Raw genomic sequence first — 57,241 nt, 5'->3', positions numbered from 1 at the left:
CGTATTGCCCTGTTTCTGGACCACCATAATGGTGCTGCCGTCATCCTTGCGGATCTCTAACTCAACGCCCTGGGATTTGTTCATCGCACCCTGGACGCCCTGACCCGCAACGCCACCGGCTACGGCACCCGCCGCGGTTGCCAGTGAACGGCCTGTGCCGCCACCCACGGTGTTACCGAGGAAGCCACCCAGTACCGCACCGCCAAGTGCGCCGATCACGTTGTTTTCATCACCACCCTGAATCTGTACCGGGCGCGCGTTCACGATGGTGCCGTAAGTGACATTCTGAACCTGTTTCGCCTCAGAGGCACTGTAAACGTCCCCGGACAGGGAGTTGTCATTAACACAGCCAGCCAGAGTGAATCCAACCAGCGAAACGGCCAGTACACGTAAAATCATTTGAATCTCCTGTTCACCAAAAACGCTCGTTGAGCATCCGTTATGGCTAAATTATATGGCATCGGGTGCCATAAATCCTATCTTTGCTCAAACACAATCAGAATGGTACTCGATTCTCACTCAACCATAGCTATACAAGCGACGATGTCACCCTGCAGGAGATACGGATTATTCCTGGAATGACGCCCAGCGCCAGCTATTGTTAAAAAGTATGAGTCCATCGTAGCATTGATAATCGGTTTATGGTGGAGTGAGTCATCAGCCCAAACGGATTAAGGAAAACGGATGAAATCGGGTCGCTACATTGGCGTAATGTCAGGAACCAGTCTGGATGGTGTGGATGTCGTCCTGGCGGCAATAGACGAGAATATGGTTGCCCAGCAGGCAAGCCTTAGCTGGCCTATTCCCCAGGAGACGAAACAGGCGATCCTGAATATCTGTCAGGGCCAACAGCTGACGCTGTCGCAGCTGGGACAGCTTGATACGCAGCTCGGACGCCTGTTCGGTGATGCGGTGCTGGCGCTGATGAACCAGGAGAATCTTCGTCCGCAGGATGTGGTGGCGATCGGCTGTCACGGGCAAACGGTCTGGCATGAGCCGGGCGGCGACGCGCCGCATACGTTGCAGATAGGCGATAACAACCAAATCGTCGCCAAAACCGGCGTGACGGTGGTGGGGGATTTCCGCCGCCGCGACATGGCCCTGGGCGGGCAGGGCGCACCGCTGGTCCCCGCGTTCCACCACGCCCTGCTGGCGCATCCGACGGAGCGCCGCATGGTGCTCAACATCGGCGGCATCGCCAATCTTTCTTTATTGATCCCAGGCCAGCCGGTACGCGGCTTCGACACCGGGCCGGGAAATATGCTGATGGACGCCTGGATCTGGCGTCAGGCGGGTAAAGCCTACGATAAAGACGCCCAGTGGGCATGCAGCGGTAAAGTTATTATCCCGCTGCTGCAAAGCATGCTCAGCGATCCCTATTTTGCCGCACCGGCGCCGAAAAGCACTGGCCGCGAATACTTCAACTACGGCTGGCTTGAGCGTCAGCTGGCGAACTTCCCGGGCCTGGCGCCTGAGGATGTACAGGCCACGCTGGCGGAGCTTACTGCCGTTTCGGTCTCGGAACAGGTGCTGCTGAGCGGGGGCTGCGAGCGTCTGCTGGTGTGCGGCGGTGGCAGCCGTAACCCACTGGTGATGACCCGTCTCGCCGGTCTGCTGCCGGGCACGGAGGTAACCACCACCGACAAGGCAGGGATCAGCGGCGATGACATGGAGGCGCTGGCCTTTGCCTGGCTGGCGTGGCGCACGGTGGCTGGTCTGCCGGGGAACTTACCCTCGGTAACCGGAGCCCGTGAAGCGAGCGTGTTAGGTGCTGTTTTTCCAGCGAATCCGCGGCAAAATCAGAGTTAACCGAATTTCACTTAAGCCTGCTGTGGGTAAGAATAGCCGAAAAAACGGGAGGGCCTACGCGCCCTCCGGGACCAGGAAAGTCTTCGGAATTTACCCATGAAAAAACTGCTTCTTGCTTTTACTCCCTTTCTGCTGGCGAGCTGTAGCGTTTACAACCAGTTCGTCGAGTGCATGCAAACCGACACGCTGGCCTATCAGTGCGACGAAAAGCCCCTTACCGTTAAGCTCAATAATCCCCGTCAGGAAGTCAGTTTCGTGTACGACAATAAGCTGCTGACGCTGAAACAGGGGATCTCCGCTTCCGGGACCCGATACAGCGACGGGGTGTATGTCTTCTGGTCGAAAGGCGACAGTGCAACGGTCTACAAGCGCGATCGCATTGTGCTGAACAATTGTCAGATCGAAAATCCGAAGCGTTGAGATTTTGCAGGGGGCGGCGCACAATAGCGTCACCCATTGTCAACGTCAGTTAACGCCATGTCAGATAACGACGAATTGCAGAAAATTGCGCACCTGCGGCGCGAATACACCAAAGGCGGCCTGCGTCGCCAGGATCTCCCCGCCGAGCCGCTGGTGCTGTTTGAGCACTGGCTAAAACAGGCCTGTGAAGCACAACTTGCCGATCCCACCGCGATGGTGGTTGCCACCGTCGATGAAAATGGCCAACCCTGGCAGCGCATCGTGCTGCTCAAACATTACGATGACAAAGGACTGGTGTTCTACACCAACCTTGGCAGCCGTAAGGCGCAGCATCTGGAAAACAACCCGCGTATCAGTTTGCTCTTCCCGTGGCATATGCTGGAGCGCCAGGTGATGGTCACCGGCTCCGTTGAACGTCTCTCAACCATTGAAGTGGTGAAGTATTTCCACAGCCGTCCGCGGGACAGTCAGATTGGTGCCTGGGTCTCTAAACAGTCGAGCCGTATCTCTGCCCGCGGCGTGCTGGAGAGCAAATTCCTTGAGCTGAAACAGAAATTCCAGCAGGGCGAAGTGCCGCTGCCGAGTTTCTGGGGCGGCTTCCGCGTCTCCGTTCAGCAGATGGAATTCTGGCAGGGCGGTGAACATCGCCTTCACGACAGGTTTATCTATCAGCGCGATAACGGCGCGTGGAAAATCGATCGGCTGGCACCCTAATCCCCGAAATTTGTTCTCTTAAGCGCTGGCGCTACGTTGGTCAGCGCTTTATTCTATGTACCTTTCGCGTCTGGCGAAAAGTCGTGTACCGGCAAAGGTGCAGTCGTTTTATACATGGAGAATTTGATGGCAAGCAGTAACTTGATTAAACAATTGCAAGAGCGGGGGCTGGTAGCCCAGGTGACGGATGAGGAAGCGTTAGCAGAGCGACTGGCGCAAGGCCCGATCGCGCTCTATTGCGGCTTCGATCCTACCGCTGACAGCTTGCATTTGGGGCATCTGGTTCCTTTGTTATGCCTGAAACGCTTCCAGCTGGCTGGCCATAAGCCTGTGGCTCTGGTCGGTGGCGCAACGGGTCTGATTGGTGACCCAAGCTTCAAAGCCGCTGAGCGTAAACTGAATACGGCGGATACCGTAGAGGAGTGGGTGGCGAAAATCCGCAAACAGGTCGCGCCATTCCTCGACTTTGACTGTGGTGAAAACTCCGCGATCGCTGCGAACAACTACGACTGGTTTGGCAGCATGAACGTGCTGACCTTCCTGCGGGATATCGGTAAACACTTCTCCGTTAACCAGATGATCAACAAAGAAGCGGTGAAGCAGCGTCTGAACCGTGACGATCAGGGCATCTCCTTTACCGAGTTCTCCTACAACCTGCTGCAGGGGTATGACTTTGCCTGTCTGAACAAGCTGCACGGCGTTGCGCTGCAGATTGGCGGCTCCGATCAGTGGGGTAACATCACCTCCGGTATCGATCTGACTCGTCGTCTGCACCAGAATCAGGTCTTCGGTCTGACCGTTCCGCTGATCACCAAAGCGGACGGCACCAAGTTCGGTAAAACTGAAGGCGGCGCGGTATGGCTCGATCCGAAGAAAACCAGCCCGTACAAGTTCTACCAGTTCTGGATCAACACCGCAGATGCTGACGTTTATCGCTTCCTGAAGTTCTTCACCTTTATGGACATTGAAGAGATCAATGCTCTTGAAGAAGAAGACAAAAACAGCGGTAAAGCGCCACGCGCCCAGTACGTGCTGGCCGATGAGGTCACTAAGCTGGTTCACGGCGAAGAGGGCTTAGCGGCGGCCAAGCGCATTACCGCCAGCCTGTTTAACGGCACCCTGAGCGATCTGAGCGAAGCAGACTTCGAACAGCTGGCGCAGGATGGCGTGCCAATGGTGGAGATGGAAAAAGGCGCCGATCTGATGCAGGCCCTGGTCGACTCTGAGCTTCAGCCGTCCCGTGGCCAGGCGCGTAAAACCATCGCCTCTAACGCCATCACCATTAACGGTGAAAAACAGTCTGACGCGGAGTACGTCTTCGCTGACAGCGATCGCCTGTTTGGTCGTTATACCTTGCTGCGTCGCGGTAAAAAGAATTACTGTCTGGTTTGCTGGAAATAATCATAAAAGCACAGGGGCGTGGGAAACCACGCCCCTTTATTTTTTCAGGGTTGTGGTAAGAAAATGAAGAATATCCTCGCCATCCAGTCCCACGTCGTTTTTGGGCATGCTGGCAACAGCGCCGCAGAATTTCCGATGCGCCGTCTCGGGGCCAATGTCTGGCCGTTAAATACCGTTCAGTTTTCCAACCATACGCAATACGGCAAATGGACCGGTTGCGTGATGCCGCCCGCTCATCTCACAGAGATTGTTCAGGGCATCGCTGATATCGACAAACTCAAAACCTGCGATGCCGTGCTGAGCGGTTATCTTGGATCAGCCGAGCAGGGCGAGCATATTCTCGGTATTGTTCGCCAGGTGAAGGCGGCGAACCCGGCGGCGAAATATTTCTGCGATCCGGTGATGGGCCATCCGGAAAAAGGCTGTATCGTGGCGCCAGGCGTGGCGGAGTTTCACGTGCGTCACGCTCTTCCGGCCAGCGACATCATCGCCCCAAACCTCATTGAACTGGAGATCCTCTGTGAACATCCGGTGAACAGCGTGGAGGAGGCCGTTGCGGCGTCCCGTGAACTGATTGCGATGGGGCCGGAAATCGTGCTGGTGAAACATCTGGCCCGCGCCGGAATCAGCCCGGATCGCTTTGAGATGCTGCTGGTGACCAAAGATGAAGCCTGGCACATCAGCCGTCCGCTGGTGGATTTTGGCAGCCGTCAGCCGGTGGGCGTGGGCGATGTGACCAGCGGTCTGCTGCTGGTGAAACTGCTGCAGGGGGCAACGGTGCGTGATGCGCTTGAGCACGTCACGGCGGCGGTGTATGAGATTATGATCGCCACCAAAGCCCTGCAGGAGTACGAGTTGCAGGTGGTGGCCGCACAGGACCGGATTGCGAAGCCGGAACACGTTTTTAGCGCGACCCAGCTTTGACCTCAATGCCCGGCGGCGCTGCGCTTACCCGGCCTACAGGTCTTGTAGGCCCGGCAAGCAAAGCGCCGCCGGGCGAAAAGCGCTTACTTTAACCCTTCCGCTTCCAGTGCTGCCGCCACGGCAGGCCGCTCCGCCATACGCGCCATATAGGCGTCAATGTGGCTTAATCCTTCCATGTTCAGCTTCACGGCCCGTGCCCAGCGCAGGACGGTAAACAGATACGCATCGGCAATGGTAAAGCGCTGCCCGCAGATCCACTGATCCTCTTTCAGCGACGCGTTCACATACTGCAGTTTCTTCTCCAGCAGGGCGCGAACGATCGGCTTGTACTCTTCCGGGGTGTCCGGGCGGAACAGCGGGGTAAAACCTTTATGCAGTTCGGTGGCGATGTAGTTCATCCATTCAATGGTTTTATAGCGGGCGATAGTGCCGGCTGGCGCCAGTAGCTGGCGATCCGCGACGCTGTCCGCGAGGTACTGCATAATGGCAACACCCTCGGTGAGCAGGGTGCCATCTTCCAGCTGCAGGGCCGGAACCTGGCCTTTAGGATTCACCGCGAAAAAATCATCGCCGTTTTCCAGACGCTTTTGCATCAGATCAACACCGTTGAGGGTGAAGTCTTTACCGCTCTCGCGCAGCGTAATATGGGAGGCAAGAGAGCAGGCGCCTGGTTTATAGAACAGTTTCATCGGTCACTCCTGTTTACGTAGGTTTACCCTATGTTAGTGCGCCCCATAATAAAAAAAAAGCCGCTAACGCACAGTTAGCGGCTTGTAGTCAGTCGTTTCCCGATGACATTACACGGCGGCGGTGTTGCTCGCTTTAGCGGTATTGTCGTCGTCCTGAGTCATGCGGTTCAGTTTTGGTGCAGTCAGCATCATCAGCACAGCGATAACCGCAGTGGCGATACCAATCTGCAGGAACACGTCACCATAGACATGCAGCGACTGCAGCGGGTCGGTCACATCAGAAGGCACAGCCATCAGGTTGGCGATCTTACCGGCGATGATGGCAGCACCGGCAGTGGTCAGGAACCAGCTACCCATGATGAAGCCCATCAGACGCTGTGGAACCAGCTGTGCAACCATCGCCAGGCCCAGACCGGAGATCATCAGCTCACCGATAGACTGCAGGGCGTAGCTCAGGATCAGCCAGTTCACGGAGACGATACCCGCGTCGCTGGCGAATTCCGCGCCCAGCGGCAGTACCAGGAAGGCACCCGAGCAGAGCACCATGCCCACCGCGAACTTGTGCGGCATTGGCAGGCGGTCGCCCATCTTGTTGTAGATGGCAGCCAGGATCGGGCTACCTACCATGATCCAGAACGGGTTCAGGGCCTGGAACTGCTCAGGCTCGAACGCGATACCCAGGATAGAGTGCTCAACGTTACGGATCGCGAAGAAGTTCAGAGACGTTGGCATCTGGCTGTACAGCACGAAGAAGACAATCGCTTCAACCATCAGGATAAAGGCAACAATCATCTTACGACGCGCCGCGCCCTGCATGGAGAAGGCTTCTTTTGCAAAGATGCAGATGATACCCAGCGCAACCACGCCCAGCACCGCACGGGCAATACCCTGGTTGTGCAGCAGCCAGGTGGCGATAGCAACCAGCACGACAACACCAACCAGCGTCGCCAGCAATTTACCCATCTGTACCGGCGCAAAGTCAGGTTTTGAACCGTACTCTTTCACCCAGCTGCGGCAGAACAGGAAGTTCACCACGGTGATCAGCATACCGACGAAGCTCAGGGCAAACGCCACGCTCCAGCCGAATTTTGCTGCCAGCCACGGGGTTGCCAGCATGGAGAAGAAGGAGCCAATGTTGATGGACATGTAGTACATGGTGAATGCACCGTCCAGACGCGGGTCATCTTTCTTATAACAGGTAGAAAGCAGGGCAGACGGGTTCGCCTTGAACAGGCCGTTACCCACCGCGATGGTCGCCATACCCAGGTAAACCACGCCGGCATCGTGACCGGACCAGGCTACCAGACCATAACCGATCGCCAGAACGATGGCGCCCAGCAGGATGACACGTTTGGTTCCCAGTACTTTATCGCCCAGCCAGCCACCAATTGCGACCAGACCGTAGACCAGAGCACTGAAAGAAGAGAACAGGGTGATGGAATCGGCTTCGGACATACCCAGTTGTTTCACCAGGTAAACCGCCATGATCCCTTGCAGACCGTAGTAACCAAAACGCTCCCACAGCTCAATAGAGAATATGAGATAGAACGATTTAGGTTGTTTGAAAGCGTTAAGACTTACGCTCTCTTCAGCTGGTTTATTGTTTGCAGTAGACACATATACCTCTTTTTTTACATCCCATATTAACGGGGGTGTTCATAGCGTGATGACCGTAGTCCATCCGCTTTATAGTTATAGTGGGAGGGGAAACGGCGGGTAATGTTCACTATCCTGACCCGTCTGGCAAGACGTTTGTAATAGTCTGTTACATTTAACTCAAGCCCTATAATGCGCCAGAAACCTAAATGTTATTTAGCGTTAAATTTTACCGTTTCGGTGAAACTGGTTTTTTTCACTATTCAGTAGGGGAGAAAATCGCCGTATGGCGATATGTTCTGCTGTAAAAGGTGTTGGGCAGTGATATGGCCTATGTTCTGAAAAATAACCGGACATATCTACGGTTGAGAAGGGGGTATTTCTCGATGCTGTAGGGCTTTAGTAGCCATTTTGACACATAAAATTAACAGCGTGTGAACAGAGTGATCGCCATCACATTTATATAGAAAATTTTGCTGACGAAAAAACAATTAACCTGTTTGATTGTTATATAGCCGCACAATGCGCGAACCGTAAACTTTTGCTCAGACAGAAAAACTGCAAAAGGCGAGCCTGAAAGATACTCGTGCTTAATATAAGGTTTTCAGGTGATAAAAAAACCGTCGAATGACGGTTTCAGTGGTCGGTTTTCTCTTTAAATTCACAGAGATCTTCAATAATACAGGAGCCACAGCGCGGTTTACGCGCAATGCAGGTATAGCGTCCGTGGAGGATCAACCAGTGATGGCAGTCGACCTTGAACTCCGCAGGAACCACTTTCAGCAGCTTATCTTCGACCTGCTCCACGTTTTTGCCCGGAGCGAAGTTCGTTCGGTTGCAGACACGAAAGATATGAGTATCCACGGCAATGGTCGGCCAGCCGAAGGCGGTATTCAGCACCACGTTGGCGGTTTTACGGCCCACGCCAGGCAGTGCTTCCAGCGCCGCGCGATCTTCCGGTACCTCACCGCCGTGCAGCTCTATCAGCATCCGGCAGGTCTTGATCACATTCTCGGCTTTGCTGTTAAACAGGCCGATGGTTTTGATGTACGACTTTACCCCCTCAACGCCCAGCTCCAGCATCGCCTGAGGCGTGTTGGCGACGGGGTAGAGCTTCGCGGTGGCTTTATTGACGCTCACGTCAGTCGCCTGCGCGGAGAGCAACACCGCGATCAACAGTTCAAAGGGCGAGGTAAAATTCAGCTCGGTGGTCGGGTGCGGGTTATTCTCACGCAGGCGCTGCAAAATGGTTAAACGTTTCTCTTTGTTCATGAGGCCTTCTCAGGGATCCCTTCCTCTGCGCTGCGCGTGGCAGCGCGGCGTTTACGTTTCTCATCAATGAGGTATTTTACTGCCAGCATCATCCCCAGGCCAATAAACGCGCCAGGGGGCAGCATCGCCAGCAGGAACGGCGTATCGGTGTGGAACACCTCAATGCGCAGAACTTTGGCCCAGCTGCCCAGCAGCGCATCTGCGCCATCGAACAGGGTACCGTTGCCAAGGATTTCACGCATGGCGCCCAGGACAAACATCGCCCCGGTCGCCCCCATGCCGATGGCAAAGCCATCAAGGGCCGAAATCAGCGGATCGTTTTTCACCGCAAAGGCTTCGGCGCGGCCCACCACGATACAGTTGGTGACGATCAGCGGGATAAAAATCCCCAGCGACTGATAGAGGCCAAAGGCCCAGGCGTTGATCAGCATCTGCACGACGCTCACCACCGAGGCGATAATCATCACGTAGATCGGAATACGAATCTCTGACGGCGTCCAGCGGCGCAGGGCAGAGATCGACAGGTTGGTCAGGATCAATACCAGGGTGGTGGCAAGGCCAAGGCCCAACGCGTTGGTAACGGTGGAGGTGACGGCCAGCAGCGGACACATCCCCAGCAGCTGTACCAGCGCGGAGTTGTTTTTCCACAGCCCCTGAACAAAAACCTCTTTTACCTGGCTCATGAACGCTCCTCACAGGCGGGCAGATTGTTAAGTTGCGCAGGCAGCGATTGTGCGTAAACCCCCGCACGTTTAACGGCGTTCACTACCGCACGTGGGGTGATGGTCGCACCGGTAAACTGATCGATATCACCACCATCTTTTTTCACCGCGAACGCCGGATCGTCAATACCGTGGATCACTCTACCAGCGAAATGCAAAATCCAGTCGCTTAAGCGGGTTTCAATCTTATCTCCAAGGCCTGGCGTTTCGTGGTGCTCGGTCACGCGCGTACCCAGCACGGTGCCGGAAAAATCGGTGCCCACCAGCAGCCTGATAGCGCCGGAGTATCCATCCGGGGCGGTGGCCTCCATCACCACGCCGGTCGGCGTATCGCCTTTACGGGCGATAAAAATACGGTGGGTGCCTTTGCCAAGCGCTGGCGTCTGGACAAGATAACAGCTCTTCTGCAGATCGTTATCGTAGATATCTGCCGGGATCACCTGGTCAAACAGCGCTTTTTGCTGACGGGCCGCCTGTTCATCAATGGTGGATTTGGTTAAGCCGTTGACCAGCGCGGTCATGCCGGTGAGCACGGCGGCAAAGAGCGCCAGCGTCACGCCGTGTTTTTGCATCGTTCTTAACATGGCAGATCCTTAGCGATGGCCGTACACGCGCGGACGCGTGTAGTAGTCGATGAGCGGAACGGTGATGTTCGCCAGCAGCACGGCAAAGGCCACGCCGTCCGGGTAACCGCCAAAGCTGCGGATCAGCCACACCAGCAAACCGGCCAGCGCGCCAAAAATCAGGCGCCCACGGTTGGTGGTAGAGGCCGTTACCGGGTCGGTCAGAATAAAGAAGGCACCCAGCATGGTCGCGCCGGAGAGCAGATGGATCTGCGGCGACGCCAGCGACGCCGGCGAGAAGAACCAGCCCAGCCCGGAACAGACCGCAAGCGTTACCAGGAAGCTCACCGGGATATGCCAGCGGATCGCTTTCTGCCACAGCAGGAACAGGCCACCGGCCAGGTACGCCAGGTTAACCCACTGCCAGCCCGCGCCTGCCAGCACGCCGCTGTAAATGGGCGACTGGAGGATCTGCTCTACGCTGTGACCCGCATGCAGAGAGGTTTTGAAGGTATCGAGCGGCGTCGCCTGGCTGATGCCATCCACCCCCAGACGCAGGGTGTTCATATCCGCGCCGCTGGCGGTATGGCCGGAGAAGATCACCTGCACGGCATCCATAAAGCCTGGCACCGTCGCGGCAATCTCATGCGGCGGCAGCCAGCTGGTCATCTGCACCGGGAAGGAGATCAGCAGCACCACATAGCCAATCATCGCCGGGTTAAACGGGTTATGCCCGAGGCCGCCATAGAGCTGCTTGGCGATGATCACCGCGAACACGGTGCCGAGCACCACCATCCACCACGGAGCGAACGGCGGAATACTGATGGCCAGCAGCAGGCCGGTGAGCAGGGCGGAATTGTCCGCCAGAATTTTGCCCACCGCGATTTTCCGCAGTTTGAGTACCAGCGCTTCGGCCGCCAGCGCGCTCACACAGCCAAGGATGATCTGCAGCAACGTACCCCAGCCGAAGAACCAGAGCTGTACGGCAATGCCCGGCAGCGCGGCCAGGCAGACCAGCATCATAATGCGCGATGTCTGGCGCTGGTTATGGGTATAAGGGGAGCTTGCGATTCTGAAAACCATTTAATCCTCGTTAACTGCCTGCTGTGCGGCTCTCTTCGCCTGTACCCGCGCGATGGCGGCAGCCACTGCCGCTTTGCGTGGATCGTCATTGGCTGCCGGCTCTTCTTCCTGTTGCGCCGCCTTGCGCGCTTTTGCCCGGGCAATGGCGGCTTCGACCGCGGCTTTACGCGGGTCGACGGGGGCGGGTTCTTCCTGTTTTGCTTCCGGTGGCGCGGCTTTTCGGGCTTTGGCCCGGGCAATCGCCGCTTCGACGGCCGCTTTACGCGGGTCGACCTGAGCCTGTTCAACCTGAATATCGTCCGGCTGCGCCGCTTTGCGGGCTTTTGCACGGGCAATGGCCGCTTCGACCGCCGCTTTACGCGGATCGACTGGCGCTGGCTCGCTCTGGCTCTCTTCCGATGGTGCCGCCTTGCGGGCTTTTGCACGGGCAATGGCCGCTTCGACAGCGGCTTTACGCGGATCCACCGGCGCTGGCTCGGCCTGAGTCTCTTCCGGTGGCGCCGCTTTGCGGGCTTTTGCACGGGCGATGGCCGCTTCGACCGCCGCTTTACGCGGATCGGTTTCTGTTGATGCGGCGGCAGCCTGCGCTTTTTCCGCCTGACGGGCGCGGGCCTCTGCTTTGCGCGCTTCGCGGGCGGCAATCATCTCGCTGTTATCCGGGCGCTGACCCGCCGGGATCACCACATCTTCTGTCGCGGTGGCTTTCTTTTCGCGCACACGCGCCAGGGCAGCATTAATGGCATCCTGGTCTTTTGCCGCAGGCTGAACTGCCGCTTTCTTATGGCGCGCTTCTCGGGCGGCTTTCTCGCGTTCAAGGCGCTGCTGGCGCGCTTCAAACCGTGCTTTGGCTTCGGCTGCGCGTTTCTCTTCCTGGGCGATCGCGTAAATTTCGGCTTTCTCGACGCGGAAATATTGCACCAGCGGAATATTGCTCGGGCAGACCCAGGCGCAGGCGCCACACTCAATGCAGTCGGCCAGGTTGTGGGATTTCGCTTTATCGTGGATCTGCCCTTTGCTGTACCAGTAGAGCTGCTGAGGCAGCAGATCCGCCGGGCAGGCATCGGCACAGGCGCTGCAGCGAATGCAGCCTTTCTCTTCCTGCGTTTCGCCCATCTCGCTGACGGACGGCGCCAGCAGGCAGTTGGTGATTTTTACCACCGGGACATCCAGCCAGGGCAGGGTAAAGCCCATCAGCGGCCCGCCCATAATTACCATTTGCTCGGCGCTCGGGCAGAACCCGGCCTGATCCAGCAGATGACGAACCGGCGTGCCCAGACGCGCCCAGACGTTGCCGGGACGGCTAACCGATTCCCCGGTAAGGGTAACGACGCGCTCGGTAAGCGGCTCCCCGTCAACAACGGCACGTTTAACGGCATAGGCGGTGCCGACGTTCTGCATCAGGACGCCAATGTCAGACGAACGACCGCCGTGCGGGACCTGCTTGCCGGTTAAAATCTGGGTCAGCTGCTTTGCGCCACCGGAGGGGTACTTGGTGGGAATAACGCGCAGGCTGATATCATGGCTGCCCGCCAGCACCGCACGCAGCATGGAGATGGCCTGCGGTTTGTTATCTTCAATGCCGATCAGCACCTCTTGCGGCTGCAGAATGTGCGCGAGAATACGAATGCCCTCGACGATCTGCGCGGCGCAGTCCTGCATCAGACGATCGTCCGCGGTGATGTACGGCTCGCACTCGGCGGCGTTGATAATCAGGGTTTTGATCTTGTCGCCGCCGCCCTGCAGTTTGTTACCGGTTGGGAAGCCCGCGCCGCCCAGACCGGCGACGCCAGACTGATGAATGCGCTCGATCAGCGCCTCGCGGCTGTGGTTGCGGTAGTCGCTCCAGCCGTCGCGCTCAATCCAGCGATCTTCGCCATCGGCGTCGATGATGACGCACAGCTCAGAGAGGGCGGAAGGGTGGGCAACGGTATGGGGCGCAATCGCCACCACGGTGCCGGAGGTAGGGGCGTGCACAGGCAGCATACGTCCGCGTCCAAAGGTCAGCGGCTGGCCGCGTAACACGCTGTCGCCAGGTTTAACGCACAGCTCACCCTCAGCACCGATGTGCTGCTTCAGGGGGATAACAAAACGGTTGGCCAGCGGGATCTGGCGCAGCGGCGTACCGCTGGACTGGGTTTTCATCTCTGGCGGATGAATACCGCCATCGAAATCCCAGATCTTCTCTTTTCTGAAGGCAGAAAATAACTTAAGCATGTTGTTCCACAGGAATAATGCGCACCGGAATGGTCTGAAGATCCCATTTCCAGCTATCGGTCGTGGTGGCTACCGGGCGTAACTCAATGCACTGGGTCGGGCAGGGGGCGACACAGAGGTTACAGCCGGTACACAGGTCTTCCATCACGGTATGCATGGCGCGCGTGGCGCCCACAATGGCATCTACCGGGCAGGCCTGAATACATTTGGTGCAGCCGATGCAGTTAGGCTCATCGATCACCGCCAGCATGCGCACCGGCTCCTGCGCGCTTTCATCACCATCGACCGGCTGGGGGTCGACGTTCAGCAGTTCGGCAATCTTCAGCATCACCGCTTCGCCGCCAGGCGCACAGCGGTTAATTTTTTCGCCGCCGCTGCCCACCGCCTCTGCGTAGGGGCGACAACCAGGGTAGCCGCACTGCCCGCACTGGCTTTGCGGCAGTAGCTCATCAATTTTTTCGACAATCGGGTCATCCTCCACCGCGAAGCGGCGTGAGGCGTAACCGAGAATGATGCCAAACAGCAGCCCCAGAACACTGAGGGCAGCAATGGCAATCCAGATTGCATTCATTACAACTTCACCAGACCACTAAAGCCCATAAAGGCCAGAGACATAAGACCGGCGGTAACCAGCGCGATGGCGTTACCGCGAAACGGTGCCGGGATATCAGCCGCGACCAGGCGTTCGCGGATCGCTGCAAACAGCACCATCACCAGCGAGAAGCCGACCGCGGCGGAAAAACCGTACAGCGCCGACTGCAGGAAATTGTGCCCAAGGTTAATGTTGAGCAGCGCCACGCCGAGCACCGCACAGTTGGTGGTGATCAGCGGCAGGAAGATGCCGAGCAGGCGGTATAACGCCGGGCTGGTTTTACGCACCACCATTTCGGTGAACTGCACCACCACAGCGATAACCAGAATAAAGGCCAGCGTGCGCAGATAGGTCAGGCCAAGGGGGATTAAAATCCAGGTATCTACCCACCAGGCGCAGATCGAGGCGAGGGTCAACACGAAGGTGGTGGCCAACCCCATCCCCATTGCCGTTTCGAGCTTTTTGGATACGCCCATAAATGGGCACAGGCCAAGGAACTTCACGAGAACGAAGTTGTTTACCAGCACCGTGCCGACAAAGAGCAGTAAGTAATCGGTCATTATTCAGCCTGACATAAAAAAGCCGCCTATTATCGGATAAACCGGCGCAGGCGACAACAGGTTAACTGTAAGGTTATTACGGGTTCACAAAGGTGTTCTTTACGCGGGCCGAGCGCTTAAAGTACGGCACGAAAAGCGCGGTCACCAGCAGTGGGAAGAGGAGTTGACGCACTGCCAGCGCATCGGAAACCGGCGAAAAGGCGAAGGCTTTCACGGCCAGCAAGACAGAGACCAGCAGCCAGATAATATAGTGCTTAGGCACGCTCCGGCGGCGTTTAAAAAACGCGATGGTCAGCCACAGCGTGTAGTACCACATGGCAATCGCAAAGGCGAAAGAAATAAACCACATGACGATAGCAGAGGTATTTTGCGCGCCCAGCGTTTTAAGCGCGTGCGGCGTAATTAATGCAGTGGAATAAAGTACCAGTGCCAGCGACGCACTTAATAATGCAACCAGCAGCCAGGCGAGCGGAGCAAGTAACCAGCCGCCAATTTTTTCTCCAGCCGTTGTGGTCATGTTCTCTCCCGATAGTCAGCGAAAAGCGCGAACTGCAAATTAGCAGGGGCGAGAGTATATAACATTTCCGGGCAATGAGTACCCTTTTAGAGCACGTAACGCCACACCGACTTAGGCACTTCGCCAATGTTGAACAGGCGTCCACCAGAAACCAGCTCAGCGCGGCGATGGTCAGCGGCGCGGTACATGCTGATAATGTCCTGATTGTCACTCAGGGTGTAGTTCAGATGGTCAAAGAGCTTTTCCAGACTTTCAAGGGAATTAATTTTGCGAAATTTTAATAAATAGTCCTGAACTGTCATTTTAATAATTTTCCATATGAGTGAGTAATGCCAAAGGAGTAATTAGGTCGAATAATAAACGGTTCAAATAAGACGTAAACGGTTTGCCAAAGCGCACCGGCAAAAATAAGAGTTTTCTTGATTGATGAAATCAGGCGTCGGCCGACGCCTGGCGAAGAAGGTAACGCTGTTCATGACGGCTGGCAATAAGCAACTGACATCATATGTCACTATTTTTGGTGAGCGTATGAGGCTTGGCTTGATTGAGGGTATTTACCGGCTCGGGTGGCTGGTAGTTATCAATATGACTGGCAACGGCGAGCAGTATCACCGACACGCCCAGCACGATCCATCCCGCTAACTCGATAATTCGATTAATTATTGTCGTCATGATTCTTGGTGATGTTTTATCCATAAATACAGATCCAGAATTTTACAGTGCGATATGCCTTCGGGCAAGCGCTTTACAAGGATGTTTTGCGATTGTATTCAGCGAGTTATAAATGTTAATCAGAAATTACTGATTGCTTCTGTTGCTATAGGGCAAGGTACGCCAGATTAATCTATTGTGACGGGAGAGGAGATAGTGTGAAATATGCAGGTCAAAAGATGAGAGGCGATTTCATGAGCGACAAAATCCGTGTTGGATTAATAGGTTATGGTTATGCGAGTAAAACATTTCATGCCCCGCTGATTGATGGCACCCCGGGGATGGCGCTGGCAGCCATTTCCAGCAGCGATGCGACGAAAGTTCATGCCGACTGGCCAACCGTGCCGGTGGTTTCTGAGCCGAAGCATCTGTTTAACGATCCCAATATCGACCTGATTGTTATCCCGACACCAAACGACACCCATTTCCCGCTGGCGAAAGCGGCCCTTGAAGCGGGCAAGCATGTGGTGGTGGATAAACCCTTTACCGTGACACTGTCACAGGCTCGCGAACTGGACGCGCTGGCAAAAAGCCTGGGTAAACTGCTCTCCGTCTTCCACAACCGCCGCTGGGACAGCGACTTCCTCACCGTTAAAGCCCTCATTGCCGACGGCTCTCTGGGGGAAGTGGCATTCTTCGAATCACATTTCGACCGCTTCCGTCCGCAGGTGCGTAATCGCTGGCGTGAGCTGGCGGGTCCGGGCAGCGGCATCTGGTACGATCTGGCCCCGCATCTGCTTGACCAGGCCGTTAACCTGTTTGGTCTGCCGGTGAGCCTGAACGTCGATCTGGCCCAGCTGCGCCCTGGCGCGCAGGCCACGGACTACTTCCATGCGGTGTTGAGCTATCCGCAGCGTCGCGTGGTACTGCATGGCACGATGATGGCGGCGGCGGAATCTGCACGTTACATCGTGCATGGCTCCCGCGGCAGCTATGTGAAGTTCGGTCTCGATCCGCAGGAAGAACGTCTGAAAAACGGGGAGCGCCTGCCGCAGGAAGACTGGGGCTATGACATGCGTGACGGCGTGCTGACCCGCGTGGAAGGGGAAGAGCGTGTGGAAGAGACCTGGCTGACTCTGCCGGGCAACTACCCGGCCTATTATGCCGGTATTCGCGATGCGCTGAACGGCCAGGGTGAAAACCCGGTCCCGGCAAGCCAGGCGATTCAGATTATGGAACTGATTGAGCTGGGTATCGAGTCCGCGAAACATCGCGCGACCCTCTGTCTGGCCTGAAAACAAAGCCCGGCAATGCCGGGCTTTTTCTTACCCGCGTGCGACCTTGTCGCGCAGCGCCTGCTTCTCGGCAGATGTTAAGAATGCCATCTCCAGACCATTGATCTGCGCCTGGCGAATCTGCTCGCGGCTCAGCCCGGCCTGCGGGGCGGCCACCGTGTATTCGTGAATAATATCGACCCCCTGAACCGCCGGATCGTCAGTATTCAGCGACGCTATCACGCCATGCTCAAGGAAAGTTTTCAGCGGGTGGTGCGCCAGCGTCGCCACGGTACTGGTCTGAATATTGGAGGTCAGACAGGATTCGATTCCGATGCGTTGCGCCGCCAGGAAGTCCATCAGGGCGCGGTCTTCCACCGCCTTCACCCCATGACCAATACGCTCGGCGCCCAGCTCGCGGATCGCCTGCCAGATGCTCTCCGGGCCTGCCGCTTCACCGGCATGGACGGTGATGTGCCAGCCTGCGTCGCGGGCGCGATTGAAGTGGGAGAGGAACAGACTGCCCGGGAAGCCCAGCTCGTCGCCCGCCAGATCGACCGCAGTGATATGTTCGCGGTGAGCCAGCAGGGCTTCGAGTTCCTGAAGGCAGGCGGCTTCGCCAAAGGTACGGCTCATGATCCCAATCAGGCGGGCTTCAACATCAAAGGCTTTACAGCCTTCGCGAACGCCAGCGATCACCGCCTCTACCACACCGTCAACCGGCAGGTTGTGGGACATGGCCATATAGCCCGGCGAGAAACGCAGTTCTACGTAATGCAGACCGTTGCGCGCGGCGTCCTCAATATTCTCGAAGGCAACGCGACGGCAGGCTTCCAGCGAGGCGAGGACTTTTACCCCCCAGTCGAGTTTGCTTAAAAAGCTCACCAGATCCGGTTCGTTTTCTGTTACCTGCACATGCGGGATCAGCGACTCAAGGTTTTGTGCGGGCAGAGCCAAATTATACTGGCGACCAAGATCCAGAATGGTCTGGGCACGGATGTTGCCATCAAGGTGGCGATGAACGTCAGTTAGCGGGAGGGTGGTATCAATCATGGTCGCACTCTTTATTAGGTAAAGTGCGACATATTATAAAAATAAAACGGAGCAAAAAGCTATTTGCGCAAGGTAAATATCCATTGCGCAACGCTATTACCGCAGGGCGTGAATCCCGGCAATCAGTCGTTCCACCCCTTGCTCCAGTTTACTGCGCGGGCAACCGGCATTGAGGCGGATAAAACCGTTACCCTCTTCGCCATAGGTATATCCCGGCATAATCGCCACTTTTTGCTGCTCAATCAGCACCTTTTGCAGCTTCCGGTCGTCGATATTTAGCGGTCGTAGATCGATCCACGCCAGATAGGTCGCCTCTGGCGGTTGCCAGTTTAACGCCGGAAAGGCACCATTGAGCCTGTCGGCTACATAGTGCAGGTTGGCCTCCAGATAACTGCGCAGCGCATCCAGCCAGGCTTCACCCTGTTGGTAGGCGGCAATATGCGCCACCAGCGCCAGCACCGAGGGCGAAGAGAGGCCGTCGCGCCCCTTTAGCGCCTGCAAATAGTCCATGCGGCTGGCTTCATCACCGATCAAACCGTATGCGCCGGTAAGAGCAGGAATATTAAAGCTCTTGGAGCCGGAGGTGAGAAGCGCCCATTTTCCCTGCGCCACTTCGCACCAGGGGATATGCTGATGGTTGCCCCAGACCATATCCATATGAATTTCATCGCTTACCACCGCCACGCCGTGACGCGCAGAAAGTTCAGCCATGGTCGCTAACTCGTCCCGGGTCCAGACCTTGCCCGTCGGGTTGTGCGGGCTGCAGAGCAATAAAATGGTGTTCTGCGGCTGTGCCAATACCGCTTCCAGTTCGGCCATATCGCACTGCCAGCCCGCCGCCGTCTTATGCAGGCCAACAGGCACCACCTGACGGTTATTGCCCGCAATGGCATTGTAAAACGCGTCGTAGGCCGGGGTGTGGATCACCACCCCGTCCCCTGCGTTGGACCACTGGCGAATCAGCTCCGACACCATATAGATCACCGAGGGGCCATAGACGATGGCGCTGGTATCGATGGAGCTGTTGAAGCGCTGCCGGAACCAGTGCCCTACCGCCCCAAGGAACTCGTCGTTTTTCCAGCGGCTGTAGCCAAACACTCCGTGGCTGATGCGAGCTTGCAGAGCCTCGATGATGCAGGGGGCAGTGGCAAAATCCATGTCCGAGATAGTAAACGGCAGCAGATCGGCGGCGCCGAAGCGGTCGGCAACATAGTCCCATTGGGTACACCAGGTGCCGTGACGATCCACGACGGCAGAAAAATCAAACATAACGTCTCCTTAAAAGAGAACCCCCTCCTGGGGAGGGGGCTGGGGCATCAGGCTTCTACTGTTCGCATCAGGGTCGCCAGCTCATCTTTCACCGACTGCACCTGCGGGCCGATGACCACCTGCAAATTGTGCTGGTTGAGCTGAACCACGCCGATGGCGCGATTGGCCTTCAGGGCGTTGGTGTCCACTTTGGACATATCTGCCACCGACAGGCGCAGACGGGTAATGCAGTTGTCCAGAGAGGTGATGTTATCCGCACCGCCCAGCGCCGCGAGGATCGCCGGCGTATTGTAGCCGGATTTGCCAGTTACGCCCGCCACTGCCTGCTCCACGCTCGCCGCGCTCTCAATATCGCGACCCGGCGTTTTCAGGTTAAAGCGGGTGATGGCGAAGCGGAAGATGCCGTAGTAAACCGCAAACCAGATCGCGGCCACCACCGGAACCAGATACCACTTGGTCGACAGGCCGTGCAGAATGCCGAACACCACAAAGTCAATCACGTTGCCGTCGGTATTACCGATGGTGACACCCAGCACCGCCATGGTGGTAAAGCCCAGGCCGGTCAGCACGGCGTGAATAAGGTACAGTACCGGTGCCACGAACAGGAACAGGAACTCGATCGGTTCAGTGGTACCGCCGACCACGCAGGCGATAACGCCGGAGATCAACAGGCCCTTAATCTTATGACGGTTTTCCGGACGGGCGCAGTGGTACATCGCCAGCGCCGCACCCGGCAGGCCGCCGAGGAAGGCTGGCATTTTCCCCTGGGAGAGGAAGCGGGTGGCACTCTCCGAGAAGCCGTGGGTGGTCGGGCAGCTTAACTGCGCCTGGAAGATGGTCAGTGCGCCGCTTACCGAGTGGCCGCAGACCTCCATGGTGCCACCGGCTTCGGTGAAGCGGATCAGCGCCACCAGGATATGTTGTAAGCCGAAAGGCAGCAGCAGACGCTCACCGGTGCCGAAAATCATCGGGCCAAAATCGCCCGCGCTGTTGATGATATGCCCGATACCGGTAATACCCAGGGCGAAAATCGGCCACACCAGCGGGATCACCAGGCCAAACAGGCCCATGGCGACGGTGGTAATAATCGGCACAAAGCGCGTACCGCCGAAGAAGGCCAGCGCATCCGGCAGGCGGATATTGTGAAAACGCTCATGCAGCAGCCAGATGATCACCCCTGCGATCACCGCGCCGAGGATCCCGGTGTCGATCGACTGGATCCCCAGTACGCTCTGGATGTTATTGGCTTTGAGCACCGCCGCGTCGGTAGTGGGCAGGATCCCCTTCGTAGTCAGCCAGAAGTTGACCGCCAGATTCATCACCGCGTACCCCACAAACCCGGAAAATGCCGCCACGCCTTTGTTTTCGCGGGCCAGGCCCAGCGGAATGGCGATACAGAACATCACTGGCAGGAAGCTAAAGGCGAAGGAGCCGACCTTACTCATCCAGATAAAAATTGCCTGCAAGACCGGGTTGCCCAGAAAAGGGATCAGGGTAATGACATCGTTACTGCTGAGCGAGCTGCCGATGCCCAGCATGATCCCACAGAAGGAGAGCAGTGCCACGGGCAGCATAAAAGTTTTACCCAGTTGCTGGAAAAACTCCCACAGCGAGATTTTTTGTGCTGCTTTCGCCGTCATAAAACGACTCCTTTATTGTTAAAATAGATTTACCTGCCTCAGTGCTGCGAGAAGATAAAACGTTTTATCAAAGTTTAGTGCGCGCTAAATCACATTCTCAGGCTTTGGCAGAGGGTATAAAGATAACGTATTGATAAAACGTTTTACCGATCTCATTATCAGGGAGACACCCCACACATGGCTGTAGCGAAAAAAATTACTATCAACGACGTTGCGCTGGCGGCGGGTGTCTCTGTGAGCACGGTTTCACTGGTTCTGAGCGGGAAAGGGCGCATCTCCCCTGCGACGGGCCAGCGCGTCAACGAGGCGGTGGAGCAACTGGGGTTCGTTCGCAACCGCCAGGCATCGGCGCTGAGGGGTGGGCAAAGCGGGGTGATTGGCCTGATCGTCCGCGACCTGACGTCGCCGTTCTATGCCGAACTGACGGCGGGCCTGACGGAGGCGCTGGAAGCCCAGGGGAGGATGGTATTTTTACTCCATGGCGGCCGGGAAGCGGATCAGCTGCTCCAGCGCCTCGATATGCTGCTGACGCAGGGGGTGGATGGGGTGATCGTTGCCGGGGCCTCCGGGGTAAGCAATGAGCTGTGCGAGCGGGCGGCAGCCAAAGGGGTTCCGCTGGTGTTTGCCTCCCGCGCCAGCTATCTCGACGAAGCGGATACCCTGCGCCCGGACAACATGCAGGCAGCACAAATGCTGACCGAACATCTTATTCGCCGCGGCCATCAGCGAATTGCCTGGCTGGGCGGTAAAAGCTCCTCCCTGACGCGCGCCGAACGGGTGGGTGGCTACTGCGCGACGCTGATCAAATATGGCCTGCCGTTCCACAGCGAGTGGGTGGTGGAGTGTGAATCCCGCCACAAGCAGGCGGCGGAGGCGATCGGTAGCTTGCTGCGCGCCAGCCCCACCATCAGCGCCGTGATTTGCTATAACGACGTTATCGCCATGGGCGCCTGGTTCGGCTTAATCCGTGCCGGGCGCCAGAGCGGGGAAGGTGGGGTTGAAACCTTCTTTGGTCATCAGGTGGCGCTGGGCGCCTTTGCGGATGTGTCAGAGAACGCGCTGGACGATCTACCGATTGTCTGGGCCACCACCCCGGCGCGGGAAATGGGCTATACCCTGGCCGAGAGAATTATGCAGCGGATCGATAAAGCCGACGTGCAGGCGGGGCATCAGATTGTGTCGGCCCGCCTGGTGACGGTGAAATAACATTATCCATGCGGCGTGAGCGGGTTACGTTCCAGCCGCGCCTCCAGAGCCTCGACAAACTTGCGCACCTTAACCGGAATCAACCGCGACGTCGGGTAAACGGCCCAGACAGCCAGCGCTTCCGGCCTGGCATCCTCCAGCGCGATCCGCTCCACCAGGCCTTGTGCAAAGGCGGGCTCAAGGTACCAGCGGGACAGGTTGGCAATGCCCATGCCGCCCAGGCAGGCCTCAAAGATCGCCTCGATAGAATTCGCCGAAAACCGCCCCGATACTTTCTGTTTGCTTCGCTGTCCCCCCTGGTCGAACGTCCAGTGGGTGGTATCAGAGGTGGTTAAGCAGCTGTGCGCCGCAAGATCGCTGAGCGTTTTTGGATAGCCATGCTCCGTCAGATACGCTGCGCTGGCGCAGAGGTCTCGGGGGTTATCACAGAGGCGATGCGCCACCAGACGGTTGTCCCGCAGCGGGGCGATACGTAACGCCACGTCTATTCCTCTGCCGACAATATCAACCTGCTCATCGGTGGCGAGTAAATCGACCTGCAGGGCGGGATGCTGGCGCATAAAGTCGGGCAGCATCGGGGCGATGATTTTACGGCCAAACGCCGCCGAGGCGGTGATGCGAAGCCGCCCGGAAAGGGAGGCGCCATCAGGAAAAAGGTCGGCCAGGGCGTTGGTCTTATCTTCCAGCAGCGCCTGGGCATGGGGTAAAAAGATGGTGCCGTCGCTGGTGGGTGAAAGGGAGCGCGTGGTGCGGTGTACCAGCCGGACCCCCAGCTCCGCTTCCAGATTATTCAGGCATCGCGACGCCGCCATGGCGCTCATAGAGAGCCGACGCGCGGCACCCGCGAGACTTCCCGCTTTGATGGCTTCCACGAATACTTCCACATCTTCCAGTTTCATTATCTCGATTCTCGTTGTACTGGCCTATCAAATTACATATCTACACTAATTAGCGTTATAGCGCCATAGTCACTCCACATCCTGATAAAGAGTGAATTCGGAGTGAAGATGAAAAAGAGGACAACGGTTTTAGCGCTCAGCGGCCTGTTTTTGGCAGGATCCGTTTGGGCTGACGCACCCGCGCAGATTAAACAGCAGGTGCCGGGTTACTATCGCCTGGCGGTGGGGCAATATGAGGTGACGGCGCTTTTTGATGGCTACAACGATCTCTCGCCGTCGCTGTTAAAAGGGCTCTCGGCCGACAAAATTCGCGACCTGCTGGCGCAGCATAAGATTGATGCCGAGCGCATGCCCACCTCCTTTAACGCCTTTCTGGTGAATACCGGAAAACATCTGGTGATGATAGACAGCGGCGCGGGCCACTGCGTGCCGCAAACCGCAGGGCAATTAATTCCCAACATGCAAGCCTCCGGGTATCGTCCTGAGCAGGTTGATACCCTCTTCCTGACCCACCTCCACCTGGACCACGTCTGCGGCCTGAGCGATGCCGCGGGTAAGGCGCTATTCCCTAATGCCACGGTTTACGTGCCGCAGGCGGAAGCTGACTACTGGCTGGATCCGGCGAAAGAGGCCAGCGCCCCCGCCAATGCAAAAGAGTATTTCGCTATCGCCCAACACGCTCTGGCCTCCTATAAAGCGGCGGGACGCCTGAAAACCTTCGTGCCGCCCGCCTCGCCGATCCCTGAAGTCCAGACGGCCTACGCTCCCGGCCATACGCCCGGCAGCACGGTCTATCGTTTTGCCTCTGAGGGGAAAGGCATCAACTTTATCGGCGACCTGATCCACGCCCCTGCGGTGCAGTTCCCGCACCAGGAAGTGTCGATTCGCTTTGACGTGGATGCGAAAAAAGCCACCTCATCACGTGGGCAAGAGTTCAACGCCCTGGCAAAAGAGGGCGAATGGCTGGCGGCAGCGCACCTGGCGTTCCCGGGCATCGGGCACATTACCGCCAACGCTCAGGGTTACAACTGGAACCCGGCGATTTACGGCCCGTATCAACGTGCGGCCGACGTGCCATTGCTGAAATAAGACGAGGCGATCGCAATGAAAAGTTACACCGTAACAGCGAATGGTATCCGTCATTTTGTGGTTGAAGAGGGGGAAGGGGCGCCGGTGATCCTGCTCCATGGCTTTCCGGAAACGAACTATGCCTGGCGCTATCAAATTCCGGTTCTGTCGAAGCACTACCGGGTGATTGCTCCGGACTTGCGCGGGTATGGAGAAACGGATAAGCCGGCCTCCGGCTACGATAAACGCACTATGGCGCGGGATATCCTGGAACTGATGAATGCCCTGGGCCTGAAGAAAGTGGTGCTAGTGGGGCACGACCGCGGCGCGCGTGTCGCCACCCGCTTTGCGAAAGATTATCCGGAACGGGTGGATCGTCTGGTGGTGATGGATAATGTCCCGACGCGTATCGTGGCGCGGGATTTGAACGCCTCTATTGCCCGGGCGTACTGGTTCTTTCTGTTCCACCTGGTGCCCGATCTGCCGGAAGCCCTGATTGCCGGACGGGAGCATATCTGGCTACGCCACTTCTTCTCGGACTGGACTTACGATCCTTCTACCATCAGCGGCGAGGCGTTTGATACCTACGTCCGGGCCTATCAGGCACCCGGTGCCGTGCGGGGGGCGATGGCCGATTATCGCGCCAATGCAGAGGATGTGGCGCAAGATCTGGCGGACGCGGAGATCAAAATTGCCTGCCCGGTGATGTCGCTGTGGGGCAATGATTTTCACGCTGTCGGCAAGCTGTTCGATATGCAGAGCGTCTGGGCGGAAATGGCGGACGATCTGAGGGCGTATGGTATTGAAGAGTGCGGGCATCTGCCCCAGGAAGAGCAACCGGAGAAAGTGAACGCCCTGCTGATGGATTTCCTGACCGGCTGGAAAGGATGACTGGCAATAAAAAACCCCTCCGCAGAGGGGTTTTGCTGTTTACTGCTGAGGAACCGCAGGCGCTGGCGGAGCAGCCGGTGCTGGCGGAGCCGCAGGTTCATCCGGTACCGCCAGGTTCAGCGCCGGTACGCCAAACATGCCGACGAACTCCTCCAGCGGCATCTTCTGGCCATTCAGGGTCACCTGACCATTGCTGTACTGCAGGCTGGTGCCGATCACGTTATCTTCCACGGTGGTGATGCGGAACATCTGTCCCATCGCCGCCAGGCCTTTCACCTGCTGGCTGGCCAGCTTGCCGGCGTCATCTTCGTTATACCCTTCCAGCTTCGCAATCTGGGTCATGAACTCGGTCGCCATGTCCATCGGGATGGTCAGCTTGCTCTCCAGCGATTTCACGCTGCGATCCACTTCCTGCGCCAGGGTCTGCGCTTCACCGGTGGCGGTGGCGGGATCCTTCATGAACAACGACAGGTTGAAGTTGGTTTCGCCTTTGCTGTTTTTCCAGCTCAGCGGCGCGATAGTGACCACCGGCTCGCCTTTGAGCAGGATCGGCAGATTACCGAAGAAGGCTTCCGCCGCTTTCTGCTGATAGAGCGCCGGATTGTTGGTCATCAGCTCTTTATCCGCCAGCAGGGCCTGGCTTTGAGCGCGATACTGCTGGCTGAACTGGTGCCATGCCTGACCGTCAATATTGCCGATCTTCAGGGTCAGCTTGCCGGTACCCAGATCCTGATTCTGCACTTTCAGGCTCTTCAGGTTGTAATCCAGCTGGCTGTTGATGCTCTTGCCATCTTTGGAGAGATCCGCGGTGGCTTTCAGATCTGTGCCTTCCAGCACCGCCATCTCTTTGCCTTCAATGGCGATAGCCATTTTTTCGAGGGTCAGTTTCTGATCGCCGATGCGCTCGTCAAAACTGGTCAGACGGCTGTTGCCATCAATGTTCAGGTTATTGAAGGTCAGCTGGACTTTCTGATCGTACTCGTTCACCGCGTTGACCCGGCCGCTTGCCGCTTCACCTTTGAGCGAGACGTTTTTGCCGTCGCGATCGGCATCAAGCTGGAAGTTACCGCCGCTGAACGCTACCTGCTCGTCGCCATTCTCGTAATTCAGGGCTTTCAGGGCGATATCGGAACGGGTATCACCGGCATAGCTGATGCGCGTATTGACCTCAAAAGGTGACTCATTCTTCGCCAGATCGAACAGCGGCTTAGAGGCTTCGTTATTGACCAGGGTCGATTTGACCGAGGCCATAGAGGGGATGAGGTTGAAGGATTTCAGCTGGGCCAGCGGGAACGGACCGTGGTCGACATCTTCGTTCAGCACCAGGCTTTGTCCCGGTTGCAGCCACGGATTAGTGGTTCCTGCTACCGGCTTAACGACCATCTGCAGATGGCTGCTAAACACGCCGCGCTGATAATCCTGATAGCTCAGCTCCAGCCCGGCTTCCGGCGCGGTACGCTTAAGTTCACTGTTCGCCTGGGCCACCATCTCGCCCAGACGGCTCTCCAACTGTTTCCCGGTGTACCAGGCCGCGCCAGTCCAGACCAGCCCTAATGCAACAATAACGCCTGCAGCTATAACCGATTTTTTCATCGTGATTATCCATAAAATGAAACCGAGCGGTGAAAACCGCCCGGTGAGGTCATAAGGTTAGCAATAGCTTAGCAAAAATTGTTAAAAAATTCAGCAAGTCACTGGAGCTTGTTGAATACCCGCGCCAGACGCCCGACGCCGCTGACGCTAACCGGGGAATCATTCGCGGCAATAAAGGCCGACTCACCAGGCTTCAGCACCAGGCGCTCCTCGCCCTTGCTCAGTACCGCTTCACCCTCAACGCAGAAGAGAATAGCCGCGCTCTGCTGGGCAATACGGGTCTCTTCGCTGCTGAGATCGTGCAGGGAAAACGCAAAATCCTCCACCGGGATGGGGAAGTCCAGCTCTGCGCCGTTTTTCACCGGCTGGGTGAGCAGCTCAGCCGCCGGTTTCGCGACGAATTTGACGTTGGCCACCAGTTCAGGGATGTCGATGTATTTCGGCGTCAGTCCCGCACGAAGTACGTTATCGGAGTTAGCCATTACCTCCAGCGCCACCCCTTGCAGGTAGGCATGCGGCGTTTCGGCAAACAGGAACATCGCTTCGCCCGGCTCCAGTTTCACCACGTTCAGCAGCAGCGGGGAGAAGAGGCCGCTGTCGTCCGGGTAAAATTCTGAAATGACGCGGATGGTCTCCCACGGCTCACCCTGCTGGCTGTTCAGGGCCGCTTTAAGTACCGCCAGCGCACGGGATTTTTCGTCCCCCTGCATATTCAGCAGGCTGGCGAAGAGGTGGCTCAGGCGATCGGCATCCGGTTGCTCGAGGAAGTGGGCAATGGCGCTGTGCGCCCCGGCAACCGGCTGCAGCAGCGAAACGATCTCGGAGAACTCGCGGAAGGCGTTCATCGCCAGGAACGGCGTCAGGGCAAAGACCAGTTCCGGTTTGTGGTTCGGATCTTTATAGTTACGCTCGGCGGCGTCCAGCGGAATGCCTGCTGCGTTCTCTTTCGCAAAACCCGCTTCGGAGGCCTGCTTGTTCGGGTGAACCTGAATGGAGAGCGGCTGATCGGCGCAAAGTACCTTGAAGAGGAAAGGGAGTTCGCCAAAGCGTTCGGCGACGGCGCTGCCCAACAGCGTGGCTTTATCACCCTCGATAACGTCACGCAGGGAATGTTCGCCCTGGGCATCGGTAATTTTTGAGCTGCTCTTCGGGTGTGCCCCCATCCACAACTCTGCCATCGGCAGATTGTCCGGGTTGGCGATACCGTAGAGATCCGTTAACGCAGTTTTACTTCCCCAGGCGTAGTGCTGCACTGAGTTGATGAGTTTTTGCATTATCAAGCCCTGTTTCATATGTGGAATTATCTGCCCGTATTAAAGCAATAAACCGGGCGGATGTAACCTGCGCGCGGAAAAAGTCGTACTAGTCTCAGTTTTTGTTAAAAAATTGTGTAGGATAGGCTGACTCGCTTTTAAGCAGGGCAGCGGAACATCTGCTCTAAATAAACAGACCGAAGCAGTAAGTGAGAGATCAATGTCGAATAAACCCTTCCATTACCAGGATCCTTTCCCGCTGGCCAAGGATCAGACCGAATATTACCTGTTAACCCGCGACCACGTTTCTGTCTCTGAATTTGAAGGACAGGAGATCCTGAAAGTTGACCCGCAGGCCCTGACCTTACTGGCGCAACAGGCGTTCCACGATGCCTCGTTCATGCTTCGCCCGGCACATCAGCAGCAGGTGGCCGATATCCTCAGCGACCCGCAGGCCAGCGAGAACGACAAGTACGTCGCCCTGCAGTTCCTGCGTAACTCCGATATCGCGGCAAAAGGCATTCTGCCGACCTGTCAGGACACCGGCACCGCCATCATCATGGGTAAAAAAGGCCAGCGTGTCTGGACCGGTGGCGGCGACGAAGCGGCCCTGGCGCACGGCGTGTATAACACCTATATCGAAGACAACCTGCGCTATTCACAAAACGCCCCGCTGGATATGTATAAAGAGGTCAATACCGGCACCAACCTGCCGGCGCAAATTGACCTCTACAGCGTGGATGGCGACGAATACAAATTCCTCTGCATCGCCAAAGGCGGCGGTTCAGCGAACAAAACGTATCTCTATCAGGAGACCAAAGCGCTGCTCACGCCGGGCAAGCTGAAAAACTACCTGGTGGAGAAGATGCGTACTCTCGGCACCGCGGCGTGTCCGCCGTACCACATCGCCTTTGTGATCGGTGGCACCTCGGCGGAAAGCACCCTCAAAACCGTCAAGCTGGCCTCGACCAAATACTACGACAATCTGCCGACCGAAGGTAACGAGCACGGCCAGGCGTTCCGCGACGTCCAGCTTGAGCAGGAATTGCTGGTGGAAGCCCAGAACCTCGGCCTTGGCGCCCAGTTTGGCGGCAAATATTTCGCCCACGACATCCGCGTGATCCGTCTGCCGCGCCACGGCGCGTCCTGCCCGGTGGGGATGGGCGTCTCCTGTTCGGCGGACCGCAACATTAAAGCTAAGATTAACCGCGACGGCATCTGGATTGAGAAACTGGAAAACAACCCAGGTAAGTACATTCCGGAAGCGCTGCGGAAAGCGGGCGAGGGCGAGGCGGTACGCGTTGACCTGAACCGTCCGATGAGTGAGATCCTGGCCCAGCTTTCTCAATACCCGGTCTCCACCCGTCTGTCGCTGAACGGCACCATTATCGTGGGCCGCGATATCGCCCACGCGAAGCTGAAAGAGCGTCTGGATAATGGCGAAGGGCTGCCGCAGTACATTAAAGATCACCCGATCTACTATGCGGGCCCGGCAAAAACCCCGACCGGCTATGCCTCCGGCTCCTTAGGGCCAACCACTGCCGGGCGTATGGACTCCTACGTCGATCAGCTCCAGGCCAACGGCGGCAGCATGATCATGCTGGCGAAGGGCAACCGCAGCCAGCAGGTGACGGACGCCTGCCACAAGCACGGCGGCTTCTACCTCGGCAGCATCGGCGGCCCGGCCGCGGTACTGGCGCAGGGCAGCATCAAGAGCCTCGAGTGCGTGGAGTACCCGGAGCTGGGTATGGAAGCGATCTGGAAAATCGAAGTGGAAGACTTCCCGGCGTTTATCCTCGTGGATGACAAAGGCAACGACTTCTTCAAACAGATCCAGTCCTCCCAGTGTTCGGCCTGTGTGAAGTAGTTTGAAAACCCTGCCGGGTGGCGCAGCGCCACCCGGCAAAGCCCGGCAAAAAAGAGCGCACAAAGCGCCATACCCTTTTTCTTATCTCATCAATACTTGTTTCTTTGAGCTGTGAGCAATCCACTTCAGTGTTATCAAGGAGAAAGTATGACCACCTCACGCAGTGAGAAAGATTCGATGGGTGCCATCGACGTTCCTGAGGACAAACTCTGGGGCGCACAAACCCAGCGTTCACTGGAACATTTCCGTATCTCCACTGAAAAGATGCCGGTCTCGTTGATCCAGGCCCTGGCGCTGACCAAACGCGCCGCGGCGAAGGTCAACCAGGATTTAGGCCTGCTCTCCGGGGAGAAAGCTAACGCCATTATCGCCGCCGCCGATGAAGTGCTGGCGGGGAAACATCCCGATGAATTCCCGCTCGCCATCTGGCAGACCGGCTCCGGTACCCAGAGCAACATGAACATGAACGAGGTACTGGCGAACCGCGGCAGCGAACTGCTCGGCGGGGTGCGCGGCATGGAGCGCAAGATCCATCCCAACGACGACGTCAACAAAAGCCAGAGCTCCAACGATGTCTTCCCGACGGCGATGCATGTGGCGGCGCTCATCGCCCTGCGCGAACAGCTCATCCCGCAGCTGAACGTGCTGAAGCAGACCCTCAATGACAAAGCCCTGGCCTTTGCCGATATCGTCAAAATTGGTCGTACCCATCTGCAGGACGCCACGCCCCTGACCCTGGGCCAGGAGATCTCCGGCTGGGTGGCGATGCTTGACCACAACCTGCGCCATATCGAACACAGCCTGCCGCACCTGGCGGAGCTGGCGCTGGGTGGCACCGCAGTGGGCACCGGGCTCAATACCCATCCGGAATACGCGGTACGGGTGGCTGAAGAGCTGGCAAACATCACCGGACAGCCGTTTGTCACCGCGCCGAACAAGTTCGAGGCGCTGGCGACCTGTGATGCGCTGGTGCATGCCCACGGGGCGCTGAAAGGGCTGGCGGCCTCGCTGATGAAAATCGCCAACGACGTGCGCTGGCTGGCTTCCGGGCCGCGCTGCGGCATCGGCGAAATCAGCATCCCGGAGAACGAGCCGGGCAGCTCCATCATGCCGGGTAAAGTCAACCCGACCCAGTGCGAAGCCATGACCATGCTCTGCTGTCAGGTGATGGGCAATGACGTGGCGGTGAACATGGGCGGGGCCTCGGGCAACTTTGAGCTGAACGTCTACCGTCCGATGGTGATCCATAACTTCCTCCAGTCGGTGCGTCTGCTGGCGGACGGGATGGAGAGCTTTAACGAGCACTGCGCGGTAGGCATTGAGCCGAATCGCGAGCGCATCAGCCAGCTGCTCAACGAGTCGTTAATGCTGGTGACGGCGCTCAATACCCATATCGGCTATGACAAGGCGGCGGAAATCGCCAAAAAAGCGCACAAGGAGGGGCTGACCCTGAAAGCCTCCGCCCTGGCGCTGGGGTATCTCACCGAGGCCGAGTTCGACAGCTGGGTCCGCCCGGAAGAGATGGTCGGCAGCCTGAAATAGTTACTCCGCCACGTAGAGGTGCAGCCGCGGGATAATCAAGCGCAGCGGCTGTGCCTGCGGCTTATAACGGTGCTGAACGTTATCCGCATCGTAATTGAGCAGCTCACCAATATCGGGTATCACCGCCCCCTGATCGGCATCGTAAAGGGCGATCAGCGGCGTCGGGCAGGCGTATTGCACCTGCTTTTGCTGCCCGGCATACCAGACGCGGGCGATTGGCTGCACTTTTACCGGCCGCTTGATCTTCAGCCGCGCCTCTGCAGGCAGAGAGTGAATGGCCGTATATTCTGCCTCCAGCCGCTCCACCCACTGATCCCGTGACCAGGGCGCTACGGCGCGCGGCGACTTGAGGCTTTTCTCCAGCATCGCCAGCACCTCATCGCGGGTGAAATTTTTGATGATGTGCTTATTGGCCCAGCCGAAGCGCAGGGTGGCGGGATGGTTAATCACCGTTAACGTGCGATAGGCGTTGAGGGTGATCAAACCCGGCAGTTGGTGATGCACCCACTCAAAACGGGCGGCGGGGGCCAGACCTGACTCCTCGGTGACGATTTTTTCAAATTCCGCCTTTAAGGCATTAATAGTCGCAATGCGGGCGGTGATTTGTTCCCGGTGCGCGGCGTCGCTCTGCAGGCAGATCACCCCCGGCAGGCGCACGGCGGCCTTGCTGCTGCGATTCTCGGATTGCTGCTGGATAAAGAGGTGACGATAGTGTTGCAGCGCCATCGTCAGCGCCTCCTGGCCGAGGTGCTGCTTCACCGTAATGGCGTTGAGCGGATCGTGTTCGGCGCCTTTGGCGACGTCCGGCAGGGAGAAGACGCGCCCGGCTAGCAGGCGACAGGCCTGGAGTTCGGGGGTTAACTGCGCCAGCTCGTGCTCCATCTGGCGAAAGGTTGAGTTTAAGCGTTCGATAAGATCGTAAGTTGCCATAGCACACCACATTAGTTACAACATACTATATGTATAGCACAGCACGCCGGGTCAGGCCAGCGTGCGGTTTAGGTCAGTCAGGGATGGGCAGGGCGATATGATGCCAGACGGGCCAGTTGAAGCAGAAACGGGCGCCGCCGAGGTCGCTGGCTTCGCAGCTGACGTCCCCCCCCAGCGCCTGGGCGATAGAGTGGACGATCGCCAGCCCCAGGCCGCAGCCGCCGGTGGCGCGGTCCCGGCTCGGGTCGAGTCGGACAAAAGGCTCAAATACCCGCTGGCGGGCCTCTGGCGCAATGCCCGGACCATCATCTTCCACCGACAAACTGGCGCGGCTGCCGTTTAGCGTCAATGCGATCCGCAGCTGGTTATCGCTGTAGCGCAGGGCGTTGTTGACCAGGTTATCCAGCACCCGCTCCATCAAACGCATATCCAGCGCGCCGTAATCGCCGTCCACGCTGCTGATCAGCAACGTGCGCTGCGGGTTGACGCTCTGCACATCCTCCACGTAGCTGCGCAGCCATGCAGGCAGATCCGGGGTGGTGAGCTTAAGTTCGTTCTGCGGTCGGTCGAGGCGGGCATAGGTCAGCAGCTCCTCAATCAGCGCCTCGAGCTGGCTGATATCGCGATTCAGCGCCTGCGACTCTGTTTCGGTCAGGTTTTCACTCATCTCCAGCCGGTAGCGCAACCGTACCAGGGGGGTGCGCAGCTCGTGGGCGATACCGTCGATCAGCTGTTTTTTGCTGGCGATGAGGGCGTTGATATTGTCAGCCATCTGGTTAAAGGCCACCCCCAGCCGCTCAAAGCTGGAGCCGCTGTCGAAGTGGATCCGCTCGGTCAGATGCCCGTCGCCGAAACGCTGGGCGGCGGCCTCGAGGCGCAGCATGTCCTGCCAGTGGGGGCGCATCCAGATAAACACCGGGAAGGCGAGCGAAATGGCGATAAAGGCCAGCAGGGCGATATCCAGCAGGCGCATCTGATGCAGGAAGTAGAGATACGGCACCGGGCCGACCGCCAGGACGTAATGGCTGCGCGGAATACGCTGAATAAAGGTGTACTGATCGTCCAGCGCCACGATATCGCCTTCGCGAAGCCGCTGCATGGTCGGGGCATCCAGGGTGTATTTCTTCAGTGGCTCGATGCGCAGTTTGAATGAGAGGTTCAGATCCAGCTCTTTGATGGTGCGCGCCCAGTCGTGAGGGGGGATCTCACGCAGTTCACTGCGCATCAGATAGAGCGAGCTTTTCATCAAATCATCCAGCGACTGTCTGCCTGCCCGCTCGGCGGTGAACTTATAGACCAGCCCAACCAGCATGGTCATCACCAGGAAGCAGACGAACAACAGAAGGTAAAACTGCACAAACAGTTTTTTCATGAAATATCACCCAGCTACAACGCGTTAAAGAGGCTGCCCGAACGTAAGATTGACTCGCTAAGAGCGGGCATCGCCTACTTTACGCAATGGGCTGCCGCATGGCATAGCGAATGTTGAAGGTTTTGCCTTGTTTCATGACGTCCGCTTGCACATGCCAGGCGTCTTCTATCAGAGCAGGGGTCAGCACCGCATCAGGCGGACCGCTGGCTATCACGCTGCCGGATTTCAGCAGTACCAGCCGGTGGCAGTAGTTGGCGGCGAGATTCAAATCGTGAAGGGCCACCACCACCGTAATAGGCAGCTGCGTAATCAGCGTCATCAGCTCCAGCTGATACTCAATATCCAGATGGTTGGTCGGCTCATCGAGGATCAGCAGCCGTGGCTGCTGGGCCAGGGCGCGGGCGATCTGGCAGCGCTGTCTCTCTCCGCCGGAAAGCTGCCGCCACAGCCGGTGACGCAGCCCGGCAAGTTTCATCAGGCGGATAGCGTGCTCAACCGCCTGGTCGTCCTTTTCACTCCAGCCAAAAAGCCCCCTGCGGTGCGGCGTGCGCCCCAGCCGGACAATCTGCTCCACGCAGAGATCGCCATCCACTCCGGCATGCTGGGGAACAAAGGCCAGCTGTTTGGCCCGATCTCTCACGGAGATTTTATTGAGCGGGGTGCCGTTCAACTGAATATGGTGCGCATGACGGGGGAGTAACCCGGCCAGACAGCGCAGCAGCGTCGATTTTCCCGAGCCGTTCGGGCCTAACAGACCGACAATTTCACCCGCCTCCAGGTGCAGATTGATGTTGTTCAGCACCTGGCGGGACTGGAAGGTGACCTGCAATCCGCTTAATGAAAGGGTCATACGTTTTTCTCCCGGCTGCGATAGAGCAGAACCACAAAGGCAGGCGCGCCGACTAACGCGGTGACCACGCCAATGGGCAGGACCTGATGGGTGATAAGCGTGCGGGAAACCACATCGGCGAGGATCATGAAATGACTCCCGATCAGGAAGGTCAGGGGAATTGAGCGGCGATGCCCGGGGCCGCACAGCATCCGGGTAACGTGCGGGATCACCAGCCCGACAAACCCCACCGCGCCAATGATACTGACCATTACCGCCGTCACCAGCGCGCAGGTGAGCAGCAGGATAATGCGCACCAGGGTGACCGGCACGCCGAGGGTAGTGGAGACTTCATCGCCAAAGGTGAAGGTATCCAGCGCTCGTGAAAAGGCGAAGATCACCATAGATCCGGCCAGCACGACCACCAGAGCCAGGATAGCATCCGGCCAGCGAACCCCGCTCAGGCTGCCCAGCAGCCAGAACATCACGCTGCGCGACTGCTCGGCATTGGCGGAGGTACTGACAATGTAGGCGGTCAGGGCGTTAAAGAGCTGCGTCCCGGCGATGCCCGCCAGCAATATTCGTGGCGGGCTGTCGGTCATGCCGTGGGTGATGAGCATGATAAGCCCGAACGCGCAGCAGGCGCCGATAAAGGCGCCGCCGCTGATGCCCAGCGAGCTGCCGCCAATACCCAGCAACATCACACAGACGGCCCCCAGCGACGCACCGGAGGAGATCCCCAGCAGATAGGGCTCCGCCAGCGGGTTTCGCAGGATGGCCTGCATTACCAGGCCGCAAAGCGCCAGACCCCCTCCGCTGCAGGCGGCCATCAGGGCCCGGCTCATGCGGTACTGCCAGACAATGCCCTCCTCAACCTGGGGCAGCAGATAGCTACCAAGCCCCAGACCGTTGAGAATGGCTTTACCTGCGTTCGCATACGACACCGGCATATCCCCGACGGTGGCAGCGAAAACCAGCATCAACGGCAGCGTCACTATCCCGACGGCCATCAGGCTATGCTGCCGCCAGCGCGGCAGGGTAAAGGGGGCGCGGAGAATCATGATACTCATTGTTCAGCCTGGAACGTTGCCAGTTTCTCGCCGATCGCCTCAACGGCATCGACATTACGCAGGGAGGGGTTAAGTGACATTGCGGGCACCACCACGATCTGCCCCTTTTTCACGGCGGGGATGTTTCGGGTCACCGGATCGTCGTTTAAAAAGGCCTTTTTAACCGCCACATCATCCGCAGGGTAGAGACGGCGGGACATCTCAGCGATGACGATCACGTCAGGCTGCGCCTGGGCGATATGCTCCCAGGTCACGGCAGGCCATTCGTCATGGGAATCAATGATGTTTTTCAGCCCAAGCGTGTGGCTTATCCACCCCGGCGCGCCGTAATCGCCAGCCACCCAGGGATCGCCTTTCAGACGGCTGCTGGAGAACCAGAACACCACTTTCAGGGGACGAGTCTGTTTCGCGGCAGCACGGGCCTGCGCCTGCTGAATACGCTGTTTCAGCGCCTCGTTAAGCGCATTACCCTGCGGCTGGACGTCGAAAATGGTCGCCAGTTCATCGATTTCGCGTTCGATTTCGGTGATGGAAAACGGTGTGCTCCGCGCCCCGTCACCGTTCGAGCTGTCGGTGACGCTTTTGCCGATGCAGTCGGAAGGGGAGATCCAGGTCGGGATCCCCAGTGTGGCGAACTGTTCCCGGGTGCCCGTTTCCCCCTGCGGCCCGATATGCCAGTGATACTGGGCCAGCACCAGATCAGGACGCTCCGCGGTGACCGCTTCAAAGGAGGGGGCGTTATCCGCCAGCTTTTTCAGCCCGTTACCCTGTTTTGCCAGCGCATCTGGCAGAGGGCCAAACCAGACCGAGGTCGCGCCGATCTTCTTTTCGAGCCCCAGCGCCAGGAGCAATTCCGTCTCGTGTTGCCCCACCGTCACTACCCGCTGCGGGGCCTGAGTAAAGGTCTCCTTAATGCCGCAGTTCTCTACCGTCAGCGGATAAACCGTGGCGGCGACTACCGGCTGCACGAATAAAGTTAGGACAAAAGCCAGCGCCCTGTTTTGATTAAACACGTTCTCACCCTCATAAGTGTTATGTTATAACATAATACATATTATGCGGGCGGGCGCAAAAGGTTAATCATCAGGGGTAAAAATGGGCGGCTGTCGCCCCTGTTATACGTCCCAGGCGTGGGGCGCGAAAAGGTAGCCTTTGTTACGCACGGTTTTAATGCGGAACGGTTCGGTAGCGTTATCCAGCAGCTTCTTGCGCAGGCGGGAGATGGCCACGTCCACGCTGCGGTCCAGGCCATCGTAGCTGACGCCGCGCAGGTTTTTCAGCAGCGCGTCCCGATCCATAATCTGCCCGGCATGGGTTGCCAGCTCCCACAGCAGGTCGAAATCGGCCGTCGACAGCGCCACCTGCTCGCCGGAAAGCAGCACCTGGCGATTGACCGGATCGATGGAGAGTGTGCCAAAACGCAGCGCCTTGTGCGGGGTGAGCTGCGGGGCCGGGGTGTCGCTGGATGCAGCAACGTGCTGGCGCAGATGCAGGCGCACGCGTGCAAGGAGTACAGCCGGAGGGGTGGTTTTGAGGATGTAGTCGTTTGCCCCCATCTCCAGGGACAATATGTGGTTCATGTCGCTGTCGAGGGAAGTAAGCAGCACAATCGGCCCGTTCCAGCGGGCGCGCAGATCCCGGCACAGGGTCATGCCATCTTTACCCGGTAGCATAATATCCAGCAGCACCAGATCGGGTTTTTCCCGCGCCACCACCTCTTCTGCGCGGTCGCCGCGCGGTTCGACGATGACCTCAATATCATGTTTACCCAGATAAGCGGCGATCAACTGACCGACTTCAGGTTCATCCTCAACGTATACGATCTTGTTCATAGCAAGGCTGTGTCTACGGAAAACGCCAACATACACCGCGCAACCTTAACCTTCCATTAATCATTCGCAAAATGTTGCCGTTCCGTTATGCTGCCCGACATTGTTATTGTCTTGTTAAGGGGGAATGGATGGGGCTGGTAATAAAAGCGGCGTTAGGTGCGCTGGTGGTGTTACTGATTGGGGTACTGGCGAAAAGCAAAAATTATTACATTGCCGGGTTGATTCCGCTGTTTCCCACCTTTGCCCTCATTGCCCACTATATCGTCGCCTCGGCGCGGGGTATTGAGGCGCTGCGGGCGACCATCGTGTTTGGCATGTGGTCGATTATTCCCTATTTTCTCTATCTGCTTTCGCTCTGGTACTTCACCGGCATGATGCGTTTGCCGCTGGCGCTGGGCGGGGCGGTACTCTGCTGGAGCCTCAGCGCCTGGGTGTTAATTTTCTGCTGGAGCCGCTTTCACTAACGTAAAGGACGCCCGCCATCCACGCCAAAGGATCGGCCCGTGACGTAGCAGCTGGTCAGAATATAGTCGATTAAATCAATCACCTCTTTTTCTCCCGGGGCGATTTTCATCAGGGACTTATTCAGCGCCTTCTGACGATAGTCGGCATCGTCATGTTCATTAAACATAATCAGCGACGGGGCGATGGCGTTGACTTTCACCTCCGGGGCCAGCTTGCGGGCAAACGAGCGGGTCATGTTATCCAGCGCGGCTTTGCTGGCGGCGTAAGCAATGTGCTTATCGCTGCCGCGCTCAACCACGTAGTCGGTAAAGTGGATGATGTCGCTGGCGGCATGGCCGTGGCCGCGCAACAGCCCTTGTAGAGCGTGGTTGAGCAGGTAAGGGGCATGGACGTGGATCTGCAACATGCAGGAGAGCGTGTCGCTTAGCGAGTGTTCCGGGGATTCCGCCATCCATGCGCTGGCATTATGAATAATGGCGCGTAACCCGGTGGTTTCCGCTTTTACCTGGTCGGCAAAGGCCAGAATGCCCTCGTCAGAGGAAAAATCCGCCTGAATACAGGTTGCACCCGCCTCGCACAGGGTCTCGATCGCCGGGTATTTTGTGCGATAGCTGACAATGACAGGCTGGTGAAGATTCAAGAAATGGTGGGCAAGCGCGAGGCCGATACGACGACCTCCGCCAGTAATCAGGATCGGGAGCGGTTTTGCCTGTCCCATCGTTTTCTCCTTATCCGTTCGACGATGGGACGCGGTTGCTTATCCCATCAACATCCACGTTGCCGGTAATGCGGCAACCAGTAATAAGCCAATCAGCACGATTTCACGGCGCTTCAGCGCGTGCTGGAGCTGGTGCGTGCGACGGGCATAAATAAACACCAGCAGTCCCGGCGCATAGAGCACGACGGAGAGCAGCAGATGCATCGGTCCGGAGGCATACAGCAGCCATAAGCCGTAAATACAGGCGCCCATCCCCACGACGGTATGCATCGGTCGGGTAGCTATTTTTAACAAATATGCGCCCACCAGGAAATAGGGTACCAGAATCATCTCGGAGGCGATGGTTAACAACGTGTTATAGTCTGAACCTGTGAGCCAGATCAGCACCAGACAGATCTGCACGCTGATGTTGGTCAACCATAGCGACGCGGACGGCGCATTGTTTTTGTTCTGCTGCGCAAATAGACGCGGGAAGGCTTTATGGGTTGCGGCCAGGAACGGCACTTCTGCCGCCATAATGGTCCAGCTCAGATAGGCGCCGCATACGGAGACGATCAGACCGGCGGCAATCACTACCTCGCCCCAGGAACCCATCATTTTCACCATCAGGCCCGCCATCGAGGGGTTACGCATCTCCGCCAGCTCCGGACGCGCCACCACGCCCAGCGAGAGCAGGGTGACCAGTAGATAGACCCCTAATGCGGCCAGTACGGCCAACAGCGTGGCGCGGCCAACATCGTGCTTATTGCGCGCCCTGGCCGAGACAACCACCGCGCCTTCCACCCCGATAAAGACCCACAGGGTGATCAGCATGGTGTTTTTCACCTGCTCCCAGACCGGGACACCCAGCGCCACGCCGGAAAAGTCCATGCTGAAGAGATCGAGACGAAACGCAATAAACGCCAGCACGATAAAGAGCCCCAGCGGCACCAGCTTCGCAAGCGTTGCGACCAGGTTGATACTGGCCGCGGTCTGGACGCCGCGCAGTACCAGGAAATGCACGATCCACAGCAGCACCGAGGAGCCGACAATGGATTGCCAGGTATTGCCATCGCCAAAGAGCCGAAGTTCAGGGGAGTCGGTAAAGAAACTCAGCGCAGAGAAGACGATCACCAGATAAGAGACGTTGGCGATCACCGCGCACAGCCAGTAGCCCCAGGCGGAACAGAAACCCACCAGCTCACCAAAGCCTTCACGGGCGTAGGTAAAAATACCGCCGTCGAGGTCGGGACGAATGCGCGTCAGCAGCAGCATGGCGAAGGCCAGCAGCAGGATCCCGATGCCGGTGATCCCCCAGCCGATAAGCAGCGCAGACGGGCTGGCGACGGCCGCCATATTCTGCGGCAGACTGAATACACCCGCACCGAGCATGGAGCTTAAAACAAGCGCAGTCAAAGCGCTCAGGCCAAGTTTCTTTTCCATTGGCATCCTGTTTAAAAAGGGGTCGGTTCCAGAATAATTATTTCGTCGAAGCGCATAAAAATGGTGAATAACGCTAAGGCGCGGGATTTTACGGAGTGTTACGAACGCATGCAATGAGGAAGGGCCGAATTGTGGCGGTAAAGCGAAAAAAAAGGCGGCATAACGCCGCCTGAGTGAAACAGGTTACTTATTTGTACAGGTCAGCGCTGATGGTCATGTTATTACCGCGCTCCTGCCACTGGCGGGTGATGTGGTAATACTTGGCCCCTTTCTTCGCCGCACGCTTCGCCACCTGGTAAGAAATTTCGGTCATGTTGCCGTAGTTACCGGTGAATTTGATGCTGTCGAACGGAATCATCTGCGCGGCAGTGGCGTTGTTCAGCTCTTCAATTTTGGTGCCGTCGTTGAGAGTAACGCTGTAACGACCGCCTTTGGTGGTTTGGGTTTCAAAGAAACGACCCACACCAGCAACGCTGGCGCCTGGTGCAGCGCTGGTTGCCACGCCCGGGATTTCCACTTTCTTCGCTTCTTCGCCGCCTTTGGCAATGGCTGCGCGACCGGCATCAGAGTCAGCCGGGATAGCATCCGGACTCTGCAGGACACGTTTTTTCGCGTCTTTTTTATAGATGTAAGCAGTGATGCGCTGGTTACCGCCCTGGTTAGCATCGATCTGGCGAACGATGTAGTAGGCGTCAGCCCCTTTCGCTTTAGCGGCTTTGGTGATGGCGTCGTTCACTTCCGGCTGGCTGCGGTAGAAGCCCTGAATGGTGACGGTATCATACGGCTCAAGCAGAACGGCCTGATCTTTAGGCAGTTCCATCACACCGTTAATGACACGGTTTTTCACCTCTTCCGCTTTCGGGGCATCGGCTTTATAGAGCGCAACGGTGACGCGCTGGTTGCCGCTGCTGCCGTATTCGGAGTTATCCACGACGTAGAATGCGGCGGCGCCCTCTTTATCGGCACGTTTGGAGGCGGCATTAACTGCATCGCCAATTGCGTTAAAACGACCTACGATCGTAACGTGATCGTAAGGTTTCGTTGCAGCCGCTTGCTCCGGCGTTAACTCTGTCGCGGCATTGGCAGACAGAGCGGTCGCAGCAAGGAGTGCGGACGCCAGGAGAGTGTTCTTAAGCTTCATAAAAATAATCCTTCGCCTTACGCAAACCAGGTACTGGTGTAGTTGTTAATTTGAAAACGTTGACGATTATTGCATTTAACACCCTCTGCTGTCTGCGCCATTTTTTGCGGTACCCGGCAAGGTGACGATCAATTTCCATAACCTTTAGAGATATGTTGAAAAAATACCCGTTTGACCACTAAAACTAATAAAGCATATAACTTTCACAAGTTGATTTAATGTTAATAAGTTGTTTCTGGCTGGCGCTATATCGTGTTTTTACCGCTTCGACTGAGCTAAACATCGGCCCTGACGAAGAAATAAAGGCAGATATGCCTGTCAGAGATGCAGATCACTTATTTTTGACAGTTAAAGACATAAAAAGTGTTTTCTTGCTGTGGATCACAGGCGGTATTTTCAGTAGGTTATAGAAAGTTTGTTACTGTTTTATTTTCTGCGGATATGCGTGAGTAGCAGGTTAACGCCTGTTACCGTCGTTATATATCCGTGATGAATATTCGACAAACCATCATCAAAAACCGATGGAAGGGATTACTATGCGTATTGGGGTACCAAGAGAACGGTTTGCCAATGAAACCCGTGTAGCAGCGACACCAAAAACGGTGGAACAGCTGCTGAAACTGGGTTTTACCGTCGCGGTTGAAAGCGGCGCAGGCAAGCTGGCAAGTTTCGATGACGAGGCGTTTGTTCAGGCGGGCGCAGAGATTGTAGACGGCGCAAACGTCTGGCATTCGGACGTCATTCTGAAGGTCAATGCACCAGAAGAGGATGAAATTGCGCTGCTCAATCCGGGCACCACGCTGGTGAGCTTCGTCTGGCCAGCCCAGAATCCGGAGCTGATGGAGAAGCTGGCGGCGCGCGGCGTCACCGTCATGGCGATGGACTCTGTGCCGCGTATCTCGCGTGCGCAGTCGCTGGATGCCCTGAGCTCAATGGCGAACATCGCCGGCTACCGCGCCATCGTCGAGGCGGCGCATGAGTTTGGTCGCTTCTTTACCGGCCAGATCACCGCTGCGGGTAAAGTCCCACCCGCGAAAGTTATGGTGATTGGCGCAGGCGTTGCCGGTCTGGCCGCCATTGGTGCGGCGAACAGCCTCGGCGCAATCGTTCGTGCTTTTGATACCCGTCCGGAAGTAAAAGAACAGGTGCAGAGTATGGGCGCCGAGTTCCTGGAACTGGACTTCAAAGAAGAGGCGGGCAGCGGCGACGGCTACGCCAAAGTGATGTCCGAAGCCTTTATTAAAGCCGAGATGGCGCTGTTCGCTGCCCAGGCGAAAGAGGTGGACATCATTGTCACCACTGCGCTCATTCCGGGCAAACCGGCACCGAAACTGATCACCCGCGAAATGGTCGACTCCATGAAGGCCGGTAGCGTGATCGTCGATCTGGCCGCGCAAAACGGCGGCAACTGCGAATACACCGTTCCGGGTGTGGTCACCACCACCGCTAACGGCGTGAAGGTGATCGGCTATACCGATCTGCCGGGCCGTCTGCCAACCCAGTCCTCCCAGCTCTACGGCACCAACCTGGTGAACCTGCTGAAGCTGCTCTGCAAAGAGAAAGACGGCACGATCACCGTTGATTTCGAGGACGTCGTCGTGCGTGGCGTCACCGTGGTCCGCGAGGGTGAGATCACCTGGCCGGCACCGCCGATTCAGGTTTCCGCGCAGCCGCAGGCCGCCGCCAAGGCTGCTCCAGCCCCGAAAGAGCCTGAAAAACCTGCTTCGCCGTGGCGTAAGTACGCCTTGATGGCGCTGGCCATTATCCTCTTTGGCTGGCTGGCAGACGTTGCGCCGAAAGAGTTCCTCGGCCATTTCACCGTCTTTGCGCTCTCCTGCGTGGTAGGTTACTACGTGGTGTGGAACGTTTCCCATGCGCTGCATACGCCGCTGATGTCGGTTACCAACGCCATCTCCGGGATCATCGTGGTCGGAGCATTATTGCAGATTGGTCACGGCGGCTGGGTCAGTTTCCTGAGCTTTATCGCGGTACTGATCGCCAGTATCAATATTTTCGGTGGTTTCACCGTGACTCAGCGCATGCTGAAAATGTTTCGTAAGGGATAAGGGGTAACCTATGTCTGGAGGATTAGTTACCGCTGCATACATTGTTGCCGCGGTCCTGTTTATTTTCAGCCTCGCGGGGCTTTCAAAACATGAAACGTCGCAGCAGGGCAATAACTTTGGTATCGCCGGGATGGCGATTGCGCTGATTGCCACGATTTTCGGACCGGACACCGGCAACGTCGCGTGGATCCTGGTGGCGATGATCATCGGTGGTGCGATTGGTATTCGTCTTGCCAAACGCGTTGAAATGACCGAGATGCCGGAACTGGTGGCGATCCTGCACAGTTTCGTCGGTCTGGCCGCGGTGCTGGTTGGCTTTAACAGCTACCTCTATCACGAACCGGGTATGGAGCCGATTCTGGTTAATATCCACCTGACTGAAGTGTTCCTTGGCATCTTCATCGGGGCGGTAACCTTTACCGGTTCTATCGTGGCCTTCGGTAAGCTGCGCGGCAAGATCTCCTCTAAACCGCTGATGCTGCCAAACCGTCATAAGCTGAACCTCGCCGCGCTGGTGGTGTCGTTTCTGCTGATGGTGGTCTTCGTGCGCACCGACAGCGTGGGCTTGCAGGTACTGGCGCTGCTGGTGATGACCATCATCGCGCTGGCATTTGGCTGGCACCTGGTGGCCTCTATCGGGGGGGCCGATATGCCGGTGGTGGTTTCCATGCTGAACTCCTACTCCGGTTGGGCGGCGGCGGCGGCGGGCTTTATGCTGAGCAACGACCTGCTGATCGTCACCGGTGCGCTGGTGGGTTCAAGCGGTGCGATCCTCTCCTACATCATGTGTAAGGCGATGAACCGCTCGTTTATCAGCGTGATCGCCGGGGGCTTTGGTACCGACGGACAGACCTCCGGCGGTGACGAAGAGGTGGGTGAGCATCGTGAAATCAGCGCCGAAGAGACTGCCGACATGCTGAAAAACTCGCATACGGTCATCATCACCCCAGGCTACGGCATGGCGGTGGCGCAGGCGCAGTATCCGGTTGCGGAAATCACCGAACGTCTGCGTGCTCGCGGCATTAAGGTGCGCTTCGGTATTCACCCGGTTGCCGGGCGTCTGCCGGGCCACATGAACGTGCTGCTGGCAGAGGCGAAAGTGCCTTACGATATCGTGCTGGAGATGGATGAGATCAACGACGACTTCTCCGACACCGATACCGTGCTGGTCATCGGCGCCAACGATACCGTCAATCCGGCGGCACAGGACGATCCGAAGAGCCCGATCGCCGGTATGCCGGTTCTGGAAGTGTGGAAGGCGCAGAATGTTATCGTCTTCAAGCGCTCCATGAACACCGGTTACGCTGGTGTACAGAACCCGCTGTTCTTTAAAGAGAACACCCACATGCTGTTTGGCGATGCCAAAGCCAGCGTGGATGCGATCTTAAAAGCGCTCTAAGCCTCTCTTATCCACAGTGAATAAACCGCCCAACAGGGCGGTTTTCTTATTTCTGCCGCCAACGTATTCCATCTGTCTATACTTTTAACTTTGTGTGAAGGGAGGAGAGATAATGCGGTTTTTGTCCCACTTCGATTTTCTGGCGCTCATAATGACCCCCACGTTCTGGATTGGCTTCGGTACCGTGGTGGTGGTGACGCTTCTGGTTTACTGGCTGTTAAAGCGCATCATCACCTTTGTACACAAGGGGATCACCAACTGGGGCGATAAACATCCCACCACACGCCGGATGCAGCTGATCCTCACCGAGATGCTGAACAGAACCAGCCGGGTCATGCTCTTTGTGGTCGCTTTTCTTATCAGCCTGCGCTTCGTGGAACTTCCTGACCGCCTCTCCGGCACCCTCAGCCACGCCTGGTTCCTCGTGCTGGCGATTCAGGTGGCGCTCTGGATGGATCAGGGGGTGGTCTCCTGGCTGCGACACGTTATGCTGGCGCCGGGAAACCATAAAAACCCGGTCACTCTGGTGATCACCGGCCTGATCCTGCGGGCGATTGTCTGGTCAGTGATGCTGCTCTCTATTCTTGCCAACGCCGGCGTCAACATCACGGCGCTGGTAGCAAGCCTGGGGGTCGGGGGTATCGCCATTGCCCTGGCGGTGCAAACCATCCTGAGCGACGTCTTCGCTTCGCTCTCAATTGGGTTCGATAAACCCTTCGAAATTGGCGATTTCGTGGTGTTTAACGACGTGGCCGGGACGGTGGAGCATATCGGTCTTAAAACGACGCGTATTCGCAGCCTGAGCGGGGAGCAGATTGTCTGCGGTAATGCGATCCTGCTTCAGCAAACGCTGCACAACTATAAGCGTATGCAGACGCGCCGAATCGTCTTTACCTTCGGCGTTGCCAGCGACACGCCGCCTGAGAAGCTGCGCATCATTGGCGATAACGTGAAAAAAATCATCACCGATATCGGCGAAACGCGTTTTGACCGTGCCCATCTGCTCGGTTTTGACAAAGACCGTCTCACCTTTGAGGTGGTGCATATCGTCAACACCGCGGATTACAACAAATACATGGATATCCAGCAGGAGATCAATATCCGTATCCTGGAGAGCCTGAATGATGAAGGGGTAAAACTGGCTCTGCCAAGCATGGTGCTGCATGCACCGTGGATGAAAGAGGGCGAGAGGGCACAGCCTTCGACACAGCCTGTCACCGAGAGCTAGAAAAAAAGCCCGCCAATTGGCGGGCTTTTTTATGTTTAGTCGTCTTCGTCGTCGTCGAGCTCAACCGGGGTTTGATACTGATCGGGCTTGATGACCAGCAGATCACAGCGCAGATGGTCGATCACCTGTTCGGCGGTGTTGCCGAGGAAGGCGGCTGAAATACCGGTGCGGCCAATAGTGCCTAACACCACGATACCGGCCTGCAGATGCTCGGACAGATCGGGGATCACCTCTTCAGGCAGCCCTTTTTCGACATGGGTCAGTTTTTCATCGATACCAAATTTTTGCCGCAGGGATTTCATCGCCAGCAGATGCTGGCCGCGGATGGCGTCGTTATAAACGGTCGGGTCAAATTCCGGGAGTTCGATGGCGATGTTGATGGGCGTAACCGGGTAGGCGCCCACAAGGTGGACTTCGGTATGGTTGACCTTCTCGGCGAGATAGAGCGTCTCTTTGATCAGCTTCTCGTTGAGGGCGTTGTGGTAGTTCTCTTCGCTGGCAAGATTGACCGCCACCACCGCTTTGCCGCCTTCCGGCCACGGCTGGTCTTTAACCATCCACACCGGGCACGGGCATTTGCGCAGCAGGTGCCAGTCGGTCGGCGTGAAAATCACCGCCTCGAGCTTGTCGTGCTGATGGGCCATTTTCAGGAGCAGATCGTGTTCGCCGCTCACCACTTCCTGGATGATGGCTTCAAACGGACGGTTATGCCACACCACCTTAATCTCAATGGGTACACCGGCATCAAGATAGAATTTTGCCTGTTCGCGGATCCAGGCCGTACGCTGGCTGATCACGCCCTGACGCATGGCGGTGCGTTCGTCAGGCGACAGAAGGGTGGTCATTTCGTAAGAAAAGTCATATATCGGCAGAAACGCTTTGATTCTGCCACCAATCCGTTGATGTAAATAGACAGCTCGTCGTAACGCCGGTTGATCGTCCTGATTAGGATCGATGGCCACCAGCATGTTTTGATACTTTGCCATACAGGTCTCCTTACTACTGTCACCACAGTCTGTAAGTAAAAGAGTAACCTATATATCTGAAATGAAACAGAGGGGAAGTTTTGCCAGATCAATAAATCAGTAAAATTACCGATCTGGCAAACAGAAGTCAGATGAATTTATGCGACGTTACGCGAGTGGCCCGCCAGCACTGCCAGCGCTTCACCATTCTCAATGGTGATGTATTTCCCTTTTACCGCCAGCATGCCGCTTTTCTGGAAACGCCCCAGCAGACGGCTGATGGTCTCAACGGTCAGGCCCAGGTAGTTACCGATATCGCCACGGGTCATGGTCAGACGGAACTCACGAGGAGAGAAGCCGCGCTCGGCGAAACGACGGGAGAGGTTGTAGATAAACGCGGCCAGGCGTTCTTCTGCATTCTTTTTGGAAAGCAGCAGAATCATATCCTGATCCCCTTTGATCTCACCGCTCATCAGACGCATCATCTGCTGGCGCAGGTTAGGCATTTTGCCTGACAGATCGTCCAGCGTTTCAAACGGGATTTCGCAGACCATTGAGGTTTCCAGCGCCTGGGCGAAGCTCGGGTGGTTACCGGTGCCAATGGCGTCAAAGCCGACCAGGTCGCCCGCCAGGTGGAAGCCGGTGATCTGCTCGTCGCCCTGTTCGGTGATGGTATAGCTTTTAATAGTGCCAGAGCGGATAGCGTACAGCGACTTCAGTTCGTCTCCCGCTTTAAACAGCGTCTGCCCTTTCTGAATCGGCTTTTTACGCTCGATAATATTATCAAGCTGATCAAGCTCGTGCTCATTCAGGGTAAACGGGATACAGAGCTGGCTGATGCTGCAGTCCTGACAATGGATAGCACAACCGCCAGACTGAATGCGTCGAATAATTCGCTTTTCCGGGATCATAGGTATGCTCAAGCCTTAATTGATATTGGTCAATTTTAACATCTTTTTTGACCCTGCGTAAGCCTGCTAAACCATCAATAAGGTCAAGAAGCGTGAATGTGTCAGCATCTTCTTGAAATTCCACAACTTGGTTGCGGATATTTCAATTAACTTAAGGAATATTAAGCACTAAAAGCCTGGAACTACAGCAGTAAATAGCCTTCATGACGCAGTAACCACTCTTTGCGCTGCACCCCGCCAGCATACCCGGTGAGGGTGCCGTTACGTCCGATAACGCGATGGCAGGGCACCACAATACTGACCGGATTGGAGCCGTTAGCTGCCCCGACGGCACGCGCCGCACCCGGGCGGCCAAGCTGTGCTGCCAGCTGCCCGTAGTGCATCACCTGGCCGCAGGGAATGGAACGCAACGCCTGCCACACCTCACGCTGAAAAGGGGTACCCGCGGTGGCGGTTGGCAGGGTATCGATAATGCTGAGATCGCCCTCGAACCAGGCGGTGAGCTTTTCGCTCAGCCCGCCCGGATTGCTGGTGCTGATGCGCTCGTAGCCCTGCGCCCGGTAGTGGATATTCAGCAGCTCCACCATCCGGTTGCTGTGCTCCTCCCACTCAACGGCGCGCAGGTTGAATTGCTCATCGGCAATGACCCACAGCGGCCCAAGGGGCGTAGCAATTTTGTCTTCGAGTAATCTCAGCATCTGGCACATTCCTTAGTTCAGTCGCGGGTAGACCCCTGGCCCGATAGGCAGGCCGACAAGATACCACGCCACCAGCATCAGCAACCATACCCCTAAAAAGATAAGCGGATACGGCAGCACCAGCGAATAGTAGGTACCCAGTTTCGCCTCGGGCTTGTAGCGCTGCAGGAAGCCTAAAAACAGCGGCACAAAGGGGGAGACCGGCGCCAGCGGGATGACCGATGAATCCGCCACGCGAAAGAGGATCTGCGCAAACGCCGGATGGAAACCCAGCAGCATGAACATCGGCACGAAAATAGGGGCCAGGATCGACCAGATGGCCGAGCCGCTGGCGATAAACATGCAGAGCAGGGACGACAGCAGCGCCAGGCCCACAAACGCCGGCACGCCGCTCAGCCCGGCACTCTCCAGAATATCGGTCAGCCCCACCGCCATAAATTTGCCCATGTTGCTCCAGTTAAACATGGCGACAAACTGCGCCAGCGGGAACACCATCACGATAAACCCGGCCATCTCCTTCATCGGCTCGATCATCAGCTGCGGCAGATCGCCCTGACGACGCACTTTCCCGGTAGCGATACCGTAGGCCAGCGAGACGACAAAGAAGAAGAGGATAATCAGCGGCACGATGCCTTTGATAAACGGCGAAGGCAGAACGGTATGTTTCACCGGATCGCGCAGGATACCGCTCTCCGGCACCACCATCAGCGCAATGGCGGCGATAAAGAGCAGCGACACCACCCCAGCCACCCGCAGCCCCCGGCGCTGCTCTGGCGTTAATGCATCCAGCTTTTCATCGCTGTTGCCCTGCCACTTGCCCAGACGCGGCTCCACGATCTTATCGGTGATCAGCCCCCCGACAAGGGTCAGCACAATCACCGAGCTGGCCATAAAGTACCAGTTGTCGATCACGCTGACGTGCATCGCAGCATCGATGGATTTTGCCGCTTCGGTGCTGATACCGGAAAGCAACACGTCGGTGGTGACGATCAGCAGATTGGCGGTAAAGCCACAGCCGACCCCGGCGATGGCCGCCAGCAGACCCGCCACCGGGTGCCTTCCCACCGCAAGGAAGATCAGCGCTCCCATCGGGGGCATGATCACCAGCGCGGCATCCGATGAGATATGGCTGAAGAAAGCGATAAACAGCACCATATAGCTGGCGTAACGCGCGCTGACGTGGGAGGCCATCTTGACCATCATCGCAGGCAGCAGGCCGGAACGTTCAGCCAGACCCGCTCCCAGCACCAGCGCCAGGATGGCCCCCAACGGCGCGAAGCCGCTGAAGTTTTTAACCACGTTCGGTAAAAACCAGTGCAGACCTTCAACGCTGAGCAGATTCTTTACCGCCACCATGCTGCCGTCAGCCGGATTACGGGCGCTGACGTCAAAGGCCGATAATATGGCGGTAGCGACCATCAAAATCACAATCAAATAGATAAATAGCAGGAAAGGATGGGGCACTTTATTACCGATCCTTTCAACCCAACCATAGAGCTTGCCGGATGGGGAATGCGAAGGTATGGATGACATACTCATGGGCGTTCCTCGGGAGTGTTGTGTTGTTGTGTTTTATTATTTTAAAGGTGACGGTGTCACGTTTTCTGGAATCGGGCAAACGTACGGTTTTTCAGTGATTTGTTGAGTAAACTCCTCGCGGCAGGCGGCGAGCAGCGCCGGATCCTGAAGAAGCGCCAGGGCTGTTGCGCCCATCACTTTGCCCGCCTGGAGCATGCCTTTATGGGCGATGGAGGTGCGGCCCTGGGCAACCAGCTGCCAGGTATGGAGCGGCGTGCCCACGGTAAAGCAGGGGCTGAAGCACTGGGCAACCGGCATTTTCCAGCTCACATCACCCACATCGGTGGAGCCCGCAAGCACATTATCGGTGATGGCATAAGGGGCCACCTCGTCAATCAGCAGGGTCTGCTGATGGCGGCGGGCAAACTGCTTACCCGCTTCACCCCCGGTGGCAGCGATATTTTTCAGGCTGTTCTGCAGATCGTTGTCGCTCAGCGTGGCGCGGATCTCCGCCGCGAAGCCGCGCTCCTCGTCGCTCCACTCTGGCGTACCGTAATGCTGAACGGCGCGGTACATGGCGGCCTCCAGGGTGCGGTTAGGCAGGTAGCTGGAGCAGGCCTTTTCAAAGCGTCGCTCCACGGTGGTTTCGGTCATCAGCGCCGCACCCTGGGCAATCTTTTCGATACGCTCATAGATCTGCTGCGCGTCAGCCATCTCCGGGGCGCGGATCAGATAGAGGACTTCCGCCTGAGCCTGCACCACGTTCGGTGAGATGCCGCCGGTATCGGTGATGGCGTAATGGACCCGGGCTTTTTCAATAATATGTTCATTGAGAAAATTGGTGCCGGTGGTCATCAGGGTGACGGCATCCAGCGCGCTACGGCCAAGATGCGGGGAGTTCGCTGCATGGGCCGCGGTGCCGTGAAAACGCCATGCCACCTGGATGTTGGCCAGGGTGCTGACGTTAAACATCCCGGCGAATGCTTCGGGGTGCCAGGTAACGGCGGCATCCACATCGTCGAACAACCCCTCGCGCACCATAAAGGTTTTTCCCGATCCGCCTTCTTCGCCGGGGCAGCCGTAAAAGCGCACAGTACCGCTGCCACCCTGCTGCTCCAGCCAGCTTTTTACCGCCACCGCGGCTGCCAGCCCGGCGGTGCCGAGCAGGTTATGCCCGCAGCCGTGGCCGTTGGCTCCCGGGGTATCGCTTTGCGGGGTGGCGCAGTCCGCCTGCTGGCTTAATCCTGCCAGGGCGTCATACTCCCCCAGAACGGCGATAACCGGTTTCCCCTCGCCGTAGCTGGCAATAAAGGCGTTCGGTATGCCACCGGCCTCCCGGGTCAGGGTAAAGCCCGTCTCTTCCAGGGCGCTGGCAAGCCGTTCGGCAGACCAGAACTCTTCGAAGCGGGTCTCCGGGTGATCCCAGATCGCATCGGCAATGGCGGTAAACTGCTGCGCGCGGGTGTCGATGGCATCCTCAACAAAACGGTAAATTGACGACATTACACACCTCGCGTCCACGGGAAGTTAAGCGCGGTACGCGCCAGGGTTTCGATGGCAATCAACATCACCGTCTCATCGAAATCGAATTTTTCGTTGTGATGTCCGGCGCTGAGGGTGGTGCCAAATACCATATAGGAGGCAAGCCCGCCGTTTTGCTGGACCCGGGCCATCATCAGGGTGGCATCTTCCGAGCCGGCAGGGGCTTTCACCTTATCGATGGACTGCTCAACGCCTGCCACCTGTTGCGCCTGTTCGCGTAAGTAGTTGACCCACGCCGGGGACGGCGTACTGGAGGTGGCTGCACCCATCAGGCGCAACTCGCTGCTGACGCCATGCATCGCCGCCGCACCGTCAATCACCGCTTTGGCGCGCGCAAAGACGTAGTTGTTAATCGCTTCGCTCTCGCCGCGGGTCTCCACTTTCAGCAGGGCGCTGGCGGGCACGACGTTACGGCCGCTGCCCGCCTGCATCACGCCGACGTTAACCCGCGACGCACCTTCGCTGTGCGGGGCGATGCTGTGCAGGCCGATCGCCGCCTGGGCAGCGGCCAGCAGGGCGTTGCGTCCCTCTTCAGGCTTGCCGCCCGCATGCGCCGCCACGCCGGTAAAGCGCACGTCGAATTTGGTGGTGGCCATAAAATTATCGCTGCCGCAGATGACGGTGCCCGCAGGCACGCCGGTGCCAATGTGGATGGCGGTGAAATAGTCCACGCCGTCGAGCGCGCCTGCCGCCACCATCGCCCGTGCGCCGCGGGTACCCTCTTCGGCAGGCTGGAAGATCAGTTTGATGGTGCCGTTGAGCTGCTCGCGGTACTGCATCAGCAGATGCGCCAGTCCAAGACCAATGGTGGTATGCCCATCGTGGGCGCAGGCGTGCATCATGCCGCCGTTACAGGAGGCAAAACCTTCCCGGAAGGGAAGATGGTCGTTGTCGCGGGCTTCATCAAGATCCAGCGCGTCCATGTCCACGCGAAACGCCAGCGTCGGCCCGGGGCGGCCCGTTTGCAGCGTGGCGACAATACCGGTAAAACCGCCTTCAAAGGCGCTAAGCCATTTTTCAGGCGCGCCTTGCTGACGCGCGCGGGCAAAGGCCTCTGCCAGGGTGGCGTCGTCTGGCAGGCCCATCCGGGTGTCGGCATCGACCACATCCCGGCCCATCGCCAGGTCATAGCCTAGCTGATCCAGTATCTCTGCGACCTTTGCCGCGGTGCGGAACTCGACCCATCCGGATTCAGCAAAATGGTGAAAATCGCGTCGCCACGCGGTGAGTTGGGGGAAGAGGGCCTTCAGGTCCTGCGCCAGTCTCTGCATTTCGTTTCCTCTATCATAAGAATGTGTGAACTGCTTCACACTGTGATAGTTTTTACTTATCACTAACCGTTTTTTCACAGATTTAACCGTTCGTGGCTTACCCTCGCACAATCAATTCCATTACAGTAGATGACAGTTTCTTTTCTCTGATAAACAACGGTTATCGGTGCCGACATGACATTTCAGGTAAAATTTCACCAGCTGCGGGCGTTCGTGGAAGTGGCAAAACAGGGAAGCATTCGGGGAGCCAGCCGGGTACTGAACCTGTCGCAACCGGCGCTGACCAAATCGATTAAAGAGCTGGAGGAGGGCATCGCGGCGCAGCTGTTCATCCGCCGCAGTAAAGGGGTGACTCTCACCGAGTGCGGAGAGAGTTTTTATCAGCATGCCAGCCTGATCCTCGAAGAGTTACGCAGCGCCCAGGATGATATTCGTCAGCGACAAGGCCAGCAGGCGGGGCAAATTAATATCGGCATGGGCGCCAGTATTGCTCGTTTGTTAATGCCCGCGGTTATCAAACGCTTCCATCAGCAGCATCCGCAGGTGAAGGTGCGGATTATGGAAGGGCAATTAGTGTCGATGATTAATGAATTACGCCAGGGCGAACTCGATTTCACCATAAATACCTATTATCAGGGCCCTTATGATCATGAGTTCACGTTTGAAAAATTGTTTGAGAAACCGTTTGCGATATTTTGTCGTGAAGGTCATCCGGCGACTGGCGCTAAATCAATTAATGAGTTACTGAAATACAGCTGGACAATGCCAACGCCGCGCGGCAGTTATTATAAGCAGCTGGAAGAGATGTTTTCTCATCGCCAACAAATCCCGCATATTGGCGTGGTATGCGAAACGTTTTCATCAAGTATTAGCCTGGTGGCCCACAGTGATTTTCTCAGCATTTTGCCGCAGGAACTGGGTTGCGACCCGCTGCTGGCACAGCGTCTGGTCATGATCCCGGTAAAAGAACCTTTACCAAAAGCCACCTATTACCTGATTCAAAGAAGAGATTCCCGACAGACGCCGTTGACCGATTCATTAATCACACAATTCAGGCGCCATGCCCGGCAGGTTATTTCTTAACCACATTCACCTTAAAAAAATGGAGCCTGTCGACATCCAACAGACCCCACAGTACACACAGCATTGCTCCACATGCGACTCTGCTTATTGTTTCCATAGTGCAGATACCTTTGTATATATCATTTTTTTGACAATAATACAGATAAGAAAGCGCCTGGTTTTTAAAAGTTTTACCTGAGTCATAAAGTTTATCATTAATAAAAATAAACTTAAGTGCGCTTTAATTATTAATTAAAATAACTGTATTTATTATTATTTTCTTACTGGTTGTTTTTTGGCCGTGCAGACAGGGTAACGCCGCATTGAGCCAGGGTGAGGGGGCAGGTATAGTAGCCTGTCAGCTAAGCAGGAGGATGCCATGAACCCAGAAGATAAATCGCTTTTTCTTGATGCGATGGAGGATGTCCAGCCCCTCAAGCGCTGTACCGAGGTCCACTGGCAGCCAACGCGCGCCTCGCGTACCCGCCAGCCCGTGGATATCACCCAGCTCGATAACTTTCTGACCACCGGCTTTCTGGATGTCATCCCCCTTGCGGAGCAGTTGGCTTTCCAGCGTGAAGGGGTACAACAGGGGGTTATCGACAAGCTGCGCTCGGGCAAATATCCGCGTCAGGCGAGCCTTACTTTGCTGCGTCAGCCCGTTGAGCAGTGCCGCCAGCAGCTGTATACCTTTATTCGTCAGGCGGAGCGTGACGGCCTGCGTAACCTGATTATCATTCATGGTAAAGGGCGCGACGACAATTCTCACGCCAACATCGTGCGCAGCTATCTGGCGCGCTGGTTGACCGAGTTTGAGGCGGTGCAGGCCTTTTGCGTCGCCCAGCCGCACCACGGCGGCAGTGGCGCCTGTTACGTCGCGCTGCGTAAATCAGGTGAGGCGAAGCAGGAAAACTTTGAGCGTCACGCCAAGCGCAGCCGTTAGAGTATGGAAAACACCGTATTATGCTACCGCCAGTTTGGTGAGCCTGAGTCTGTTCTGCGGCGGGAAACGGCGATAAAAGCGCCGCTGAAATCGGGAGATATTCGGGTGCAGATGCTGATGGCGCCGATCAACGCTTCGGATCTTATCCCCATTACGGGCGCTTACCGCCATCGCATTACCCTGCCTGCCGTCGCCGGATACGAAGGCGTAGGGCGAGTGATTGCCGCGCCGGACAGCGCGGCGGCGCTTATCGGCACGCGGGTTCTGCCCCTGCGTGGGGAAGGCACCTGGCAAGAGTATGTGGATTGCCCGGCGACGCTTGCGATCCCGGTTCCGGATACCATTCCTGACTCGCTGGCGGCGCGGGCGTTCATCAATCCACTGGCGGCCTGGCTGATGCTCAGCCTCTATCCCCCACAGGGGAAACGGGTGCTGTTGACTGCCGCCGGTTCGGACTGCGCCATTTTGCTGGGGCAGTGGGCGCTGCGGCAGGACGCAACCGAGGTTTACGGCATTCACCGCTCGCCGGTACATGCCGACCGGCTGCGGGCGATGGGGATTATCCCCGTTGCCCAGCAAGACATTGACAGCGTGCGTGCCCTCGCTGCGGCCAGCGATATCGTCTATGACGCCACCGGCGGCGAGCTGGCGCTGGCGATCCTGGGGGCGATGGACAAAAGCGCCGTCTTTGTCTGCTACGGTTTGCTCTCCGGTCAGCCCTTTGCATTACAGCGTCACTTTCCGGCGGTGCACTGGTTTCATATCCGCAACTATCTGGATGCGCTCACACCTGAGGCGTGGCAGGCGGCATTTTGCGATATCTGGTCATGGCTTGCCGCCAGCCACTACAGTGACACGACGCTGTTGCCCTTTACCGACTGGCAATCAGCGCTTGCCCATTACCGCCAGGCGGGACGAACCCGCAAGCCGCTGCTGGAGATTGGCTAACCGTCACGTTTCCCGGCTCATATCGCTGAGCAGCAGGGCAATGCTTTTGCCGCCCTGGGTCTGCTCCAGCGCAATCTTCGCAATAATGGTCAGGGGCACCGACAGCAGCATGCCAACCGGACCCAACAGCCAGCCCCAGAAGATCAGCGACAAAAAGACCACCAGGGTGGAGAGACCCAGCCCGCGGCCCATCACGCGGGGCTCGAGGATATTGCCGAAGATCAGGTTCACCAGCAGATAACCTGCCAGCAGCACCAGCGCAGCGTAAAAGCCGCTGAAGACCAGCACCTGGGCAATCGGGGGAACGGCGGCCAGCACCGAACCGATGTTGGGGATATAGTTCAGCGCAAAGGCCAGCAGCGCCCAGACGAAGGCAAACCGTACCTCCAGCACCGCCAGCATCCCCCACACCACCAGCCCGGTCACCAGACTAATGGCGGTCTTCAGCACCAGATAGTGCGACACGCTGTCAAGGGCGCGCTGGATGGCAGCCATGCCTTCCACCGGGCGGGTCATCAGAGGCTGGAGTTTCGCCGGCAGCTGCGGCACCTCCAGCAGCATAAAGACCACGGTCAGCAGTAAAAGAAAAATGGAGGTCATGGCGCTGGAGAGCTGGGCCAGCAGGGCGGTCACCAGCGTCATGGCGGCATTGGGGTCAATATATTTCAGCAGCTCTTCCATCGACACCTCAATTCCGGCCCGCTGCAGCCAGGGCTCAAGATGCAGCAGCGGAACGGCCAGCGAGGTGCGATAGTGCGGCAGGGTGCGGGCCAGTTCATTCAGCGAGGTGCCGAGATAAGCCACCAGCAAAGCCATCAGCACCATGATAAGCACAATCGGCAGGGTGATAGCCAGCACGCGTGGCAGACGAAGCCGCACCAGTCTTCGCACAACAGGCTGAAGCACCACGGCGATAAACAGCGCCAGGATAAAGGGCACGATAATATCTGCCGCGAAACGGATCCCGGTAAGTACAATCACCAGCATGCCAAGCATAATGACTATTTTTAATCCGTTGAGGGTAATAATGGGTTTCGCCATGCTGGCTCCTGATAATGTCCTTTATATTTATTCTAGCGGCGCAGCACGCTTAATAAATTAACCAAACGCAAACGATGAGGGTAAAGAAATGAAAATGCTTTGAGTAAAATCCTGGCTTATGGTAGAAATCAGCTGTGTTTAACTACTGGAGACAATTTTCATCTGCACTGACGAGAAGCAACACCGCAGATAATTGTAATTTTATGGACAATCTGTTCAGCACCGTTTTATCAAAAATCACTCCCGCTCTGTTCTCCTCTTTTTGCCTTACGTCTGGCGAGCAACACTGGCGCAACGCGCTGTAGACCCTCTCTCTGCCTGAGCTGGCGCATTGCGTCCGGCTAATCTGTTACGTTTTTTTATCCGGCTGCCGTTACTGGCGAGCCGCGAAGGATTATATTCTCAAGCAGGAGAAAAACATGTTTTACTGGATCCTCTTAGGTCTTGCTATCGTTGCTGAAATAACCGGCACCCTCTCCATGAAATGGGCCAGCGTCACCGGCAGTCACAGCGGCTATATTTTAATGCTGTCGATGATTGCGCTGTCCTATATTTTCCTCAGTTTTGGGTAATGACTCCAACTTATTG

General features: G+C 57.1%; 54 protein-coding genes and 1 pseudogene (1 of these 55 cut by a window edge). 20 read left to right on the top strand and 35 right to left on the bottom strand.

Annotation, left to right across the window (positions count from 1 at the left end; translation table 11 throughout):
- Positions 1-399, bottom strand: partial view of an outer membrane lipoprotein SlyB gene (gene slyB, locus B3X29_RS07620; RefSeq protein WP_103179374.1) — the 5' portion only. It extends 69 nt beyond the left edge of the window; 399 of the gene's 468 nt are visible here — the first part of the coding sequence; the start codon lies at positions 397-399; its stop codon lies beyond the left edge, outside the window.
- 285 nt (positions 400-684) lie between these two features.
- On the opposite strand from slyB, the gene anmK reads away from it, so the two are divergent.
- From anmK to pdxY, 5 genes are all read left to right on the top strand, one after another.
- Complete coding sequence (gene anmK, locus B3X29_RS07615) at positions 685-1,809, top strand: anhydro-N-acetylmuramic acid kinase (protein WP_103179375.1); 1,125 nt, start codon at positions 685-687, stop codon at positions 1,807-1,809.
- A gap of 96 nt (positions 1,810-1,905) precedes the next feature.
- Entirely contained in the window at positions 1,906-2,229 is a 324-nt protein-coding gene (gene mliC / locus B3X29_RS07610) for a C-type lysozyme inhibitor (protein ID WP_159339035.1), read from the top strand.
- Positions 2,230-2,286: 57 nt separating this feature from the next.
- Complete coding sequence (pdxH, locus tag B3X29_RS07605; protein WP_159339033.1) at positions 2,287-2,943, top strand: pyridoxamine 5'-phosphate oxidase; 657 nt, start codon at positions 2,287-2,289, stop codon at positions 2,941-2,943.
- Positions 2,944-3,069: 126 nt separating this feature from the next.
- Complete coding sequence (tyrS, locus tag B3X29_RS07600) at positions 3,070-4,344, top strand: tyrosine--tRNA ligase (RefSeq protein WP_103179378.1); 1,275 nt, start codon at positions 3,070-3,072, stop codon at positions 4,342-4,344.
- A gap of 63 nt (positions 4,345-4,407) precedes the next feature.
- Positions 4,408-5,268 carry a pyridoxal kinase PdxY gene (gene pdxY, locus B3X29_RS07595; RefSeq protein ID WP_103179379.1) on the top strand — a complete coding sequence of 287 codons (861 nt, stop codon included), beginning with the start codon at positions 4,408-4,410 and terminating at the stop codon, positions 5,266-5,268.
- Positions 5,269-5,351: 83 nt separating this feature from the next.
- Here the strand turns inward: pdxY and gstA are convergent, their stop codons facing one another.
- From gstA to blr, 12 genes are all read right to left on the bottom strand, one after another.
- The gene (gene gstA / locus B3X29_RS07590; protein WP_159339031.1) at positions 5,352-5,957 is read right to left on the bottom strand and encodes a glutathione transferase GstA; all 606 of its coding nucleotides are present in this window, start codon (positions 5,955-5,957) and stop codon (positions 5,352-5,354) included.
- Positions 5,958-6,065: 108 nt separating this feature from the next.
- The gene (gene dtpA / locus B3X29_RS07585) at positions 6,066-7,574 is read right to left on the bottom strand and encodes a dipeptide/tripeptide permease DtpA (RefSeq protein WP_103179381.1); all 1,509 of its coding nucleotides are present in this window, start codon (positions 7,572-7,574) and stop codon (positions 6,066-6,068) included.
- A gap of 615 nt (positions 7,575-8,189) precedes the next feature.
- Positions 8,190-8,825 carry an endonuclease III gene (gene nth / locus B3X29_RS07580; protein ID WP_103179382.1) on the bottom strand — a complete coding sequence of 212 codons (636 nt, stop codon included), beginning with the start codon at positions 8,823-8,825 and terminating at the stop codon, positions 8,190-8,192.
- The gene (locus B3X29_RS07575; protein WP_103179383.1) at positions 8,822-9,508 is read right to left on the bottom strand and encodes an electron transport complex subunit E; all 687 of its coding nucleotides are present in this window, start codon (positions 9,506-9,508) and stop codon (positions 8,822-8,824) included. The genes nth and B3X29_RS07575 overlap by 4 nt, the downstream gene beginning before the upstream one ends.
- Positions 9,505-10,131, bottom strand: a complete 627-nt coding sequence (rsxG, locus tag B3X29_RS07570; RefSeq protein WP_103179384.1) for an electron transport complex subunit RsxG — start codon at positions 10,129-10,131, stop codon at positions 9,505-9,507. Before rsxG ends, B3X29_RS07575 begins: the two co-directional genes overlap by 4 nt.
- Before the next feature lie 9 nt (positions 10,132-10,140).
- Entirely contained in the window at positions 10,141-11,193 is a 1,053-nt protein-coding gene (rsxD, locus tag B3X29_RS07565) for an electron transport complex subunit RsxD (protein ID WP_103179385.1), read from the bottom strand.
- Positions 11,194-13,407, bottom strand: coding sequence for an electron transport complex subunit RsxC (rsxC, locus tag B3X29_RS07560; protein WP_159339029.1), 2,214 nt, complete (start codon positions 13,405-13,407; stop codon positions 11,194-11,196).
- Positions 13,400-13,978, bottom strand: coding sequence for an electron transport complex subunit RsxB (gene rsxB, locus B3X29_RS07555; RefSeq protein WP_103179387.1), 579 nt, complete (start codon positions 13,976-13,978; stop codon positions 13,400-13,402). The genes rsxC and rsxB overlap by 8 nt, the downstream gene beginning before the upstream one ends.
- Positions 13,978-14,559: an electron transport complex subunit RsxA gene (gene rsxA / locus B3X29_RS07550; RefSeq protein ID WP_039029166.1), complete on the bottom strand. Its 582-nt coding sequence runs from the start codon at positions 14,557-14,559 to the stop codon at positions 13,978-13,980. Before rsxA ends, rsxB begins: the two co-directional genes overlap by 1 nt.
- A gap of 76 nt (positions 14,560-14,635) precedes the next feature.
- Positions 14,636-15,076, bottom strand: coding sequence for a DUF2569 domain-containing protein (locus tag B3X29_RS07545; RefSeq protein ID WP_103179388.1), 441 nt, complete (start codon positions 15,074-15,076; stop codon positions 14,636-14,638).
- An 86-nt stretch (positions 15,077-15,162) separates the two neighbouring features.
- A complete protein-coding gene (ydgT, locus tag B3X29_RS07540) occupies positions 15,163-15,378 on the bottom strand; it encodes a transcription modulator YdgT (protein ID WP_103179389.1) in 216 nt (71 codons plus the stop codon).
- 199 nt (positions 15,379-15,577) lie between these two features.
- On the bottom strand, positions 15,578-15,748 hold the full coding sequence (gene blr, locus B3X29_RS07535; protein WP_168192053.1) for a division septum protein Blr: 171 nt from the start codon (positions 15,746-15,748) through the stop codon (positions 15,578-15,580).
- Between the two features lie 233 nt (positions 15,749-15,981).
- Here blr and B3X29_RS07530 point away from each other — a divergent pair, with 233 nt between their 5' ends.
- On the top strand, positions 15,982-17,022 hold the full coding sequence (locus B3X29_RS07530; protein WP_156654393.1) for an oxidoreductase: 1,041 nt from the start codon (positions 15,982-15,984) through the stop codon (positions 17,020-17,022).
- A 30-nt stretch (positions 17,023-17,052) separates the two neighbouring features.
- Here B3X29_RS07530 and add read toward each other — a convergent pair whose 3' ends face one another.
- From add to malX, 3 genes are all read right to left on the bottom strand, one after another.
- Positions 17,053-18,054 carry an adenosine deaminase gene (gene add / locus B3X29_RS07525; protein WP_159339027.1) on the bottom strand — a complete coding sequence of 334 codons (1,002 nt, stop codon included), beginning with the start codon at positions 18,052-18,054 and terminating at the stop codon, positions 17,053-17,055.
- Positions 18,055-18,150: 96 nt separating this feature from the next.
- Positions 18,151-19,323: a MalY/PatB family protein gene (locus B3X29_RS07520; RefSeq protein ID WP_263950898.1), complete on the bottom strand. Its 1,173-nt coding sequence runs from the start codon at positions 19,321-19,323 to the stop codon at positions 18,151-18,153.
- A gap of 47 nt (positions 19,324-19,370) precedes the next feature.
- Positions 19,371-20,963: a maltose/glucose-specific PTS transporter subunit IIBC gene (gene malX, locus B3X29_RS07515; protein ID WP_159339022.1), complete on the bottom strand. Its 1,593-nt coding sequence runs from the start codon at positions 20,961-20,963 to the stop codon at positions 19,371-19,373.
- A 177-nt stretch (positions 20,964-21,140) separates the two neighbouring features.
- Here malX and B3X29_RS07510 point away from each other — a divergent pair, with 177 nt between their 5' ends.
- The gene (locus B3X29_RS07510; protein WP_103179395.1) at positions 21,141-22,169 is read left to right on the top strand and encodes a Mal regulon transcriptional regulator MalI; all 1,029 of its coding nucleotides are present in this window, start codon (positions 21,141-21,143) and stop codon (positions 22,167-22,169) included.
- A gap of 2 nt (positions 22,170-22,171) precedes the next feature.
- Here the strand turns inward: B3X29_RS07510 and B3X29_RS07505 are convergent, their stop codons facing one another.
- On the bottom strand, positions 22,172-23,068 hold the full coding sequence (locus B3X29_RS07505) for a LysR family transcriptional regulator (RefSeq protein WP_103179396.1): 897 nt from the start codon (positions 23,066-23,068) through the stop codon (positions 22,172-22,174).
- 150 nt (positions 23,069-23,218) lie between these two features.
- Here B3X29_RS07505 and B3X29_RS07500 point away from each other — a divergent pair, with 150 nt between their 5' ends.
- Both B3X29_RS07500 and B3X29_RS07495 read left to right on the top strand, forming a co-directional pair.
- Positions 23,219-24,157, top strand: coding sequence for an MBL fold metallo-hydrolase (locus B3X29_RS07500; RefSeq protein WP_236560441.1), 939 nt, complete (start codon positions 23,219-23,221; stop codon positions 24,155-24,157).
- A gap of 15 nt (positions 24,158-24,172) precedes the next feature.
- Positions 24,173-25,027 carry an alpha/beta fold hydrolase gene (locus B3X29_RS07495; protein WP_290517664.1) on the top strand — a complete coding sequence of 285 codons (855 nt, stop codon included), beginning with the start codon at positions 24,173-24,175 and terminating at the stop codon, positions 25,025-25,027.
- Positions 25,028-25,066: 39 nt separating this feature from the next.
- Here B3X29_RS07495 and B3X29_RS07490 read toward each other — a convergent pair whose 3' ends face one another.
- Positions 25,067-26,620 carry a YdgA family protein gene (locus B3X29_RS07490; RefSeq protein WP_103179399.1) on the bottom strand — a complete coding sequence of 518 codons (1,554 nt, stop codon included), beginning with the start codon at positions 26,618-26,620 and terminating at the stop codon, positions 25,067-25,069.
- Positions 26,621-26,718: 98 nt separating this feature from the next.
- On the bottom strand, positions 26,719-27,894 hold the full coding sequence (manA, locus tag B3X29_RS07485; protein ID WP_159339018.1) for a mannose-6-phosphate isomerase: 1,176 nt from the start codon (positions 27,892-27,894) through the stop codon (positions 26,719-26,721).
- Positions 27,895-28,093: 199 nt separating this feature from the next.
- Here manA and fumA point away from each other — a divergent pair, with 199 nt between their 5' ends.
- Both fumA and fumC read left to right on the top strand, forming a co-directional pair.
- Positions 28,094-29,740 (top strand): class I fumarate hydratase FumA, encoded by a 1,647-nt coding sequence (gene fumA, locus B3X29_RS07480; protein ID WP_103179401.1) that lies wholly within the window; start codon positions 28,094-28,096, stop codon positions 29,738-29,740.
- Between the two features lie 147 nt (positions 29,741-29,887).
- Positions 29,888-31,282: a class II fumarate hydratase gene (gene fumC, locus B3X29_RS07475; protein WP_156654401.1), complete on the top strand. Its 1,395-nt coding sequence runs from the start codon at positions 29,888-29,890 to the stop codon at positions 31,280-31,282.
- Here the strand turns inward: fumC and tus are convergent, their stop codons facing one another.
- The 6 genes from tus to rstA form a co-directional block, all read right to left on the bottom strand.
- The gene (gene tus / locus B3X29_RS07470) at positions 31,283-32,212 is read right to left on the bottom strand and encodes a DNA replication terminus site-binding protein (RefSeq protein WP_156654402.1); all 930 of its coding nucleotides are present in this window, start codon (positions 32,210-32,212) and stop codon (positions 31,283-31,285) included.
- 73 nt (positions 32,213-32,285) lie between these two features.
- A complete protein-coding gene (gene rstB / locus B3X29_RS07465; RefSeq protein WP_103179404.1) occupies positions 32,286-33,584 on the bottom strand; it encodes a two-component system sensor histidine kinase RstB in 1,299 nt (432 codons plus the stop codon).
- Positions 33,585-33,663: 79 nt separating this feature from the next.
- On the bottom strand, positions 33,664-34,434 hold the full coding sequence (locus B3X29_RS07460; protein WP_159339016.1) for an ABC transporter ATP-binding protein: 771 nt from the start codon (positions 34,432-34,434) through the stop codon (positions 33,664-33,666).
- Positions 34,431-35,474 (bottom strand): FecCD family ABC transporter permease, encoded by a 1,044-nt coding sequence (locus B3X29_RS07455; RefSeq protein WP_233210489.1) that lies wholly within the window; start codon positions 35,472-35,474, stop codon positions 34,431-34,433. The genes B3X29_RS07460 and B3X29_RS07455 overlap by 4 nt, the downstream gene beginning before the upstream one ends.
- Before the next feature lie 5 nt (positions 35,475-35,479).
- Positions 35,480-36,496 (bottom strand): ABC transporter substrate-binding protein, encoded by a 1,017-nt coding sequence (locus tag B3X29_RS07450; RefSeq protein ID WP_159339014.1) that lies wholly within the window; start codon positions 36,494-36,496, stop codon positions 35,480-35,482.
- A gap of 102 nt (positions 36,497-36,598) precedes the next feature.
- Positions 36,599-37,315, bottom strand: coding sequence for a two-component system response regulator RstA (gene rstA, locus B3X29_RS07445; RefSeq protein ID WP_103179407.1), 717 nt, complete (start codon positions 37,313-37,315; stop codon positions 36,599-36,601).
- Positions 37,316-37,443: 128 nt separating this feature from the next.
- Here rstA and B3X29_RS07440 point away from each other — a divergent pair, with 128 nt between their 5' ends.
- The gene (locus B3X29_RS07440; protein WP_159339012.1) at positions 37,444-37,779 is read left to right on the top strand and encodes a GlpM family protein; all 336 of its coding nucleotides are present in this window, start codon (positions 37,444-37,446) and stop codon (positions 37,777-37,779) included.
- Here the strand turns inward: B3X29_RS07440 and folM are convergent.
- The 3 genes from folM to ydgH all read right to left on the bottom strand — a co-directional run bounded on the left by folM (position 37,776) and on the right by ydgH (position 41,061).
- Positions 37,776-38,498, bottom strand: a complete 723-nt coding sequence (folM, locus tag B3X29_RS07435) for a dihydromonapterin reductase (protein WP_103179409.1) — start codon at positions 38,496-38,498, stop codon at positions 37,776-37,778. The two genes, B3X29_RS07440 and folM, sit on opposite strands and share 4 nt — an antisense overlap.
- 39 nt (positions 38,499-38,537) lie before the next feature.
- A complete protein-coding gene (locus B3X29_RS07430; protein WP_103179410.1) occupies positions 38,538-39,920 on the bottom strand; it encodes an amino acid permease in 1,383 nt (460 codons plus the stop codon).
- A 187-nt stretch (positions 39,921-40,107) separates the two neighbouring features.
- Positions 40,108-41,061 carry a DUF1471 family protein YdgH gene (gene ydgH / locus B3X29_RS07425; RefSeq protein ID WP_103179411.1) on the bottom strand — a complete coding sequence of 318 codons (954 nt, stop codon included), beginning with the start codon at positions 41,059-41,061 and terminating at the stop codon, positions 40,108-40,110.
- Positions 41,062-41,597: 536 nt separating this feature from the next.
- Here ydgH and pntA point away from each other — a divergent pair.
- From pntA to B3X29_RS07410, 3 genes are all read left to right on the top strand, one after another.
- Positions 41,598-43,127 carry a Re/Si-specific NAD(P)(+) transhydrogenase subunit alpha gene (pntA, locus tag B3X29_RS07420; protein ID WP_103179413.1) on the top strand — a complete coding sequence of 510 codons (1,530 nt, stop codon included), beginning with the start codon at positions 41,598-41,600 and terminating at the stop codon, positions 43,125-43,127.
- A 10-nt stretch (positions 43,128-43,137) separates the two neighbouring features.
- Positions 43,138-44,526: a Re/Si-specific NAD(P)(+) transhydrogenase subunit beta gene (pntB, locus tag B3X29_RS07415; RefSeq protein ID WP_103179414.1), complete on the top strand. Its 1,389-nt coding sequence runs from the start codon at positions 43,138-43,140 to the stop codon at positions 44,524-44,526.
- Positions 44,527-44,638: 112 nt separating this feature from the next.
- Complete coding sequence (locus tag B3X29_RS07410; RefSeq protein ID WP_290517663.1) at positions 44,639-45,754, top strand: mechanosensitive ion channel family protein; 1,116 nt, start codon at positions 44,639-44,641, stop codon at positions 45,752-45,754.
- 35 nt (positions 45,755-45,789) lie between these two features.
- On the opposite strand, the gene uspE is transcribed toward B3X29_RS07410, so the two are convergent.
- The 6 genes from uspE to B3X29_RS07380 all read right to left on the bottom strand — a co-directional run bounded on the left by uspE (position 45,790) and on the right by B3X29_RS07380 (position 52,659).
- Complete coding sequence (gene uspE, locus B3X29_RS07405) at positions 45,790-46,740, bottom strand: universal stress protein UspE (protein WP_103179416.1); 951 nt, start codon at positions 46,738-46,740, stop codon at positions 45,790-45,792.
- Positions 46,741-46,877: 137 nt separating this feature from the next.
- Positions 46,878-47,630: a fumarate/nitrate reduction transcriptional regulator Fnr gene (gene fnr / locus B3X29_RS07400; protein WP_032617879.1), complete on the bottom strand. Its 753-nt coding sequence runs from the start codon at positions 47,628-47,630 to the stop codon at positions 46,878-46,880.
- 182 nt (positions 47,631-47,812) lie between these two features.
- Positions 47,813-48,328: a methylated-DNA--[protein]-cysteine S-methyltransferase gene (gene ogt, locus B3X29_RS07395; protein ID WP_103179417.1), complete on the bottom strand. Its 516-nt coding sequence runs from the start codon at positions 48,326-48,328 to the stop codon at positions 47,813-47,815.
- A gap of 12 nt (positions 48,329-48,340) precedes the next feature.
- Positions 48,341-49,867, bottom strand: coding sequence for a p-aminobenzoyl-glutamate transporter (abgT, locus tag B3X29_RS07390; RefSeq protein ID WP_290517662.1), 1,527 nt, complete (start codon positions 49,865-49,867; stop codon positions 48,341-48,343).
- 36 nt (positions 49,868-49,903) lie between these two features.
- A complete protein-coding gene (locus B3X29_RS07385; protein ID WP_159339010.1) occupies positions 49,904-51,349 on the bottom strand; it encodes a M20 family metallopeptidase in 1,446 nt (481 codons plus the stop codon).
- Positions 51,349-52,659, bottom strand: a complete 1,311-nt coding sequence (locus B3X29_RS07380; protein ID WP_159339008.1) for a M20 family metallo-hydrolase — start codon at positions 52,657-52,659, stop codon at positions 51,349-51,351. The genes B3X29_RS07385 and B3X29_RS07380 overlap by 1 nt, the downstream gene beginning before the upstream one ends.
- Positions 52,660-52,833: 174 nt before the next feature.
- Between B3X29_RS07380 and B3X29_RS07375 the strand changes: the two genes are divergently transcribed.
- The 3 genes from B3X29_RS07375 (at position 52,834) to B3X29_RS07365 (ending at position 55,612) form a co-directional block, all read left to right on the top strand.
- Positions 52,834-53,742: a LysR family transcriptional regulator gene (locus B3X29_RS07375; protein WP_103179421.1), complete on the top strand. Its 909-nt coding sequence runs from the start codon at positions 52,834-52,836 to the stop codon at positions 53,740-53,742.
- Positions 53,743-54,100: 358 nt separating this feature from the next.
- Positions 54,101-54,664 (top strand): DNA endonuclease SmrA, encoded by a 564-nt coding sequence (smrA, locus tag B3X29_RS07370; protein WP_103179422.1) that lies wholly within the window; start codon positions 54,101-54,103, stop codon positions 54,662-54,664.
- 3 nt (positions 54,665-54,667) lie between these two features.
- Positions 54,668-55,612, top strand: coding sequence for a zinc-dependent alcohol dehydrogenase family protein (locus tag B3X29_RS07365; protein WP_159339006.1), 945 nt, complete (start codon positions 54,668-54,670; stop codon positions 55,610-55,612).
- Positions 55,613-55,615: 3 nt separating this feature from the next.
- Here the strand turns inward: B3X29_RS07365 and B3X29_RS07360 are convergent, their stop codons facing one another.
- Positions 55,616-56,653: an AI-2E family transporter gene (locus tag B3X29_RS07360; protein WP_159339004.1), complete on the bottom strand. Its 1,038-nt coding sequence runs from the start codon at positions 56,651-56,653 to the stop codon at positions 55,616-55,618.
- 134 nt (positions 56,654-56,787) lie between these two features.
- Between B3X29_RS07360 and B3X29_RS22640 the strand changes: the two genes are divergently transcribed.
- On the top strand, positions 56,788-56,958 hold the full coding sequence (locus B3X29_RS22640; RefSeq protein ID WP_419196031.1) for a hypothetical protein: 171 nt from the start codon (positions 56,788-56,790) through the stop codon (positions 56,956-56,958).
- Between the two features lie 114 nt (positions 56,959-57,072).
- Positions 57,073-57,219: pseudogene (locus tag B3X29_RS07355) on the top strand (SMR family transporter); the annotation flags it as partial.
- Between the last annotated feature and the right edge of the window lie 22 nt (positions 57,220-57,241).

Origin of the sequence: Leclercia sp. UBA5076, assembly GCF_002416465.1 — a bacterium.
Classification (GTDB): Bacteria; Pseudomonadota; Gammaproteobacteria; order Enterobacterales; family Enterobacteriaceae; genus Enterobacter.
This window is presented reverse-complemented; position numbering and strand designations above follow the sequence as displayed.

Bases quoted from the DNA above. Each gene is read 5' to 3' on its own strand.
- anmK (WP_103179375.1), top strand. From the start codon at position 685: ATGAAATCGGGTCGCTACATTGGCGTAATGTCAGGAACCAGTCTGGAT.
- mliC (WP_159339035.1), top strand. From the start codon at position 1,906: ATGAAAAAACTGCTTCTTGCTTTTACTCCCTTTCTGCTGGCGAGCTGT.
- pdxH (WP_159339033.1), top strand. From the start codon at position 2,287: ATGTCAGATAACGACGAATTGCAGAAAATTGCGCACCTGCGGCGCGAA.
- tyrS (WP_103179378.1), top strand. From the start codon at position 3,070: ATGGCAAGCAGTAACTTGATTAAACAATTGCAAGAGCGGGGGCTGGTA.
- pdxY (WP_103179379.1), top strand. From the start codon at position 4,408: ATGAAGAATATCCTCGCCATCCAGTCCCACGTCGTTTTTGGGCATGCT.
- gstA (WP_159339031.1), bottom strand. From the start codon at position 5,957: ATGAAACTGTTCTATAAACCAGGCGCCTGCTCTCTTGCCTCCCATATT.
- nth (WP_103179382.1), bottom strand. From the start codon at position 8,825: ATGAACAAAGAGAAACGTTTAACCATTTTGCAGCGCCTGCGTGAGAAT.
- B3X29_RS07575 (WP_103179383.1), bottom strand. From the start codon at position 9,508: ATGAGCCAGGTAAAAGAGGTTTTTGTTCAGGGGCTGTGGAAAAACAAC.
- rsxG (WP_103179384.1), bottom strand. From the start codon at position 10,131: ATGTTAAGAACGATGCAAAAACACGGCGTGACGCTGGCGCTCTTTGCC.
- rsxD (WP_103179385.1), bottom strand. From the start codon at position 11,193: ATGGTTTTCAGAATCGCAAGCTCCCCTTATACCCATAACCAGCGCCAG.
- rsxC (WP_159339029.1), bottom strand. From the start codon at position 13,407: ATGCTTAAGTTATTTTCTGCCTTCAGAAAAGAGAAGATCTGGGATTTC.
- rsxB (WP_103179387.1), bottom strand. From the start codon at position 13,978: ATGAATGCAATCTGGATTGCCATTGCTGCCCTCAGTGTTCTGGGGCTG.
- rsxA (WP_039029166.1), bottom strand. From the start codon at position 14,559: ATGACCGATTACTTACTGCTCTTTGTCGGCACGGTGCTGGTAAACAAC.
- B3X29_RS07545 (WP_103179388.1), bottom strand. From the start codon at position 15,076: ATGACCACAACGGCTGGAGAAAAAATTGGCGGCTGGTTACTTGCTCCG.
- ydgT (WP_103179389.1), bottom strand. From the start codon at position 15,378: ATGACAGTTCAGGACTATTTATTAAAATTTCGCAAAATTAATTCCCTT.
- blr (WP_168192053.1), bottom strand. From the start codon at position 15,748: ATGACGACAATAATTAATCGAATTATCGAGTTAGCGGGATGGATCGTG.
- B3X29_RS07530 (WP_156654393.1), top strand. From the start codon at position 15,982: ATGAGCGACAAAATCCGTGTTGGATTAATAGGTTATGGTTATGCGAGT.
- add (WP_159339027.1), bottom strand. From the start codon at position 18,054: ATGATTGATACCACCCTCCCGCTAACTGACGTTCATCGCCACCTTGAT.
- B3X29_RS07520 (WP_263950898.1), bottom strand. From the start codon at position 19,323: ATGTTTGATTTTTCTGCCGTCGTGGATCGTCACGGCACCTGGTGTACC.
- malX (WP_159339022.1), bottom strand. From the start codon at position 20,963: ATGACGGCGAAAGCAGCACAAAAAATCTCGCTGTGGGAGTTTTTCCAG.
- B3X29_RS07510 (WP_103179395.1), top strand. From the start codon at position 21,141: ATGGCTGTAGCGAAAAAAATTACTATCAACGACGTTGCGCTGGCGGCG.
- B3X29_RS07505 (WP_103179396.1), bottom strand. From the start codon at position 23,068: ATGAAACTGGAAGATGTGGAAGTATTCGTGGAAGCCATCAAAGCGGGA.
- B3X29_RS07495 (WP_290517664.1), top strand. From the start codon at position 24,173: ATGAAAAGTTACACCGTAACAGCGAATGGTATCCGTCATTTTGTGGTT.
- B3X29_RS07490 (WP_103179399.1), bottom strand. From the start codon at position 26,620: ATGAAAAAATCGGTTATAGCTGCAGGCGTTATTGTTGCATTAGGGCTG.
- manA (WP_159339018.1), bottom strand. From the start codon at position 27,894: ATGCAAAAACTCATCAACTCAGTGCAGCACTACGCCTGGGGAAGTAAA.
- fumA (WP_103179401.1), top strand. From the start codon at position 28,094: ATGTCGAATAAACCCTTCCATTACCAGGATCCTTTCCCGCTGGCCAAG.
- fumC (WP_156654401.1), top strand. From the start codon at position 29,888: ATGACCACCTCACGCAGTGAGAAAGATTCGATGGGTGCCATCGACGTT.
- tus (WP_156654402.1), bottom strand. From the start codon at position 32,212: ATGGCAACTTACGATCTTATCGAACGCTTAAACTCAACCTTTCGCCAG.
- rstB (WP_103179404.1), bottom strand. From the start codon at position 33,584: ATGAAAAAACTGTTTGTGCAGTTTTACCTTCTGTTGTTCGTCTGCTTC.
- B3X29_RS07460 (WP_159339016.1), bottom strand. From the start codon at position 34,434: ATGACCCTTTCATTAAGCGGATTGCAGGTCACCTTCCAGTCCCGCCAG.
- B3X29_RS07455 (WP_233210489.1), bottom strand. From the start codon at position 35,474: ATGATTCTCCGCGCCCCCTTTACCCTGCCGCGCTGGCGGCAGCATAGC.
- rstA (WP_103179407.1), bottom strand. From the start codon at position 37,315: ATGAACAAGATCGTATACGTTGAGGATGAACCTGAAGTCGGTCAGTTG.
- B3X29_RS07440 (WP_159339012.1), top strand. From the start codon at position 37,444: ATGGGGCTGGTAATAAAAGCGGCGTTAGGTGCGCTGGTGGTGTTACTG.
- folM (WP_103179409.1), bottom strand. From the start codon at position 38,498: ATGGGACAGGCAAAACCGCTCCCGATCCTGATTACTGGCGGAGGTCGT.
- B3X29_RS07430 (WP_103179410.1), bottom strand. From the start codon at position 39,920: ATGGAAAAGAAACTTGGCCTGAGCGCTTTGACTGCGCTTGTTTTAAGC.
- ydgH (WP_103179411.1), bottom strand. From the start codon at position 41,061: ATGAAGCTTAAGAACACTCTCCTGGCGTCCGCACTCCTTGCTGCGACC.
- pntA (WP_103179413.1), top strand. From the start codon at position 41,598: ATGCGTATTGGGGTACCAAGAGAACGGTTTGCCAATGAAACCCGTGTA.
- pntB (WP_103179414.1), top strand. From the start codon at position 43,138: ATGTCTGGAGGATTAGTTACCGCTGCATACATTGTTGCCGCGGTCCTG.
- B3X29_RS07410 (WP_290517663.1), top strand. From the start codon at position 44,639: ATGCGGTTTTTGTCCCACTTCGATTTTCTGGCGCTCATAATGACCCCC.
- uspE (WP_103179416.1), bottom strand. From the start codon at position 46,740: ATGGCAAAGTATCAAAACATGCTGGTGGCCATCGATCCTAATCAGGAC.
- fnr (WP_032617879.1), bottom strand. From the start codon at position 47,630: ATGATCCCGGAAAAGCGAATTATTCGACGCATTCAGTCTGGCGGTTGT.
- ogt (WP_103179417.1), bottom strand. From the start codon at position 48,328: ATGCTGAGATTACTCGAAGACAAAATTGCTACGCCCCTTGGGCCGCTG.
- abgT (WP_290517662.1), bottom strand. From the start codon at position 49,867: ATGAGTATGTCATCCATACCTTCGCATTCCCCATCCGGCAAGCTCTAT.
- B3X29_RS07385 (WP_159339010.1), bottom strand. From the start codon at position 51,349: ATGTCGTCAATTTACCGTTTTGTTGAGGATGCCATCGACACCCGCGCG.
- B3X29_RS07380 (WP_159339008.1), bottom strand. From the start codon at position 52,659: ATGCAGAGACTGGCGCAGGACCTGAAGGCCCTCTTCCCCCAACTCACC.
- B3X29_RS07375 (WP_103179421.1), top strand. From the start codon at position 52,834: ATGACATTTCAGGTAAAATTTCACCAGCTGCGGGCGTTCGTGGAAGTG.
- smrA (WP_103179422.1), top strand. From the start codon at position 54,101: ATGAACCCAGAAGATAAATCGCTTTTTCTTGATGCGATGGAGGATGTC.
- B3X29_RS07365 (WP_159339006.1), top strand. From the start codon at position 54,668: ATGGAAAACACCGTATTATGCTACCGCCAGTTTGGTGAGCCTGAGTCT.
- B3X29_RS07360 (WP_159339004.1), bottom strand. From the start codon at position 56,653: ATGGCGAAACCCATTATTACCCTCAACGGATTAAAAATAGTCATTATG.